60 protein-coding genes and 2 tRNA genes (1 of these 62 cut by a window edge) are annotated in these 56,594 nt (G+C 49.4%); 30 read left to right on the forward strand and 32 right to left on the reverse strand.

Features of this window, described 5'->3' with window-relative positions:
• The 13 genes from HMPREF2711_RS11105 to mraZ form a co-directional block, all read right to left on the reverse strand.
• Positions 1-554: tetratricopeptide repeat protein (locus HMPREF2711_RS11105; protein WP_168162756.1), on the reverse strand; the 554-nt coding region annotated here is incomplete at its 3' end.
• A gap of 66 nt (positions 555-620) precedes the next feature.
• Positions 621-1,109 (reverse strand): group II truncated hemoglobin, encoded by a 489-nt coding sequence (locus HMPREF2711_RS03630; protein WP_003748284.1) that lies wholly within the window; start codon positions 1,107-1,109, stop codon positions 621-623.
• 115 nt (positions 1,110-1,224) lie between these two features.
• Complete coding sequence (mraY, locus tag HMPREF2711_RS03635; RefSeq protein WP_003685861.1) at positions 1,225-2,307, reverse strand: phospho-N-acetylmuramoyl-pentapeptide-transferase; 1,083 nt, start codon at positions 2,305-2,307, stop codon at positions 1,225-1,227.
• A 101-nt stretch (positions 2,308-2,408) separates the two neighbouring features.
• Entirely contained in the window at positions 2,409-2,558 is a 150-nt protein-coding gene (locus HMPREF2711_RS11110) for a hypothetical protein (RefSeq protein ID WP_003748282.1), read from the reverse strand.
• Between the two features lie 15 nt (positions 2,559-2,573).
• The gene (gene murF / locus HMPREF2711_RS03640; RefSeq protein ID WP_003748281.1) at positions 2,574-3,938 is read right to left on the reverse strand and encodes a UDP-N-acetylmuramoyl-tripeptide--D-alanyl-D-alanine ligase; all 1,365 of its coding nucleotides are present in this window, start codon (positions 3,936-3,938) and stop codon (positions 2,574-2,576) included.
• The gene (locus HMPREF2711_RS03645) at positions 3,935-4,465 is read right to left on the reverse strand and encodes a hypothetical protein (protein ID WP_070615556.1); all 531 of its coding nucleotides are present in this window, start codon (positions 4,463-4,465) and stop codon (positions 3,935-3,937) included. The genes murF and HMPREF2711_RS03645 overlap by 4 nt, the downstream gene beginning before the upstream one ends.
• Positions 4,465-5,319, reverse strand: coding sequence for a peptidase (locus HMPREF2711_RS03650; RefSeq protein WP_070615559.1), 855 nt, complete (start codon positions 5,317-5,319; stop codon positions 4,465-4,467). Before HMPREF2711_RS03650 ends, HMPREF2711_RS03645 begins: the two co-directional genes overlap by 1 nt.
• A 24-nt stretch (positions 5,320-5,343) precedes the next feature.
• Entirely contained in the window at positions 5,344-5,865 is a 522-nt protein-coding gene (locus tag HMPREF2711_RS03655) for a M23 family metallopeptidase (RefSeq protein WP_070615562.1), read from the reverse strand.
• Positions 5,866-6,045: 180 nt separating this feature from the next.
• Entirely contained in the window at positions 6,046-7,524 is a 1,479-nt protein-coding gene (locus HMPREF2711_RS03660) for a UDP-N-acetylmuramoyl-L-alanyl-D-glutamate--2,6-diaminopimelate ligase (RefSeq protein ID WP_070615564.1), read from the reverse strand.
• 26 nt (positions 7,525-7,550) lie between these two features.
• Positions 7,551-9,299: a peptidoglycan D,D-transpeptidase PBP2 gene (locus tag HMPREF2711_RS03665; protein ID WP_003748269.1), complete on the reverse strand. Its 1,749-nt coding sequence runs from the start codon at positions 9,297-9,299 to the stop codon at positions 7,551-7,553.
• A 74-nt stretch (positions 9,300-9,373) separates the two neighbouring features.
• Positions 9,374-9,637, reverse strand: coding sequence for a cell division protein FtsL (gene ftsL / locus HMPREF2711_RS03670; protein WP_003681879.1), 264 nt, complete (start codon positions 9,635-9,637; stop codon positions 9,374-9,376).
• Between the two features lie 61 nt (positions 9,638-9,698).
• Positions 9,699-10,661, reverse strand: coding sequence for a 16S rRNA (cytosine(1402)-N(4))-methyltransferase RsmH (gene rsmH / locus HMPREF2711_RS03675; protein ID WP_003748267.1), 963 nt, complete (start codon positions 10,659-10,661; stop codon positions 9,699-9,701).
• The gene (gene mraZ, locus HMPREF2711_RS03680) at positions 10,658-11,113 is read right to left on the reverse strand and encodes a division/cell wall cluster transcriptional repressor MraZ (protein ID WP_003748265.1); all 456 of its coding nucleotides are present in this window, start codon (positions 11,111-11,113) and stop codon (positions 10,658-10,660) included. The genes rsmH and mraZ overlap by 4 nt, the downstream gene beginning before the upstream one ends.
• 401 nt (positions 11,114-11,514) lie before the next feature.
• Here mraZ and HMPREF2711_RS03685 point away from each other — a divergent pair, with 401 nt between their 5' ends.
• The 3 genes from HMPREF2711_RS03685 (at position 11,515) to HMPREF2711_RS03695 (ending at position 12,931) form a co-directional block, all read left to right on the forward strand.
• The gene (locus HMPREF2711_RS03685) at positions 11,515-12,666 is read left to right on the forward strand and encodes a class I SAM-dependent methyltransferase (protein WP_003748263.1); all 1,152 of its coding nucleotides are present in this window, start codon (positions 11,515-11,517) and stop codon (positions 12,664-12,666) included.
• Between the two features lie 106 nt (positions 12,667-12,772).
• Positions 12,773-12,849: transfer RNA gene (locus tag HMPREF2711_RS03690), tRNA-Met, on the forward strand.
• A gap of 6 nt (positions 12,850-12,855) precedes the next feature.
• Positions 12,856-12,931 (forward strand) — tRNA-Ala (locus HMPREF2711_RS03695).
• Between the two features lie 139 nt (positions 12,932-13,070).
• Here the strand turns inward: HMPREF2711_RS03695 and HMPREF2711_RS03700 are convergent.
• The 6 genes from HMPREF2711_RS03700 to HMPREF2711_RS03725 form a co-directional block, all read right to left on the reverse strand.
• Complete coding sequence (locus HMPREF2711_RS03700) at positions 13,071-13,475, reverse strand: ClpXP protease specificity-enhancing factor (protein ID WP_003748259.1); 405 nt, start codon at positions 13,473-13,475, stop codon at positions 13,071-13,073.
• An 11-nt stretch (positions 13,476-13,486) separates the two neighbouring features.
• Complete coding sequence (locus HMPREF2711_RS03705) at positions 13,487-14,092, reverse strand: glutathione S-transferase N-terminal domain-containing protein (RefSeq protein ID WP_003685910.1); 606 nt, start codon at positions 14,090-14,092, stop codon at positions 13,487-13,489.
• A gap of 214 nt (positions 14,093-14,306) precedes the next feature.
• The gene (locus HMPREF2711_RS03710; RefSeq protein WP_003748257.1) at positions 14,307-15,095 is read right to left on the reverse strand and encodes a cytochrome c1; all 789 of its coding nucleotides are present in this window, start codon (positions 15,093-15,095) and stop codon (positions 14,307-14,309) included.
• A gap of 14 nt (positions 15,096-15,109) precedes the next feature.
• A complete protein-coding gene (locus HMPREF2711_RS03715) occupies positions 15,110-16,459 on the reverse strand; it encodes a cytochrome b (RefSeq protein ID WP_003681866.1) in 1,350 nt (449 codons plus the stop codon).
• An 18-nt stretch (positions 16,460-16,477) separates the two neighbouring features.
• Positions 16,478-17,059: a ubiquinol-cytochrome c reductase iron-sulfur subunit gene (gene petA, locus HMPREF2711_RS03720; RefSeq protein ID WP_070615567.1), complete on the reverse strand. Its 582-nt coding sequence runs from the start codon at positions 17,057-17,059 to the stop codon at positions 16,478-16,480.
• Positions 17,060-17,181: 122 nt separating this feature from the next.
• Entirely contained in the window at positions 17,182-17,931 is a 750-nt protein-coding gene (locus HMPREF2711_RS03725; protein WP_003748253.1) for a Nif3-like dinuclear metal center hexameric protein, read from the reverse strand.
• A 175-nt stretch (positions 17,932-18,106) separates the two neighbouring features.
• On the opposite strand from HMPREF2711_RS03725, the gene HMPREF2711_RS03730 reads away from it, so the two are divergent.
• Positions 18,107-19,033 carry a LysR family transcriptional regulator gene (locus tag HMPREF2711_RS03730; protein ID WP_003748251.1) on the forward strand — a complete coding sequence of 309 codons (927 nt, stop codon included), beginning with the start codon at positions 18,107-18,109 and terminating at the stop codon, positions 19,031-19,033.
• A gap of 63 nt (positions 19,034-19,096) precedes the next feature.
• Here HMPREF2711_RS03730 and HMPREF2711_RS03735 read toward each other — a convergent pair whose 3' ends face one another.
• The 3 genes from HMPREF2711_RS03735 to dnaJ all read right to left on the reverse strand — a co-directional run bounded on the left by HMPREF2711_RS03735 (position 19,097) and on the right by dnaJ (position 21,796).
• Positions 19,097-19,756 (reverse strand): TIGR01621 family pseudouridine synthase, encoded by a 660-nt coding sequence (locus HMPREF2711_RS03735; RefSeq protein ID WP_003748249.1) that lies wholly within the window; start codon positions 19,754-19,756, stop codon positions 19,097-19,099.
• A gap of 1 nt (position 19,757) precedes the next feature.
• On the reverse strand, positions 19,758-20,336 hold the full coding sequence (locus HMPREF2711_RS03740; RefSeq protein ID WP_003748247.1) for a TMEM165/GDT1 family protein: 579 nt from the start codon (positions 20,334-20,336) through the stop codon (positions 19,758-19,760).
• 296 nt (positions 20,337-20,632) lie between these two features.
• Positions 20,633-21,796 (reverse strand): molecular chaperone DnaJ, encoded by a 1,164-nt coding sequence (gene dnaJ, locus HMPREF2711_RS03745; protein ID WP_003748245.1) that lies wholly within the window; start codon positions 21,794-21,796, stop codon positions 20,633-20,635.
• A gap of 210 nt (positions 21,797-22,006) precedes the next feature.
• Between dnaJ and leuS the strand changes: the two genes are divergently transcribed.
• Complete coding sequence (leuS, locus tag HMPREF2711_RS03750) at positions 22,007-24,817, forward strand: leucine--tRNA ligase (RefSeq protein WP_003748243.1); 2,811 nt, start codon at positions 22,007-22,009, stop codon at positions 24,815-24,817.
• 85 nt (positions 24,818-24,902) lie between these two features.
• Here leuS and adhE read toward each other — a convergent pair whose 3' ends face one another.
• A complete protein-coding gene (gene adhE, locus HMPREF2711_RS03755; RefSeq protein ID WP_003748242.1) occupies positions 24,903-27,518 on the reverse strand; it encodes a bifunctional acetaldehyde-CoA/alcohol dehydrogenase in 2,616 nt (871 codons plus the stop codon).
• A gap of 318 nt (positions 27,519-27,836) precedes the next feature.
• The gene (locus HMPREF2711_RS03760; RefSeq protein ID WP_003748240.1) at positions 27,837-29,156 is read right to left on the reverse strand and encodes an MFS transporter; all 1,320 of its coding nucleotides are present in this window, start codon (positions 29,154-29,156) and stop codon (positions 27,837-27,839) included.
• Positions 29,157-29,504: 348 nt separating this feature from the next.
• On the opposite strand from HMPREF2711_RS03760, the gene HMPREF2711_RS03765 reads away from it, so the two are divergent.
• Both HMPREF2711_RS03765 and HMPREF2711_RS03770 read left to right on the forward strand, forming a co-directional pair.
• Complete coding sequence (locus HMPREF2711_RS03765; RefSeq protein WP_003748236.1) at positions 29,505-30,878, forward strand: Na+/H+ antiporter family protein; 1,374 nt, start codon at positions 29,505-29,507, stop codon at positions 30,876-30,878.
• A 1-nt stretch (position 30,879) separates the two neighbouring features.
• Positions 30,880-31,107 (forward strand): SlyX family protein, encoded by a 228-nt coding sequence (locus HMPREF2711_RS03770; RefSeq protein ID WP_003748234.1) that lies wholly within the window; start codon positions 30,880-30,882, stop codon positions 31,105-31,107.
• Between the two features lie 102 nt (positions 31,108-31,209).
• Here HMPREF2711_RS03770 and lysA read toward each other — a convergent pair whose 3' ends face one another.
• Complete coding sequence (lysA, locus tag HMPREF2711_RS03775) at positions 31,210-32,430, reverse strand: diaminopimelate decarboxylase (RefSeq protein ID WP_003748232.1); 1,221 nt, start codon at positions 32,428-32,430, stop codon at positions 31,210-31,212.
• Positions 32,431-32,447: 17 nt separating this feature from the next.
• On the reverse strand, positions 32,448-32,618 hold the full coding sequence (locus HMPREF2711_RS03780) for an LPS translocon maturation chaperone LptM (RefSeq protein WP_036472795.1): 171 nt from the start codon (positions 32,616-32,618) through the stop codon (positions 32,448-32,450).
• Positions 32,619-32,689: 71 nt separating this feature from the next.
• On the opposite strand from HMPREF2711_RS03780, the gene cyaY reads away from it, so the two are divergent.
• From cyaY to HMPREF2711_RS03795, 3 genes are all read left to right on the forward strand, one after another.
• The gene (cyaY, locus tag HMPREF2711_RS03785) at positions 32,690-33,013 is read left to right on the forward strand and encodes an iron donor protein CyaY (RefSeq protein WP_003748229.1); all 324 of its coding nucleotides are present in this window, start codon (positions 32,690-32,692) and stop codon (positions 33,011-33,013) included.
• Positions 33,014-33,067: 54 nt separating this feature from the next.
• Positions 33,068-33,574 carry an S-ribosylhomocysteine lyase gene (gene luxS / locus HMPREF2711_RS03790; protein WP_003748227.1) on the forward strand — a complete coding sequence of 169 codons (507 nt, stop codon included), beginning with the start codon at positions 33,068-33,070 and terminating at the stop codon, positions 33,572-33,574.
• 186 nt (positions 33,575-33,760) lie between these two features.
• Positions 33,761-35,143: a hypothetical protein gene (locus HMPREF2711_RS03795; protein WP_003748225.1), complete on the forward strand. Its 1,383-nt coding sequence runs from the start codon at positions 33,761-33,763 to the stop codon at positions 35,141-35,143.
• A 106-nt stretch (positions 35,144-35,249) separates the two neighbouring features.
• On the opposite strand, the gene HMPREF2711_RS03800 is transcribed toward HMPREF2711_RS03795, so the two are convergent.
• From HMPREF2711_RS03800 to HMPREF2711_RS03815, 4 genes are all read right to left on the reverse strand, one after another.
• On the reverse strand, positions 35,250-35,939 hold the full coding sequence (locus HMPREF2711_RS03800) for a hypothetical protein (RefSeq protein ID WP_036493945.1): 690 nt from the start codon (positions 35,937-35,939) through the stop codon (positions 35,250-35,252).
• Positions 35,921-36,979 carry a beta-ketoacyl synthase N-terminal-like domain-containing protein gene (locus HMPREF2711_RS03805; protein WP_003748217.1) on the reverse strand — a complete coding sequence of 353 codons (1,059 nt, stop codon included), beginning with the start codon at positions 36,977-36,979 and terminating at the stop codon, positions 35,921-35,923. The genes HMPREF2711_RS03800 and HMPREF2711_RS03805 overlap by 19 nt, the downstream gene beginning before the upstream one ends.
• Positions 36,976-37,266 (reverse strand): acyl carrier protein, encoded by a 291-nt coding sequence (locus HMPREF2711_RS03810; RefSeq protein WP_003748215.1) that lies wholly within the window; start codon positions 37,264-37,266, stop codon positions 36,976-36,978. Before HMPREF2711_RS03810 ends, HMPREF2711_RS03805 begins: the two co-directional genes overlap by 4 nt.
• An 81-nt stretch (positions 37,267-37,347) precedes the next feature.
• Positions 37,348-38,073, reverse strand: a complete 726-nt coding sequence (locus HMPREF2711_RS03815; RefSeq protein ID WP_003748213.1) for a 16S rRNA (uracil(1498)-N(3))-methyltransferase — start codon at positions 38,071-38,073, stop codon at positions 37,348-37,350.
• A gap of 166 nt (positions 38,074-38,239) precedes the next feature.
• Here HMPREF2711_RS03815 and HMPREF2711_RS03820 point away from each other — a divergent pair, with 166 nt between their 5' ends.
• Entirely contained in the window at positions 38,240-39,028 is a 789-nt protein-coding gene (locus tag HMPREF2711_RS03820; protein ID WP_070615570.1) for an inositol monophosphatase family protein, read from the forward strand.
• A gap of 264 nt (positions 39,029-39,292) precedes the next feature.
• Here HMPREF2711_RS03820 and HMPREF2711_RS03825 read toward each other — a convergent pair whose 3' ends face one another.
• Together HMPREF2711_RS03825 and HMPREF2711_RS03830 are read right to left on the reverse strand one after the other, a co-directional pair.
• On the reverse strand, positions 39,293-39,760 hold the full coding sequence (locus HMPREF2711_RS03825; protein ID WP_003748207.1) for a YchJ family protein: 468 nt from the start codon (positions 39,758-39,760) through the stop codon (positions 39,293-39,295).
• A 6-nt stretch (positions 39,761-39,766) separates the two neighbouring features.
• Positions 39,767-39,970, reverse strand: coding sequence for a hypothetical protein (locus HMPREF2711_RS03830; RefSeq protein ID WP_003748205.1), 204 nt, complete (start codon positions 39,968-39,970; stop codon positions 39,767-39,769).
• Between HMPREF2711_RS03830 and HMPREF2711_RS03835 the strand changes: the two genes are divergently transcribed.
• From HMPREF2711_RS03835 to HMPREF2711_RS03925, 19 genes are all read left to right on the forward strand, one after another.
• Positions 39,971-40,819, forward strand: a complete 849-nt coding sequence (locus HMPREF2711_RS03835) for an RnfABCDGE type electron transport complex subunit B (RefSeq protein ID WP_003748204.1) — start codon at positions 39,971-39,973, stop codon at positions 40,817-40,819.
• 70 nt (positions 40,820-40,889) lie between these two features.
• Positions 40,890-41,888 carry a BtrH-related acyltransferase DarH gene (locus HMPREF2711_RS03840; protein ID WP_003748200.1) on the forward strand — a complete coding sequence of 333 codons (999 nt, stop codon included), beginning with the start codon at positions 40,890-40,892 and terminating at the stop codon, positions 41,886-41,888.
• Between the two features lie 81 nt (positions 41,889-41,969).
• Complete coding sequence (locus tag HMPREF2711_RS03845; protein WP_003748199.1) at positions 41,970-42,713, forward strand: SH3 domain-containing protein; 744 nt, start codon at positions 41,970-41,972, stop codon at positions 42,711-42,713.
• 27 nt (positions 42,714-42,740) lie between these two features.
• Positions 42,741-43,655, forward strand: coding sequence for an ABC transporter ATP-binding protein (locus HMPREF2711_RS03850; RefSeq protein WP_003748196.1), 915 nt, complete (start codon positions 42,741-42,743; stop codon positions 43,653-43,655).
• The gene (locus tag HMPREF2711_RS03855) at positions 43,652-44,905 is read left to right on the forward strand and encodes an ABC transporter permease (protein ID WP_003748194.1); all 1,254 of its coding nucleotides are present in this window, start codon (positions 43,652-43,654) and stop codon (positions 44,903-44,905) included. Before HMPREF2711_RS03850 ends, HMPREF2711_RS03855 begins: the two co-directional genes overlap by 4 nt.
• Before the next feature lie 678 nt (positions 44,906-45,583).
• Positions 45,584-46,225, forward strand: a complete 642-nt coding sequence (locus tag HMPREF2711_RS03860) for a lytic transglycosylase domain-containing protein (protein WP_070615761.1) — start codon at positions 45,584-45,586, stop codon at positions 46,223-46,225.
• A gap of 66 nt (positions 46,226-46,291) precedes the next feature.
• Entirely contained in the window at positions 46,292-46,606 is a 315-nt protein-coding gene (locus HMPREF2711_RS03865) for a TrbC/VirB2 family protein (protein WP_283118178.1), read from the forward strand.
• An 18-nt stretch (positions 46,607-46,624) separates the two neighbouring features.
• Positions 46,625-47,056, forward strand: a complete 432-nt coding sequence (locus HMPREF2711_RS11250; protein WP_070615577.1) for a VirB3 family type IV secretion system protein — start codon at positions 46,625-46,627, stop codon at positions 47,054-47,056.
• A gap of 34 nt (positions 47,057-47,090) precedes the next feature.
• Complete coding sequence (locus tag HMPREF2711_RS03875; protein ID WP_283118179.1) at positions 47,091-49,370, forward strand: VirB4 family type IV secretion/conjugal transfer ATPase; 2,280 nt, start codon at positions 47,091-47,093, stop codon at positions 49,368-49,370.
• An 83-nt stretch (positions 49,371-49,453) separates the two neighbouring features.
• Positions 49,454-50,125, forward strand: a complete 672-nt coding sequence (locus HMPREF2711_RS03880) for a TrbJ/VirB5 family protein (protein WP_141745647.1) — start codon at positions 49,454-49,456, stop codon at positions 50,123-50,125.
• A gap of 62 nt (positions 50,126-50,187) precedes the next feature.
• A complete protein-coding gene (locus HMPREF2711_RS03885; RefSeq protein ID WP_049323728.1) occupies positions 50,188-51,102 on the forward strand; it encodes a TrbL/VirB6 family protein in 915 nt (304 codons plus the stop codon).
• A gap of 23 nt (positions 51,103-51,125) precedes the next feature.
• Positions 51,126-51,317 carry a hypothetical protein gene (locus HMPREF2711_RS03890; protein ID WP_128582986.1) on the forward strand — a complete coding sequence of 64 codons (192 nt, stop codon included), beginning with the start codon at positions 51,126-51,128 and terminating at the stop codon, positions 51,315-51,317.
• Positions 51,318-51,335: 18 nt separating this feature from the next.
• On the forward strand, positions 51,336-51,830 hold the full coding sequence (locus tag HMPREF2711_RS03895; RefSeq protein ID WP_070615584.1) for a hypothetical protein: 495 nt from the start codon (positions 51,336-51,338) through the stop codon (positions 51,828-51,830).
• Between the two features lie 192 nt (positions 51,831-52,022).
• Positions 52,023-52,727 carry a VirB8 family type IV secretion system protein gene (locus tag HMPREF2711_RS03900; protein WP_114139676.1) on the forward strand — a complete coding sequence of 235 codons (705 nt, stop codon included), beginning with the start codon at positions 52,023-52,025 and terminating at the stop codon, positions 52,725-52,727.
• A gap of 27 nt (positions 52,728-52,754) precedes the next feature.
• Positions 52,755-53,588 carry a P-type conjugative transfer protein VirB9 gene (gene virB9, locus HMPREF2711_RS03905; RefSeq protein ID WP_065423771.1) on the forward strand — a complete coding sequence of 278 codons (834 nt, stop codon included), beginning with the start codon at positions 52,755-52,757 and terminating at the stop codon, positions 53,586-53,588.
• A complete protein-coding gene (gene virB10, locus HMPREF2711_RS03910; protein ID WP_053088399.1) occupies positions 53,585-54,907 on the forward strand; it encodes a type IV secretion system protein VirB10 in 1,323 nt (440 codons plus the stop codon). The genes virB9 and virB10 overlap by 4 nt, the downstream gene beginning before the upstream one ends.
• Before the next feature lie 53 nt (positions 54,908-54,960).
• Positions 54,961-56,088 (forward strand): ATPase, T2SS/T4P/T4SS family, encoded by a 1,128-nt coding sequence (locus HMPREF2711_RS03915; RefSeq protein ID WP_070615587.1) that lies wholly within the window; start codon positions 54,961-54,963, stop codon positions 56,086-56,088.
• Between the two features lie 9 nt (positions 56,089-56,097).
• Positions 56,098-56,466, forward strand: a complete 369-nt coding sequence (gene ssb, locus HMPREF2711_RS03920) for a single-stranded DNA-binding protein (protein ID WP_070615590.1) — start codon at positions 56,098-56,100, stop codon at positions 56,464-56,466.
• Positions 56,467-56,536: 70 nt separating this feature from the next.
• Positions 56,537-56,594: the 5' portion of a type IV secretory system conjugative DNA transfer family protein gene (locus HMPREF2711_RS03925; RefSeq protein ID WP_070615593.1), read on the forward strand. The gene runs 1,955 nt beyond the window's last position; the window shows 58 of its 2,013 coding nt (coding positions 1-58); the start codon lies at positions 56,537-56,539; its stop codon lies off the right edge, out of view.

The raw sequence follows: 56,594 nt of genomic DNA on the forward strand, positions 1-56,594 counted from the left end.
GCATGTCCCTGTTCCGCAGCCTTGCGATACCATCTCACCGCCTGAACATAGTCTTGGCTCACACCTTGTCCTTGTGCATAGGATAGGCCTAGATTATATTGGGCTTTTGCAAGCCCTTGCTCTGCCGTTTTGCGAAACCATCGCACTGCCTCTGCATAGTCTTGACGAACTCCTTGCCCATTGGCATACATCATACCCAAATTATATTGGGCATCGGCCAATCCTTGTTCTGCCGCCTTGCGATACCACTGCACTGCCTGTATATAGTCCTGACGAACTCCTCGCCCATTGTCGTACATCACACCCAAATTATATTGAGCTTGAGCATACCCTTGTTCTGCTGCCTTGCGATACCATTTGACCGCTTCAGCATAGTCTTTACGGACACCTTGTCCGTTACGATACATCTGACCAAGATTGTATTGGGCAGCAACAACTCCTTGTTCTGCCGCCCGCAAGGTTTCCTGAAAATTAGGGACATTATCCGCCCACACTAGTTGGCTGAAACTCAAGGCAATCATGCCCAACATTATTCTTTTAAAGAACTTATTCATTTTAAAACCTATTACTTTTACTTTTAAATTATTGTTTCTGTTTTATCCAAGAAGTTTCAGACGGCCTTAACTAGTGAATTCCTTAAAAAAGCTATTCACACCATAGCTACTCAAAATCTGCTGCAATTCCGGTGCGCGTACCCAAGGATCGACCGCCATCGGCGGCATGGGCGGTTCGATACCGTCTTCGTTTTGGTTACGACACCAATCTGCCATCGCAAAAACTTGGATTAAAACCGACTCGGCAAGTGTTTTGTCGATGTCCAGTTCGCTCATGGCTTGGGCAAAACAAGCCATCCATTCGTTGCGGACTTGTACGTTGACGGCAAAAGGCATATGGCGGGCACGCAGTTGGGGATGGCCGTATTTTTCAACAAAGAGTTGCGGTCCGCCAAGCCAGCCGCTAAAAAATTCGTAGAGCTTTTCCCGTATCAGGGTCATGTCTTCGCCGTGCATTTGGCGTAAGGCTTGGTATTGCGGCTCGAGTTCCATCAAGTCGTAGAAACGGTCGGTCAGGGTGCGGATGCCGGTTGCGCCGCCGAAAGATTGGTACATGTTTGGGGACTTTCTGTGTGGATTATTGCGGGATTTATTTTGAGACGTAGGATTCAGGCAAGCATGCTTACCTTACATAATGGCCGTCTGAAACTTTCAGACGGCCTTTGGAGATTTAGCGGATTTTGAGGGTACTCAAACCAATCAGCACCAAGACGATGGTAATAATCCAAAAGCGGACGACGACTTGGGTTTCTTTCCAGCCTTTTTGTTCGTAGTGGTGATGAATCGGCGCCATCAGGAAGATGCGTTTTTTGGTGCGTTTGTACCAACCGACTTGCAACATAACGGAAATGGCTTCGACAACAAACAGACCGCCCATGATGACGAGGACAAATTCTTGACGGATGATAACGGCAACGGTACCAAGCGCCGCACCAAGCGCGAGCGCGCCGACGTCGCCCATAAAGACTTGTGCCGGATAAGCGTTAAACCACAAAAAGCCGAGACATGCGCCACACATGGCGGTACAGAAAATCACGACTTCGTTCGCGCCGGCAACGTAAGGCAGTTGCAGGTATTGTGCAAATTGTGAGTGGCCGCTGGCATAAGCAAAAATGGCAAGGCCGGCGGCAACGAGGACGACGGGAAATGCGGCCAAGCCGTCCAAACCGTCGGTCAGGTTAACGGCATTGGATGTGCCGACGATGGTCAGGTAGGACAATACCAAGAAGCCGACTACACCAAGCGGCAAGGCAACTTGTTTGAAGAAGGGAACAATCAGGATATTGTTGGCGGAATTTGTCGCAAGGTAGAACAATGCCAAACCGGCAATAATGGCAACGCTCGACTGCCACACCATTTTGAATTTGGCAGACACGCCGTTAGGGTCTTTATAAACCACTTTGCGCCAGTCGTCGTAAAAACCGAGTGCACCGGTAGCAAGCAAGACGCCTAAGAGAATCCAGATATAAGGATTTGCCCAGTTGCCCCATAAGATTGTGGACACGGTAATGGCGGTCAAAATCAGCGAGCCGCCCATGGTTGGCGTACCGTTTTTGATCAGGTGGGTTTGAGGGCCGTCGGTACGGACGGCTTGGCCTACTTTAAGTGCAGTCAGCTTGCGGATGGTCCACGGACCCAACAATAATGAAAATACCAGCGCAGTCAGCGCAGCCATCACGGCACGAAATGTGGTGTATTGAAAAATATTCAGACCGGTTAACCAGTTACTGAAATGTGCGAGCCATAAAAACATGGGGCTTCCTTTTTTGTTTTTGTTGTAACAGCGGGCTTATTGCCCAATTAAAAATCAATCGGTATGCCGTCTGAAATTTCAGACGGCCTTGTTGAGTAAGATTATTTCTCTACCACGCAAATCGGATAGTTTCCAGGATTCTTTCCGCCGCCCAAGTCCAAACAGGTATCTTCATAAATAAATGCCTGTACTTTCATTCCGGCATAAAACGCGGCAATCAACAAACCAGCCAATAGTAAAATCTTTTTCATATTTCAGACGGCCTTTTACGCGGTTGTTGCTGCCAACGCCTCGACCACTTCTTCCATCTTCATAAAGCGCGAGCCTTTGACCAATACAGTAGCGCGTTCAGGCAAATCGTGGCTCAACACTTGAATCAGCGGATCTTTATCAGCAAACCACAAACCTTCTGCACCAAACGTCTCTGCCGCTTCAACGCTGTTGTCGCCGACAAAATATGCGGCCTCGATGCCTTTATCCCGCGCATACGCGCCAACTTCGGCGTGCATGGCGGCGGCTTCGTCCTCGCCCAGTTCGCCCATATCGCCCATCACAAAAATACGCGGCGCAGGCATAGCGGCGAGCACATCAATGGCGGCTTTCATACTGTCAGGGTTGGCATTATAAGTATCGTCAATTAAAGTCGCGCCTTTAATGCCTTGCTTGATATTCAGACGGCCTTTGATATTGCTGAAATTTTTCAGGCCGTCTGAAACTTCGGCAAGGCTCAAACCTGCCGCCAAAGCCAGAGCAGCAGCCGCTACGGCATTATGTACATTGTGGCGGCCGGGGACCGGCAAGACCACGGCAACACGTTCATTGCCACGCACCAAATCAAACGTACAAGACAACGGTTTCAACTCAATATTTTCTGCATGGACATCGCCACTGGCAATGCCGAAAGTCTGAATGTTTAATTGCACAGTAGCCGCTTCAAATGTAGCGATATTGGCATCTTCACACGGAATCAGCGCAACGCCGTCTGAAAGCAAACCTTCGTAGATTTCACTTTTGGCTTTGGCAATATCGCCGACGCCATCAAAACCGCAACCGACATGCGCGCGCAAAGCATTATTGACCAGAGCAACATTCGGACCGGCAATTCGGGTCAGCAAAGACAATTCGCCAAAATGGTTCATGCCCATTTCAATGACGGCATAACGATGTTTTTCGTTCAGTTTCAACAAAGTCAGCGGCAGGCCGATATGATTGTTGAAATTGCCGGCAGTCGCCAACACGGCTTCATCACCGAATCGATGACGCAATACGCCGGCCAACATCTCTTTAACCGTCGTTTTTCCGGAAGAACCGGTAATACCAAAGACAAACGGATTCACATTTTCACGCCACGCCTTCGCCAGTTTTTGCAAAGCCGCAAGCGTATCGTCAACCTTCAGCGCGCCTTTCAAAGCCGCACAATCTTCGCGCGAAACCACAACTGCCGTTGCCCCCGCTGCCAATACATCTTCAACAAAGTCATGCGCGTCAAAGCGCTCACCGGCAAGCGCGAAAAATACATCGCCTTCCTGAATATCACGGCTGTCTGTAACAATACGCGAAACGGGTTGATTTTCAGACGGCATCGGAAGGCCAAGGGTTTGGCAGATGAAATTTAGGTCTAGTGGTTTCATGATTGTGTTTCTTGTCCTTGTTCTACTTGTTCTAACGGTTCCACATTTTTATCCGTATTTTGGGAAACCATTTTTAAATGACGACAATTGCGTCCTGCCAGCACAATAAAAAGAATAGCGGCAAAATTTATACCGACAGCAAGCTTATGTACCGTAAGGCTAAATGATAATTGCAGCACACTTTCTATATAATACGTAAAAGAAAATGCCTCTCCTACAAAGACTATTTGCAACAAGCATGGCGTGTACACATATATCATTCTATTAAAACCTATTTCACGGAATTTAAACGCATTCCATGCTGCAGACAGCGCCAACACACCCAAAATGAAAAGTAAAATCCCAAAAAACACAGCCCATGCCATGTTGTTAATCAGTCCTTGCACACTCTGAATTGATGCCAGAATCAACCAAACCACGCCCTGCACAAAAGTCAGCCACGCCATAAATTTGCCGCTTTTGGGCAATTTTTTATAATCAGGAAATGTATTAAAAAACCAACTTTTCATTTTATAAATTTCTTTCATTAACTGCCGATTTTCCCGTACTGCTGGTAATCGGAAAAACACAATACAATGGTTTTACCGTTTTGGCGGTAGGGGTGGCAAAGGCTGTAATTGCCGTCTTTTGCCTCATAACGTATTTCATTTTTTTGTCCGGCAAATATTCTTTGCAAGTATTCACGCTCGCTCAGATTTGGCGCATAAAGATATTGCGTTTTGCTGATTGTTTCTTTATTGCCATTCCGAGTAACGACAAAACCATTATCATCGCCTACTCCCTGAGTATCGGGGGCTTGCTCATCAATCCCGCTTAACTGGGAATCGGCTGAGAAAGCTAGATAAACCTGTTTATTACCGATCGTATCCGGCACAATCACCGTAGCCGCTTTAAAGGCAGAATCTTCCTTCGACATCAATTCCAGGATTAACGCCGCTTTTTTGATGTACGCCGAGTCAAAACGATAATCTGCCAAGGCTTCGATTTGCGATGGATTGTCCTTGACGATACGCTCTAGCGATTGAGTCAAAATCTGACGTTTTTTCTGGACAGTCAGATAATTTCCGCCAAATAGCAAAGCGGCCAAAACAGGAAATACGGCCAACAACAAATATAAGGTTTTCCGACCACCTTTGCTTTCTTCCTCTTGTCCTCGCTCGGCAATACGGGTCAAATTCAGCATGATATTCAATATCAAGGCACCCGCCATCACGGCAAAAATCCCCAAAATACTCATCAGGAAAATTTCCGTAATGTATTCGCGGAATACCTTAAGCCCGAAAACATTGGATAAAATCAGAACAAATACCCAGTACACCAGCAGCACGACTGCCACCATGCCGACGATATTCGTTGCCTTAACCAATTTCTTTGCGTTCATACTCTCAAATCTTGTTCAGACGGCCTATCTGCTCTGATTAATCAGCGGATACGGATTCACCGCGCCGCTGGGCAGATACACGCCGTAATGCAGGTGGGCCGGTGTAGTCCTAGCGTTGCCGGTTTTACCGACATAGCCGATGACCTGCCCTTCTTTTACTCGCTCATACAGGCGGATACGGGCAAACTTATTCAGGTGGGCATAGTAATGCCACGCACCCGGCCCTTGAATACCGATGACTTTGCCACCCAATCGGTTGCGCCCAATTTTGGTGACGATACCGGGCGTGGTACTGCGTATCGGCGTGTTTTTCTTAGCAAAAATATCCACACCTTCATGCCTGCGCCCCTGACTGCGCGCCGCGCCCCAAGTGTCGTCAAAACGTTTGCCTTTAACGGGATTAGGCAGGCTTTGCTCGGTCGGAGGCTGTTGCGCCCTCAACTGCTCGATTTCGGCAGTAGGACGCGGAAGTTGTTTGGTGGCACAGCCAGCGAATAAAACTACGGCTGCACTGATTAATAAGGTTTTTGTCGGCATTTTCAGCATCAAATCGGTCTCCTTGTTGTTCAGACGGCCTTGTTAAAAAGTCTTCTGGAACAAACAACTGTGATGGGTTTAATGGCTGACGTGCCGTAATGCGTGTGTCGTTTTGCTTTTGTTTTGTATGGTTAAATCTTTTTCAGACGGCCTTAAGGTTTCGGGCCGTCTGAATATTTGCGATATGGTCTATCCGCGCTCTGCCAATGCTTTTTCTGCGATTTCAAAATCGGAGAAATGGTGCTTCACGCCCTGTACATCCTGATAGTTTTCATGCCCTTTACCGGCAATCAGAATAATGTCGTTCGCGGCAGCCTGCTCAACCGCATAACGGATGGCAACGGCACGATCAACTTCGACGCGTTCAGGATTAGGGACGGCAGGCAAAATATCGTTGATGATGTCTTGCGGATTTTCCAAGCGTGGATTGTCGCTGGTTACAACAACTTTATCCGCACCCTGTACGGCTGCTGCGCCCATCAATGGACGTTTGCCACGGTCGCGGTTGCCGCCGCAGCCGAATACGCACCACAAAGCCGCGCCCTGCGGTTTGATTTCCTGCAAGGTAGAGAGTGCTTTTTCCAATGCGTCAGGTGTGTGGGCGTAATCGACGACGACCAAGGGCTTGCCGCTGTTCATGATGCAGTCCATGCGGCCTGAGGCGGGATGGATTTTTGCCAGTACATCCAATACTTTATCCAGCGGATAACTGTTGGCGCAAAGCAAGGCGATGCAGGCGGCGAGGTTTTGCGCGTTGAACCGTCCGAGCAGACGGGTGCGGCATTTTCCTTCGCCCCATGGGGTTTGGAATACGGCTTCCATGCCGTCTGAAGAGGCGGTGAAATCGGTAATACGGATGTCGGCGTGTTCGCTGAAACCATAGCCGTAAACGGCTAAATCGGGACAGTCTTTTTTCAGACGGCCTGCAAGTTCTGCGCCGTATTCATCATCGACATTGATGATGGCGTGTTGCAGACCATGCCAGTAAAACAGACGCGACTTGATGGCGCCGTAGGCTTCCATCGTGCCGTGGTAGTCGAGGTGGTCACGGGTGAGGTTGGTGAAGATTGCGCTACAGAATGGCACGCCGTTGACACGCGATTGGTCAAGGCCGTGGCTGGAGACTTCCATCGCGGCGGCTGTTGCGCCTTGTTGACGGAAGCGGTAGAGCAGGGTTTGGACATCGACAGGGGCGGGGGTGGTGTGCGTGGTTTCTTCCAATGCACCCCAAAAGCCGTTGCCGACCGTACCGATAATGGTGGTTTTTTCGCCCAGAAGATCGGCGGCTTGCGCCAGCCATTGTGTGATGGAGGTTTTGCCGTTGGTACCGGTTACGCCCCAGACTTTGAGGCCGTCTGAAACGTTGCCGTAAACTTGTGCTGCCAACATGCCGGCACGGTGTTTCAAATCTTTGATGCCTTGATTGGGGACTTTCCATTCGGGATTCCACGCAAATTTTCCGTCATCATCCCAAAAAACAAAGGTTGCGCCGTTGGCAATGGCAGCAGGAATATAGCTGCGGCCGTCTGTATATTCGCCCTGACAGGCAACGAAAATGTCACCCTGCTTAATTTGTCGGCTGTCTGAATGCAACAAACGCCCTGCTGCGTTTTCACACAGCAGAGGCGGAAAGTTGGTTTCAGCCAAGGGGGTTAACTTGCTGAACATAAACAATATCTCTTTGATTGTTTGGATTATGACGGTACTTTGACGGTAGCGGTATTACTTAAAGGCTTGGTCGGGGAAACGCCCAAGATGTTCAAGCTTCCGCTCATGACTTCTTTGAATACGGGACCGGCAACCACGCCGCCGTAATAGCCGTTGGCAGTCGGTTCGTCGATGGTAACGGCCACAATCACGCGTGGATTTTTAGCCGGAGCAAAACCGATGAACGTACCGACGTGTTTGTTGTCCACATAGCGGCCATTGACCAGTTTACGCGCCGTACCGGTTTTCGCACCGACGTCAAAACCATCTACAGCACCAGCAGTACCGGTACCGCCGGCTTCAGTAACGGAAACCATCAACTCGCGCACTTTTTTCGCAGTAGAGGCTTTGATGACGCGCTTGCCTTTAGGGGCAACCGCTTGTTTTTCAAAGCTGACCGGCAACAATTCGCCGTCATGGGTCAAGACAGTATAGGCACGCGCCAATTGCAACAGGCTTAATTGCAAGCCATAACCGAAAGACATGGTTGCCTGTTCGATTTTTTGCCATCTGCGCCAGCTTCTCAACAAACCTGCAGTCTCACCAGGAAAGCCTGAATGCATGCGCACGCCCACACCCAAATCATGATAGAAATCGTACATTTCTTTAGGCGTAAACATGGCAGAAAGTTTACTGGTACCAACGTTGGAAGATTTTTGCATAATGCCGCGCACATCCAAAGTAGGATAAACGTGGGTGTCTTGTACGGTAGCCGGACCGATTTTGTAAGGCAGGGTATTGAATGTATCGGTTGCATCCACTTTGCCGGAATCCAATGCTTTGGCAATGGTAAACGGCTTCATGGCAGAACCAGGTTCGATCATGTCGGTTACGGCGCGGTTGCGGCGCTGTTCGCTATTGGCTTGACCCGGTTGATTTGGATCGTAAGCCGGGCTGTTGACCAACGCTAAAATCTCGCCGGTTTGCGCATCCAATACCACAACCGTACCCGCTTTGGCCTTGTGATAAGCCACAGCTTTGTTCAACTCCTCATAAGCCAGCGTCTGAATGCGCTGATCCAAAGACAAAATCATGTCTTGGCCGTTTTTAGGCACGCTGTTGCGCGGAGAGTCGAGGCTGTCTACGATGTTGCCTTTATTGTCGCGCAATACGACTTTCGCGCCATCTTCACCGCGCAGGCTGTCTTCACGTGAAAGCTCCAAGCCCTCCTGACCTTTGCCGTCGATATTGGTAAAACCGATAACGTGCGCAAACAGATTGCCCATCGGGTAATGGCGTTTCAATTCTTTTTGGAAGGCGATGCCTTTAATGCCCAATGCTTTGATTTCTTCCGCTTTTTCGTAGCTGAGTTGACGTTTCAGATAGATAAAGCCTTTGTCTTTTTTAGACAATTTATTTTTCAAAACTTCAACAGGCACATCGGCAATGGCAGACAGTTTCTCCAACTGCTCGTCAGTCGGCATTTCCTCCATACCGGAAGGCATGGCATACAATGATTCGGTAGGCGCGCTCAAAGCCAATGTAGCACCATTACGGTCGGTAATCATACCGCGTGATGCAGGCAGCGGAAGCGTACGCACAAAACGTTGGTCGCCCTGATTTTTCAAAAACTCATGCTGACTGGTTTGCAGATAAACCCCGCGCACCAACAGACCGGTAAATGCCAGCGCAACGGCACCCAGCACCAAACCGATACGTCCGTTACTTGTCAGCGGTTTTTTTGTTTTTGTGGTTCCAGACAGCATTTGAGGTTTATATTCGTTCTTAATTAACATGTTGGACTTCTCATGACTTAGCTGCTCAGTGAGCTATTAATTCCCGTAAACACCTTGAAAACAAGGCTATATTCTTATTTTTTGCGTTCCAGCATAGCCGTATTATGCGCACCCGGCGGAAGCAGATGTTGCTTTTCGGCCGCCACTTTAATCAGTTTGTGGTTGGCCAATCTTGCCTGCTCCAATTTCAAGCGCGCGTAATCCTGTTCCAACTGAATTTCCCGCTTTTGTGCCTTATCCAACTCGATAAAGTGCAAGCGCGACTGGTTTTGCTTAAACACTACGGCAAAGGCCGAAACCGTCACCAAAACCAGTAATAAAATATTCAACTTACCCATTTCAAACTTTCAGACGGCCTGCCAACAGAAACATCCCTTGCGACAATGCCGAAACGCTTCCCTAGTCAACAACCGAAAATTCGCCGCTGCTGCGCTCCGCCACACGCAAAACCGCACTGCGCGCACGCGGATTGGCTTCAGTCTCTGCCGAACCCGGTTTGATTGCTTTGCCCACAGCCTTCAAAGGCGGCTGAGGCAAATCCGCTTCCTTGACCACTGCCCAACGGGGCAAAGGCGCATGTTGCGAATATTTTTTAATAAACTGCTTCACAATTCTGTCTTCCAAAGAATGGAACGCAATGACGGCCAAGCGTCCACCCTCTTTCAGACGGCCTGCAACCTGCGGCAAAACTGCCTCTACCTCTTCGAGCTCACGGTTAATAAAGATGCGAACTGCTTGGAAGGTGCGCGTTGCAGGGTCTTGTCCGCGCTCACGAGTACGGACGTTTTGCGCCACAAGCTGCGCCAGCTTGCGGGTTGTATCGATGGGACTTTCCTCCCGTTGCGCAACAATGGCGCGCGCAATCTGGCGACTAAACCGCTCTTCACCATAATTCTTAATAACCTCGTGTAAATCCTGTTCGGATGCGGTTGCAATCCATTCCGCCGCAGACATCCCGCGGGTCGGATCCATCCGCATATCCAACGGCGCATCAAAGCGGAAACTGAATCCGCGGCTGCCATCGTCAATTTGCGGCGACGAAATCCCCAAATCAAAAAGCGCACCGTCAATCTTATCGATGCCCAATTCATCCAAGGCCGTCTGAAATGTCTCAAAACCATTGTGTACGACACTGACACGTTTATCTTGCGCCGCCAGCTCATTGGCTACCGCAATCGCCTCAGGGTCTTTGTCAAAAACAACCAAACGCCCCTGCTCACCCAAGCGCGACAAAATCAGCCGGGAATGCCCTCCCCTGCCGAACGTACCGTCCACATAAATCCCGTCTTCACGGATTGCCAACGCATCCACCGCCTCATGCAACAAGACAGTAACATGCTGATAATTTTCAACTTTACTCACAATTGCAAATCCGTTTGACTCAATTGGAAAGCCAATTCGTCAGGATCGATATCCAAAGCCTGATTCATTTCCTCTTCCCAATGTTCGCGGCCCCACAACTCCATACGGTTTGCACGGCCAACCAAAGTAACTTCTTTTTCAAAATCCACACGTTTGCGCAGATTGGCCGGGATCAAAACACGTCCGGCGCTGTCCCACTCCAAAATCTCCGCATTGTGCAGCAGCAGATTTTGATACCGTTGCAAAGATTCATTGCCGGCTACTTTCAACTTCAGAATCTGCTCGGCTTTTTCCTCCCAAACGGGCTCCGGGTACATCAATAATTTTTTTCGGGAATCCAGGGTAACCACAATTGCAGGCGTATAACGGCGCAGCAAAATATCGCGGAATTTGGCAGGAATCGCCAACCGCCCTTTACTGTCCATACTCAATTCATGAGCACCGCCAAACACATCACACCCCAAATTCGATTAAAATAAAACAGAGTGAGATTAAAAATCCCACCTTCCTAAAATATTTCGTTTTCGCTTCAACAGGACACATTTCAGGAAAAAGTAACCACTTTCACCCACTATGCCCCACTAACCGACACTATAAGAAATTTTGGCAATCAGGTCAAATCCGTTTCTTATCTGAAATGAAACACTAAATGCTTAAAATTCAATAGTTTATATACGCAATAATGAATGACATATGGATTTTATAAGCATTTCGTTTAGCATAAAATACTAGATATAGTATAGTTTATATTATAAAAATACTATATATAGTATTTTTTTACTCAATTACCACCCATTCCGTAAGCAGCTATAATATACAAACAAATTCAAATTTTTTACATTATCTAACAGTCATGAAGCCACAACTCCCTCTCCCCTCCCCTGACGCACAAGCCTCTTCAGCACACCTGACTAAGCTCATCAAAAACGAAATTGAACAACATCGAAACTGGATACCTTTCTCCCGATTTATGGAGCTTGCTCTTTACACACCCCAATACGGCTATTACAGCGGAGGCAGCCATAAAATCGGCACGGACGGCGACTTCATTACCGCCCCCACCCTATCTCCCTTATTCGGGCAAACCCTTGCCAGACAACTTACCGAATTACTGCTGCAAACAGCAGGCAATATCTACGAATTTGGTGCAGGCACAGGCCATCTTGCCGCTACTTTGTTACAAAATCTTTCAGACGGCCTAAATCATTACTACATTATTGAGCTGTCGGCAGAGCTTGCAGAAAGACAACGTCAACATATTCTTGAGCACACATCTCCCGAAGCAGCCGCAAAAGTCATCCACCTCACCGCATTACCCGAACACTTTGACGGCATCATCATCGGCAACGAAGTATTGGATGCCATGCCGGTGGAACGCTTGATTTATCAAGATGAAGGATTTCAACAAATCGGCGTCAGCTTAGAGAATGACAAGTTAATCGAAGCCGTCAGACCATTGGCCCAAACCGAACTGATACAAACAGCCTCTTTGTACTTTCCTCCCCTCCCTTCATACACAAGCGAGCTTCACTCGGCACAATATGCCTTTATCCAAACCCTGGCCGCCAAATTGCAGCGTGGCGGCATGATATTTATCGATTACGGCTTCGATGCCGCCCAGTATTACCATCCGCAACGCAAAGAAGGCACATTTATCGGCCACTATCGCCACCACACCATCCACGACCCATTTTTCAACATCGGCCTGACCGATCTGACTGCACATGTCAATTTCACCGATATTGCACGCGCCGGCACAGAATCAGGTTTGGACTTAATCGGCTACCTGCCCCAATCTTATTTCCTGCTCAATCTCGGCATCACTGATCTGCTGGCGCAAATCGGCAGTCCGGATTCAATTGAATACATCCAAGCCGCCGCCGCAGTACAAAAACTGATCCATCAGCACGAAATGGGCGAGCTTTTTAAAGTGATCGCTTTTGGCAAAGACATCGATATCGATTGGACAGGCTTCGTTCACGGCGATATTTGCCATAAACTATAACTCGACCATCTACTTTTTATTTTTTAAAAACAATAAGAAATAAAAAAAACCAAAATTAGCGCTTGCCAAATATTCAAAAAAAACTATAATAGCGACTTCACGAAACGGCGAATTAGCTCAGTCGGTTAGAGCAGAGGAATCATAATCCTTGTGTCCGGGGTTCGAATCCCTGATTCGCCACCAAATTTCGGGGGTATAGCTCAGTTGGTAGAGCGCTTGCATGGCATGCAAGAGGTCAGCGGTTCGATCCCGCTTACCTCCACCACTAAACAAAAAAGCTCTTGTTAAATACAAGAGCTTTTTTGTTTGGCTTAATTAATAACCAGATAAGACATCAGAGCTTCCCTTCAATACCTAATCAATAAAGGCCGTCTGAAACATTTCAGACGGCCTTTTATCTTTGATTACTTCACAAGCTTCAATACTTTTTTCGGTTTTCCTTCCGCAGATTCAGCTTTTTTATCTTCCGTTGCAGCAGGACTGGTAGAAGTAGGCTGATATGGTTCTACCTCGAAACCCATACCCTCTCCACTTTCACGGCCAAATATACTGACAATATGACCGACCGGAATCCAAATCTCATGCGCTACGCCGGAAAAACGCGCAGAGAAATTGACCCACTCATTGTCGATATTTAAATTATGACTGGCTGTAGGGCCAATATTTAAAACAATCTCATTGTCACGTACATACTGCATCGGAACGCGGGTATGTTCATTTACCCAAGCGACGATGTGCGGCGTTTGGTTATTATCCAAGCACCATTCATACAAAGCGCGCAACAAATACGGTTTGGTTGAAGTCGCCATAAACCCATCCTTTAGCGGCGCATGGCTTTTTCAGCCGGAGTCAATGCCTCAATGAAGGCTTCGCGTTGGAAAATACGTTCCGCGTACTTCAGCAAAGGCGCGGCAGATTTGCCCAGTTTGATGTCGTAATAGTCCAAACGCCACAGCAGCGGGGACAAAGCAACATCGATCATGGAGAAGTCATCGCCCAAAATATATTTGTTTTTAGCAAAAGACGGTGCCAGCAGGGTCAAGCCATTGCCAATGGCTTCACGCGCTTTAGCCTGTTCTTTATTGGTAGATTCAGGGTTTTCCAACACTTGCACCAAGCTGAACAGTTCTTTTTCCATACGGTATAGCACCAAACGGCCGCGACCGCGCATAACAGGATCACCCGGCATCAATTGAGGATGAGGGAAACGCTCGTCAATGTATTCGTTGATGATGTTTGATTCGTGCAAAATCAGATCACGCTCAACCAAGACCGGTACTTGGTTATACGGATTCATCAAAGCCAAGTCTTCAGGTTTATTGAACACGTCCACATCTTTGATTTCAAAATCCATGCCTTTTTCGTACAGCACAAAACGGCAACGTTGGCTGAATGGACAAGTAATACCCGAATACAAAGTCATCATAATCTTCTACTCCTGATCAATCTTTTCAGACGGCCTTAAGCCTTATAAAAATTCAGAAAGAATTATACATAATTTCAAATACTTAATCCAGAAATTTAAAATAATGCGCTGTTTACATTAAGTAATTTTTAGATTTGCATTGATTCGACATAAATTAATCAAGCAAACAAAAAAGGCAAACCTGAAACAGGTTTGCCTTTTTGATTCAAAAGAATTAATGAACGTCTTTCCAGAATTCTTTTTTCAGGAAGTACGCCAACGGCAACATTACGGCAAACAGGAATGTCAAAACCATGTAACCGATACGGTGGCGTTGCAATTGAGCAGGCTCGCCCATGTATACCAGGTAGTTTACCAAATCGCGCACATAAGCATCGTACTCTTTTTGGATTACTTTACCATTAGGCAGACGACGGCTGTGCAGACCGGTAGATTCCCAATACAGTTTAGGAGTCAGGTTGCCGTGCTCGTCTTTAATCATAACGGGCTGACCTTTGGCATCCAACTCAACGGCTTGAACACCTTGTTGCTCCCACAATGGGTGAGGCATACTCGCGCCGGCCAAAACGGTATTATTCCAACCGGTCGGACGAGTTGGGTCTTTATAGAAGCCGCGCATATAAGCGTACAGGTAGTCCGCACCTTTAGAACGGGCAATCAAGGTCAAATCCGGCGGAGGCGCGCCCAACCATTTAGAAGCATCTTTCGGATCCATTGCCGCTACCATGACATCGCCAACATTGTCTGTTGTGAACATCAGGTTTTTCTTGATTTCATCTTCAGTCAAACCGATGTCTTTCAGACGGTTGAAGCGCATACCGCTTGCAGAGTGGCAAGACAAACAGTAGTTTGTAAAGATTTGCGCACCGTGCTGCAGGCTGACTTGGTCACGCAGGTCGATATCGACTTTTTCATAGTTTGCATGGCCGCCGCTGGCGACGGCTGCACTCATAGGCACTGCCAGCAATAAGGCAGCAAACCAGTTTTTCAGAGTTTGTTTCATTTTCGCTGCCCTCATCAGATATTGGTTGCAAACAAGTAAGCACCAACAACGGTAATACCGACGTAAACAAAGAACATAATTTTTTGTTTAGTAGTGCTCATGGTTACGCGTTCAGGAACTGGTTTGTTGGTATCCAGTTTGGTATAGAACGGCATACCCAGGAAGAATGCAAAGTAGACGAAAGACAGGATACGTGCAACCAAAGTACGAGTATCAGTTGCTACCATTGCACCCAAAATACCCAAACCGATGAAGGCAATGATGAACAGAACCAACGCAGTTTTGAAGATTGGGCCACGATAGCGGACAGATTTAACTTCGCCTTTATCCAACCAAGGCAACAAGGCAATCAGGACAACTGCTGCACCCATACCGATTACGCCCCATACCTGAGTACCGGCAAAGGAAGGAATCGCACGCAGAATTGCGTAGAATGGAGTGAAGTACCATACCGGCGCAATGTGCGGAGGTGTTTTCAGTGCATTCGCTGCATCAAAGTTCGGCGCTTCGAGGAAGTAGCCGCCGCCCTCAGGCGCAAAGAACAATACAGAACAGAAGACAATCAGGAATACAACGACACCCAAGATGTCTTTAACGGTGTAGTAAGGATGGAATGGGATACCATCGCGTGGAATACCGTTTTCGTCTTTGTTTTTCTTGATTTCAACGCCATCAGGGTTGTTAGAACCCACTTCATGCAGGGCGATGATGTGAGCCACAACCAAGCCGAGCAATACCAAAGGTACAGCGATAACGTGCAGGGCGAAGAAGCGGTTCAGAGTAACGTCGGAAACGTTGAAGTCACCGCGAATCCAAGTGGACAAATCAGGACCGATAACAGGGATGGCGGAGAACAGGTTAATAATTACCTGCGCACCCCAGAAGGACATTTGACCCCAAGGCAACAGGTAACCCATAAAGGCTTCTGCCATCAATGCCAAGAAAATCAGGGACCCGAAAATCCACACCAATTCGCGGGGTTTTTTGTACGAACCGTAAATCAGGCCGCGGAACATGTGCAGATAAACGACGATGAAGAAGAAAGATGCGCCTGTGGAGTGCATGTAGCGGATAATCCAGCCGCCGGACACGTCGCGCATGATGTACTCTACTGCGGTAAAGGCAGCAGGCAGATGGTAAGCGTTCAGGTTGCCGTCCGGTTTGTAGTTCATGGTCAGGAAAATACCGCTGACGATTTGAATCACAAGGACAAGCAGGGCCAAAGAGCCGAAGTAATACCAGAAATTGAAGTTCTTCGGCGCATAGTATTGAGCCAAATGCTCATTCCACATTTTAGACAGAGGGAAGCGAGCGTCCATCCAGCCTAACAATGCTTTTGCTTTGCTATTGGTTTGGTTTGCCATAATTATCGTTCCTTATTTTTAGTCTTCGCCCACCAAAACAGTTGTATCGCTCAGATATTTGTAAGGCGGTACAACCAAGTTGGTCGGTGCAGGAACACCTTTGTATACGCGGCCTGCCATGTCGAATTTCGAACCGTGGCACGGGCAGAAGAAGCCGCCTTTCCAGTCTGCGCCCAAATCCGCAGGGGCAACGTCGGGACGGTAAGTCGGAGAGCAACCCAGGTGGGTACAGATACCGATAGCGACGAGGAGGTTCGGCTTGATCGAACGGTGCTCGTTTTTAGCATATTCCGGTTGCTGATCCACTTCGGAATTAGGATCCGTAACTGAGCCATCCAAACTTTTCAAGTCTTTGAGCTGTTGATCTGTGCGGTTGACCAGCCAAATCGGTTTACCCTGCCATTCGGCAGTCAGCTTTTGGCCTGCTTCGATTTTGCTGACATCTACTTCGACAGCAGCACCGGCAGCCTTAGCTTTCTCCGATGGGAAGAAGCTGGCCACGAAAGGCGTAGCTACGCCCAGAGCCGCCACACCGCCTGCACCGCATGTAGCCAGTGTCAGGAAACGGCGGCGGCCGTTGTTGATTTCTTGATTATCCATTATTCAGTCGTCCTAAAATTTTGGGAATACCGAGCCATTAAACAGCGTAATTCTACCTAGTTTGTTGTAATACTCAAAGCATTATTTAAAATAAGGTAAAGTTTTATGATATTGCTCAATACTCAAGCAGGATTGTTTTCATCAAAGTGAACCACTTCGATACCGAATTTTTCTGCCACGGCATCGCCTAAGGCGCGGACGCCGTAACGTTCTGTCGCATGGTGTCCGGCGCTGATAAACGCCACACCCGTTTCATTGGCAAGATGATATTGCGCTTCGGAAATTTCACCGGTCAGATACGCATCGACACCTTCGTCTGCGGCCGTCTGAAAAAATCCCTGCGCACCGCCGCTACACCAGGCAATGCGTTTGATTTCGCGTTCAAGATCGCCGATAACGGTCGGCTTGCGGTCAAATACCGCCTCGATGCGTTCAGACAATTGCGCCAGCGTTTGCGTGGTTTTCAGACGGCCTGTATTCAACAGGTTTTGCTCGCCGAATTGTTTTTCGAGCACCCAATCGAGTTTCTCGGCCAACTGCGCGTTATTGCCTAGTTGAGGGTGTGCGTCCAGCGGCAGGTGGTAGCCCGCCATATTGATTTGGTGTTGCAGCAAGGTTTCAATGCGTGCTTTTTTCCAACCGGTAATCGTGACAGGCTCGCTTTTCCAAAACATACCGTGGTGAACCAAAAGCAGATCCGCCCCCTGCTCTACGGCAAAATCGATTGCTGCTTTGCTGGCGGTAACCGAAGTGGCGATTTTGGCAATTTCTTCTTTGCCTTCGACCTGCAAGCCGTTGGGCGCATAGTCCTTAAACAGCCCGACCTGCAATGTCTCATCGCACCAAGCCAGAATTTCGCGGCGTAAAGCCATATTCCGCTCCTTATATCTATCTTCAAAAACAGCTTCGCATTCTAACCGCAAAATCTGTTTATGCCTCAAATTCTTACATTCCGATTTCAGCAATCATTCCCAACATTAATCATTTGCACATCATCATGAATTATTTTAATATACGCCACCTTACCCACAGGCCGTCTGAAAACACATGGACTCTATTATCGAATTGCGTCATCTCAAAACCTTGCTGGCTTTAGAAGAAACCGGCAGCGTTTCCCTTGCCGCCAAACGGGTTTTCCTGACCCAATCCGCCCTGTCGCACCAAATCCGCGCCTTGGAAAATTATTACGAAACGCCGTTGTTTGAACGCAAATCCACTCCTTTGCGCTTCACTCCGGCCGGTATGCGCCTGTTGCAACTGGCGCGCGAACTGTTGCCGCAGGTTGCCGCCGCCGAACGTGATTTAGTGCGGATTATCGAAGGCGAAGCCGGCGAACTCAGACTTGCCGTCGAATGCCACACCTGCTTTGATTGGCTGATGCCTGCCATGGGAGAGTTCCGCCCCTTATGGCCGCAAGTTGAATTGGACATCGTTTCCGGTTTCCAAGCCGATCCGGTCGGGCTGCTGCTGCAACACCGCGCCGATCTTGCCATCGTTTCCGAAGCCGAGCCGCTCAACGGCATCAGCTACCGCCCTCTGTTTGCCTATGAAATGGTCGGCATCTGCGCAGAAGACCACCCGCTTGCCGACAAAGACGTTTGGGAAGCCGAAGATTTCATCGACGAAACCCTGATTACTTATCCCGTCCCCGACGAAATGCTGGATTTGCCCAAAAAAGTACTGCTGCCCAAAGGCATTAATCCGCCGCGCCGCCACAGCGAGCTGACCATTGCCATTATTCAGCTGGTTGCCAGCAAACGCGGCATCGCCGCCCTGCCCTACTGGACGGTCATGCCGTATTTGGAAAAAGGCTACGTCGTTCATCGAAAAATCACTTCAGACGGCCTGCAAAGCAAACTTTATGCCGCCATTCGTACGGAAGACGCCAACAAAGGCTATCTGGACAACTTCTGCCAAATCACGCATGACCGCTGTTTTGCCGACTTGCCGGGTTTGAGCGAATTGGAAATGTAAACTTGAAACAATCAAAAGGCCGTCTAAACAATTTTCAGACGGCCTTTTCAATACACAAAAATTTCACTGCTTCTCTTCAGATTCATCCGAACCCAAACATGCCGACAAATCGATTTCAGACGGCCATGTTTTATCGGGAGCAACCCGAATATCGAAATGCTCGCCACGATAGTCGAAAACCAAACGCCAAGCGTGCAGAAACAGATGTTCCGCCTCATCGCCGCCATACAGCGTATCGCCCAAAATCGGACTGCCTATGCTTTTCATGGCCACGCGCAGCTGATGGGTTTTGCCGGTAAACGGTTGCAACACAAACAGGCGCAAACCGGGCTTCAGGCTTTGGCTGCTGAAACGGGTAACGGCAAAATTATCCTCGTCACGCGTCAGCTTCCATGTACCGCGCCGCGAACGCGCCATACCGCCTTTCACCCAGCCCTGCTTCTTCGCCGGCTTGTGCGTACCGAGTGCCAAATAAGTTTTACGCATGGTTTTCTCGGCAAACTGCGTCGATAAAGCCGCCGCGCTGTCGCGGTTGAGCGCAAGCAGTAACAGGCCGCTGGTGGCTTTGTCCAAACGGTGAACCAGCCACACGCGTTCAACGCCGAGCTTCTGCGCCAGCGATGCGGTCAGGCAAACCTCCCCTTCCGATTCGCTGTGCACCGATACCCCGCAAGGCTTATTAATGACCACAAAGTCTTTGTGTTCAAAAACAATGTCCCACATTTCAGACGGCCTTCAACACGATACCATCGCCCAGCAGGGTCAAAATACCCAGCAGACAGAACAAGATACATGCGGCAATACGCACTGCTTTGGCCGGAATTTTGCGCATCAGCATTTCGCCCAAATACACGGCAGGCACGGAAGCAATCATCAAACCGGCGATACTGCCGACCACGACGAGCAGGATAGATTGGTATTTTGCCGCCAAAAGAACCGTCGCAATCTGCGTTTTATCGCCAATTTCCGCCAAGAAAAACAGGACGACCGTCGCCGTAAATGCGCCGTATTTCAGCCACTTGCTGTCAGGGTCTTCATCTTTATCCGGCAACAGCAGCCATAATCCGACCGCAATAAAGCTGCCGCCGACCACCCATTTCATGACTTCGGGCGAAATAGCGGATGCCAGCCAGACACCGAGTGCGGCTGAAACAAGATGGTTCAACAGGGTTGCAATAAAGATACCGGCAACAATCGCGTTCTTGTGGGCAAAACGTGCTGCCAAAAAGAGCGCCAGCAATTGCGTTTTATCGCCGATTTCGGCAATGGCAACGCCCAGCGTCGAGGAGAAAAAAGCTTCCATGATTTAAGATACTCAACCGAAAAGCGGGCAAACAAAAAGCGCTGTGCATACCGCCCGCAAGGGTATGGACAACGCTTACGTCTTGCCTGTCTTCCGATAAAGCAGAGAAGATACCGCTGCCACGGCCGCACAAGCCGATTATGTTGACAACGGTTTCGGCATTGCGCCGAATGGCTACTCCCGTAAGAGTGAAGCGCGAATTGTAAGGCAAACCATGGCTTGAAGCAACAAAAAGAAAACAAAAGGCCGTCTGAAACCTCATTCAAGCAGGTTTCAGACGGCCTTTTTCACAGCGATTAATTATCGGAGAACAAATCACCTACTTTCTCGCCTACTTTTTCCCAAAACGATTTCTTGCGCGGGGTTTGGCTGAGATTAAGACCGGAGGAGATTTTTTCAAATTCTTCCAACAACTCTTTCTGACGGTCGGTCAGGTTAACCGGTGTTTCAACCAAAATGTGGCAGTACAAATCGCCGGTCGAGCTGGAACGCAGGGACTTGATGCCTTTGCCTTTCACGCGCATACGGCGGCCGGTTTGCGTTTCTTTCGGAATGTGCAGTTTGACTTTGCCGTCCAAAGTCGGCACTTCGACTTCACCGCCCAATGCGGCAATGGCAAAGCTGATCGGCAACTCGCAATGCAAGTCCAAGCCATTGCGCTCGAAGATTTTGTGCTGTCTTACGCGGACATTGACGTACAAATCGCCTGCCGGCGCGCCGTGTTGACCCGGCTCGCCCTCGCCGCTCAAGCGGATGCGTTGACCGTCGTCGATACCGGCCGGAATGTTGACTTCAACCGTTTTGCTGGTTTTGGTGCGGCCTTCGCCACGGCATTTGACGCAAGGATCTTTGATTTCTTTGCCTGTACCGTGACAAGTCGGACAAGTCTGCTGCATTTGGAAAATGGCTTGGCGGACATGTACCGTGCCTGAGCCGTGACAGGTCGAACAAGTCGATGCGGATGTACCCGGTTTGGCACCTGAGCCGTGGCAGACATCACATTCTTCGTAAGTCGGAATATTGATGCGTTTTTTCACGCCTTTGGCGGCTTCTTCAAGCGAAATTTCTATGCCGACCTGCAAGTCCGCGCCGCTGTAATCCGGCTGGCGGCCGCCGGCACCGCCGCCGAACATTTGGCTGAAAATATCGGAAAAATCGAAGCCTTGCGCACCACCGAATCCGCCTTGGCCGCCGAAACCGCCAAAGCCACCGAATCCGCCCGCACCTGCACCCTGTTCAAACGCGGCATGGCCGTATTGGTCGTACATGGTACGTTTTTCCTTGTCAGACAAGGTGTCGTAAGCTTTTTGGACTTCTTTAAATTTTTCTTCCGCTTCTTTGTTGTCAGGATTGCGGTCGGGATGGTATTTCATTGCCAGCTTGCGGTAGGCTTTTTTGATTTCATCGTCGCTAGCGCTGCGGGCAACACCAAGGGTTTCGTAAAAATCTTTATTGCTCATAATTTTGATAGTGTTAAGAATGAATTCAAACTGGGTGGGATATGTGGGCGAGTATCAAAAACTCAAGTCAGTATTTTCAAGGCCGTCTGAAATTGTGCTTTTCCGACATCCAAACATTCAGACGGCCTTTGTCAAACCGACAGGCCCGACAACCTGCTATAATCCCATCTTTATTTTTTCCAACGTTTTCAAGCGAAAAACAGAATGACCATGCAAGAACATTACCAACCCGCCGCCATCGAGCCTGCGGCGCAGAAAAAATGGGACGACGAGCGTATTTTCAACGTCTCCGAAGACGCCTCCAAACCCAAATACTACTGCCTCTCCATGTTCCCCTACCCCAGCGGCAAGCTGCACATGGGGCATGTGCGCAACTACACCATCGGCGACGTATTGAGCCGCTTCAAACGCTTAAACGGCTTCAACGTCATGCAGCCTATGGGTTGGGACGCGTTCGGCATGCCGGCGGAAAACGCGGCGATGAAAAACAACGTCGCCCCCGCCGCTTGGACGTACGACAACATCGAATACATGAAAACCCAGCTCAAAAGCCTGGGTTTTGCGATTGACTGGGAGCGCGAAGTCGCCACCTGCAAACCCGAATACTACCGCTGGGAACAATGGCTGTTTACCAAGCTGTTTGAAAAAGGTATCGTCTATCGCAAAAACGGCACGGTAAACTGGGATCCGGTCGACCAAACCGTCCTTGCCAACGAGCAAGTCATCGACGGACGCGGCTGGCGTTCGGGCGCGTTGATCGAAAAACGCGAAATCCCGATGTATTACTTCAAAATCACGGATTACGCCGAAGAGCTGCTCAACGATTTGGACAAGCTGGAACACTGGCCGGAACAAGTTAAAACCATGCAGCGCAACTGGATCGGCAAATCACGCGGCATGACCGTGCGCTTCGCCGTTTCAGACGACAGCAAACAAGGCTTGGAAGGCGATTACGCGAAATTCCTGCAAGTTTATACCACCCGCCCCGACACGCTGATGGGCGCGACTTATGTTGCCGTTGCCGCCGAGCATCCGCTGGCAACCGCCGCAGCCGCCGACAAACCCGAATTGCAGGCATTTATCGCCGAATGCAAAGCCGGCTCCGTTGCCGAAGCCGACATGGCGACGATGGAGAAAAAAGGCGTGCCGACCGGCCGCTACGTCGTCAACCCGCTCAACGGCGACAAGCTGGAAGTGTGGATTGCCAACTATGTATTGTGGGGCTACGGCGACGGCGCAGTGATGGCGGTTCCGGCGCACGACGAACGCGATTTCGAGTTCGCGTGCAAATATGGTTTGCCAATTAAATGGGTTGTCAGCAATAAAGTGATTGATGACGCGGTAGCACGATTACAAAAAATTGCGGCTAAAAATAACTTACCGTTTGATATTGAATATATTTTTGATTATTCAAAGAATCCAACGCAACGTTTTGTAGATAGAGTAGTAGAACAAGTCAATAAGGCAGGCCTTGACGATGAACCGTATTTGAGTGAAATCTTCGGGGCATTGGAAACCATCAGATTAAATTGGAATATGCAGTTCCAAAACAATGAAGATAACTTCCTAGTAAACAGCAACGAATTCAACGGCATGAATTTTCAGACGGCCTTCGACGCCATCGCCGCCAAGCTGCAAAGCCAAAACGCAGGCGAACCGAAAACCCAATACCGCCTGCGCGACTGGGGTATTTCGCGCCAACGCTACTGGGGTTGCCCGATTCCCATCGTCCATTGCGAAAAATGCGGCGACGTCCCCGTCCCCGCCGACCAACTGCCCGTCGTTTTGCCTGAAAACGTCGTACCCGACGGCATGGGTTCGCCGCTGGCAAAAATGCCCGAGTTTTACGAAACCACCTGCCCATGCTGCGGCGGCGCGGCGAAACGCGAAACCGACACCATGGACACCTTCATGGAATCGAGCTGGTATTTCTTCCGCTACATGTCGCCCAAGTTCGCAGAAGGCATGGTATCGGCAGAAGCCGCGAAATACTGGGGCTCGGTCGACCAATACATCGGCGGTATCGAACACGCGATTTTGCACCTCTTATACGCGCGCTTCTTCACCAAACTGATGCGCGACGAAGGCTTGGTTAATGTTGACGAACCGTTTGAACGCCTGCTGACTCAAGGCATGGTCGTCTGCGAAACCTACTACCGTGAAAACGACAAAGGCGGCAAAGACTGGATCAACCCTGCCGATGTCGAGCTGACCTTTGACGACAAAGGCCGCCCCGTTTCCGCCGTCCTCAAAGCCGACGGCCTGCCCGTCGTCATCAGCGGCACGGAAAAAATGTCCAAGTCCAAAAACAACGGCGTCGATCCGCAAGAATTGATTAACGCCTACGGCGCGGACACCGCCCGCCTGTTTATGATGTTTGCCGCACCGCCCGAACAGTCCCTCGAATGGAGCGACAGCGGCGTCGAAGGCGCACACCGCTTCCTGCGCCGCCTGTGGCGTACCGTTTACGAATACCTGAAACAAGGCGGCGCGGTCAAAGCGTTTGCAGGCAACCAAGACGGTTTGTCTAAAGAACTAAAAGACCTGCGCCACAAACTGCACGCCACCACCGCCAAAGTCAGCGACGACTACGGCCGCCGCCAGCAGTTCAACACCGCCATCGCCGCCGTGATGGAATTGCTCAACCAATACGACAAAACCGACACCGGCAGCGAACAAGGCCGCACCGTCGCCCAAGAAGTATTGGAAGCCGTCGTACGCCTGCTGTGGCCCATCGTGCCGCACATCTGCGAAACCCTGTGGAGCGAATTGAACGGCGCGAAACTGTGGGAAGCAGGCTGGCCGACAGTCGATGAAGCCGCTTTGGTCAAATCCGAAATCGAAGTGATGGTTCAAGTCAACGGCAAACTGCGCGGCAAAATCACCGTCGCCGCCGACGCCTCCAAAGCCGACCTCGAAGCCGCCGCCCTTGCCAACGAAGGCGCGGTGAAATTCATGGAAGGCAAGCCAGCCAAGAAAATCATCGTCGTTCCCGGACGTTTGGTAAATATCGTCGTCTAAACCGCTTTTAAGGTTTAGCCATACGGATAAAGGCCGTCTGAAACCCTATATTCAGGTTTCAGACGGTCTTTTTATCTACCCGATTTTATTCGCCGTAATAGGCTTTGGTCAGGATTTCTTCCATATCGGCGACCAATGCCAGACGCGGGTTGGCCGGGGTGCATTGGTCTTCAAAAGACATCATGGCCAGCTCTTTTCTGCCGTCGAGGAAGGTTTTCTCATCGATGCCCTGCTCTTTAAACGACATTTTGATGCCGACGTTGACCGCCAGTTCGTGGCAGGCGCGGGCGAAGGATTCGACGCCTTCTGCCGGTGTGCTGCATGGCAGGCCTAAAGTACGGGCGATTTCCTGATATTTCAGGTCGGCTTTGTAGTAGTTGTACTTCGGCCAAGTGGCGGTTTTCTGCGGACGCGTGCCGTTGTAGCGGATGACGTGAGGCAGCAGGATGGCGTTGGCACGGCCGTGCGGAACGTGATATTTGCCGCCGATTTTGTGTGCCATCGAGTGGTTGATGCCCAAGAACGCATTGGCAAACGCCATGCCTGCGATGGTGGAGGCGTTGTGCATATGCTCGCGCGCTTCCGGATCGGCCGCACCATGTTTGTAGGAGCGTTCGAGGTATTGGAACACGAGCTTGATGGCTTGCAGGGCGAGGCCGTCTGTAAAGTCGTTGGCCAGTACGGAAACGTATGCTTCGACGGCGTGGGTCAGTACGTCCAAACCGGTATCGGCGGTTACGCTTGCCGGTACGGTCATGGTAAACGCAGGATCGACAATCGAAATGGTCGGGGTCAGCGAGTAGTCGGCAATCGGATATTTTTTGTCGCCGTCGCTGATGACGGTAAACGGAGTCACTTCGGAGCCGGTACCCGATGTAGTAGGAATGCCGATGAATTTGGCTTTGCGGCCCAATTCGGGGAAGCGGAAGGCGCGTTTGCGGATGTCCATGAATTTTTGCACCAAGTCTTCAAAATCGACTTGCGGCTGTTCGTAGAAGAGCCACATGGCTTTGGCCGCGTCCATCGGCGAGCCGCCGCCCAGCGCAATGATGGTGTCGGGCTGGAAGCTGCGCATCAAATCCGTGCCTTTATAGACGGTTTGGACGCTCGGATCGGCTTCGACATCGGTAAACAGCTGGATGGTCACTTTGTTTTTGCGTTGGTGGAGCTGGTAGGTGATTTTATCGACAAAGCCCAGATCAACCATCGAACGGTCGGTCACAATCATGACTTTTTCGCAGTCTTTCATGTCTTGCAGATATTGGATGGAATCGCGTTCAAAATAGATTTTGGCGGGCACTTTGAACCATTGCATGTTGTTTCTCCGACGGCCTACTTTTTTGATGTTTAACAGATTGACTGCGCTGACGTTGCCGCCGACGGCGTTTTTACCGTAAGAGCCGCAACCGAGGGTCAGAGAAGGCAGGAAGGCGTTGTACACGTCGCCGATGCCGCCGAAGGTGGAAGGCGAATTCCAAATCACGCGCAGCGCTTTGACGCGGGAGCCAAACGTTTTGACCAATTCTTCGTCGGCAGTATGGATGGCGGCGGAGTGTCCCAAGCCGTCAAAGGCGACCATTTCTTCGGCGAACTTCAAGCCTTGTTCGGTCGAATCCGCCTTAATCATGGCCAAAACGGGCGAAAGTTTTTCGCGGGTCAGCGGCTCGTTGGGGCCGACTTCGCGGCATTCGGCGATGATGATGTTGGTTTTTTCAGGTACTTTAAACCCGGCCTGTTCGGCAATCCATGCCGCCGGTTTGCCCACGACGGCAGAATTGAGTTTCGCGCCGCCGCAGCTGGCGCAATTCGCCGTTACGCCGAAGATAAACTCTTCGAGCATGGCTTTTTCTTTTTTGTTGGCAAAGTACACGCCGTAGGATTTGAATTCTTCGGCCAACTCTTTGTAAATCTCTTTATCGGCAATCACCGCCTGCTCGCTGGCGCACACCATGCCGTTATCGAAAGATTTCGACATCACAATATCGTGCGCCACCTGTTTGATGTCCGCCGTTTTTTCAACATAAGCAGGTACGTTGCCCGCCCCGACGCCGAGCGCAGGTTTGCCGCAAGAATACGCGGCTTCCACCATCGCATTGCCGCCGGTCGCCAAAATCGTTGCCACGCCCGGATGCTTCATCAGCGCGGAAGTGCCTTCCATAGACGGCTTTTCAATCCACTGGATACAGTTTTCCGGCGCACCGGCCGCAATCGCCGCATCGCGCACGATACGCGCGGCATGGGCGGAACACTGCTGGGCGGACGGGTGGAACGAGAAAATAATCGGATTGCGGGTTTTCAGCGCAATGAGGGATTTGAAAATGGTGGTGGAAGTCGGATTGGTCGTCGGCACGATACCGCAAACCACGCCGACCGGATCGGCAATTTCCGTAATGCCGGTTACATCGTTTTCGCTGATGACGCCCACGGTTTTCAAATCGCGCAGGCGGCGCACGACGTTTTCGCAGGCAAACAGGTTTTTCGTCGCCTTATCCTCAAACACGCCGCGCCCTGTTTCTTCCACCGCGTGCATGGCGAGCACACCATGTTTGTCCAGCGCGGCGATAGAGGCTTTGGCAACAATAAAATCAATCTGCTCCTGATCCAGCTTAAGAAACTCATCCAACGCCCGTAAACCCTTTTCAACCAGGCTGTTTACCTCGGCTACGGCTGGGCTGACGACGTTGTCGGCTGATGCGTTCATGGTGTATCTCCTTAATAAAAGGTGGCAATAAGGTCAATAAATTTTCACTACGACAACTATAAGTAATTTAGTTACATTTTGCTTTGACCTACATCACAAACCATGATTGAACTTTTCAGACGGCCATTTTATCGTTTATTCATTTTAATTCTTTGACGTATAATATTTTTATCTACACAAAAACAAAGACGGTTATTTTTCGTCGCTTTCCTCGATAATTAAGATAAAAACAGAAAATTGATGTATTAAAATTACAAACGTAAATGAAAAAGGCCGTCTGAAAATATTTTTCAGACGGCCTTTATTTATATATGCCTTTTATTGGCTGATGTCTTCCAGCGTACGGCCTTTGGTTTCTTCACCCAATACCAAGATTACCGCCACAATCAGCAGCATAACCAGCGCAAACATCATAAAGATATTGCCGAAGCCGCCGCTGTTGCCAACCATCGCCGCCACCACCATGGGCGCGAGTATGCCGCCGACGCGGCCGATGGCGCCTGCCCAGCCGGATGCGAAGGCACGGAAGCGCAAGGGGTAGAGTTCGGGGGTGTAGGTGTACAAAACGCCCCATGCGCCCAAGTTGAAGAAGGACATCAGGCTACCCCAGACCATGACTTCGGCCGCAGTGGTGCTTTGTCCGAAAAACCATGCGCACGCGGCGCACGCGGCCAGGAAGCCTGCCAGCGTTGCTTTGCGGCCGATTCTTTCCACCAAGGCCGCGGCGGCTATATAGCCGGGCAGTTGCGCAACAATCATTACCAACACATATTCAAAGGTTTTGACCACGGTATTGCCCTGCTCGACCAGCAATTTGGGCAACCAAGTGAAAATGCCGTAATACGAAAACACGATGCCGAACCAAACCAGCCACAACATCAGCGTGCGCCGTGCAAACGGATGTTGCCAAAGTTGGAAGAAGCGGATGCGTTCGCGCGGGGCGGCCGGTGCGGCAACGGCTTCTGTCGGCGGCGTGATGCCCGATTGAATTTCCAGCGCGGATACCAAATGATGCGCTTCGTTAGTTTTGCCGCGGGAAAGCAGATAAGGCACGGATTCGGGAACGAATTTCAACACCAACGGCACATAAAACAGGGGCAAGGCGCCGAATAAAAACGCGCTGTGCCAGCCAGTTTGCGGAATAAAGAAATAAGACACCAGCGCGGCCGAGAGCCAGCCCAAGCCCCAAAAGCTTTCCAGCAACACAATAAAACGGCCGCGTACTTTCGGCGGCGCATATTCGCTGACCAGCGACACGGCGACGGGCAGTTGGCCGCCCAAGCCGACGCCGACAAAAAAGCGGCACACCAGCAAAACCGTCAAATCAGGCGCGAGCGCGCACAAACCTGTGGCAATGCTGTACACCACCATCGTGCCGGCAAAAACGGTTTTCCGTCCGAACCTGTCCGCCAGCCAGCCGCTGAATACCGCACCCAAAGCCATGCCGACAAAGGCAATGCTGACAATCCAACCCAACTGCGCCGGAGCCAACGCCCAATCTTTGCCCAAAGCCGGCAATACAAACGACACCAAGCCTGTATCCATGGCATCAAACAGCCAACCTATGCCGACCAAAACCAGAAGTTTGTAATGAAAGCGGGAGGGCGGCAGATTGTGCAGCCGCGTCAGAATATCCATCACTTCTTTCCTTTGTTTGTGTATGATTGAATTGGGTTTTAGCAATAAATGCTTTAATTTCAGTGACAAACCTGAAACCGAAACATTGTGTCGATTTTAACATTGGTACCCTATGCAAAGAATAGGAAGCGCGTGTTTTTTGGATATTTTTATCGCCAGAACGCACGCCCTACTAAAACGCTGAATAAGGGTTCACAGCAGGCCGTCTGAAAGTTGATGGTTTGGTTTTCAGACGGCCTGCCGTTTTTTGCAAAGGCTTCCTGCTTGGGTTATGATGTTTATTTGTAATATGTAAACAGACGATTGCCTGTTTTTACATAACGGGCCGTCTGAACAACGGAGAATGATATGAATGCGGTTGTAATTGCGGTCATCATCATGCTGGCGCTGTCTTTATCGCGCGTGCATGTGGTGCTCAGCTTGGCTGTCGGCGCGTTTGTCGGCGGCTTGGTGGCCGGTATGCCTTTGGAGAATGTAACCAACGCGGCCGGCGATGTGGTGCAGCAAGGGATTATTCCTGTTTTTAACGAAGGCCTGAAAGGCGGGGCGCAAATCGCGCTGTCTTATGCCATGCTCGGCGCGTTTGCCATGGCCATCACGCATTCCGGCCTGCCGCAACAGCTCGCCGGCGTGATTATCCGCAAGCTCAACGGCGGCGAAGGCAATGCGAAAGGCGAAGGCGCGGTCAAATGGATGCTGCTGGCGATTATTTTGTGCATGGGCGTGATGAGCCAAAACGTTGTGCCGATTCATATCGCGTTTATCCCAATGATTATTCCGCCGCTGCTGTTGGTGTTCAACCGTTTGAAACTCGACCGCCGCCTGGTGGCCTGCGTGATTACGTTTGGCTTGGTAACGACTTATATGTTCCTGCCTTACGGTTTCGGCGCCATCTTCTTGAACGACATCATGTTGGGCAATATCCGCTCGGCAGGCATGGACACCGGCGGTATCAATGTGATGCACGCAATGGCGATTCCGGCTTTGGGCATGGTGTCCGGCTTGCTGCTGGCCTTCTTGCACTACCGCAAGCCGCGCATTTATCAAAACAACGCCGCCGATACGGAAGACAACCGTGAAGCGGTGCAGCAGCAAGAGCCGTCAACCTATCGCAGCTTGGTAGCGGCCGTAGCGATTGCCGTGTGTTTTGCCATTCAGCTTTTGTATGATGGTTCGCTGGTATTGGGCGCGATGTTGGGCTTTGCCGTGTTTATGATGTTGGGCGTGATGAACCGCTCCGCCGCCAGTGATGTGTTCGGCGAAGGCATCAAAATGATGGCGATGGTCGGCTTTATTATGATTGCGGCACAAGGTTTCGCCGCCGTCATGAACGCGACCGGCGACATCCAGCCTTTGGTCGAACGCAGCATGGCTTTGTTCGGAAGCAATAAAGGCATGGCCGCCTTTACCATGCTGTTTGTCGGCCTGCTGGTAACCATGGGCATCGGCTCGTCTTTCTCCACCTTGCCGATTATTACCGCAATTTATGTGCCTTTGTGCATCAGCTTGGGCTTCTCCCCAATGGCTACCGTGGCCATCGTCGGCACGGCAGGCGCGCTGGGCGATGCGGGCTCCCCCGCTTCCGACTCAACGCTCGGCCCGACCATGGGTTTGAACGCCGACGGTCAACACGACCACATCCGCGATTCGGTTATCCCGACCTTTATCCACTACAATATCCCGCTGATGGTTGCCGGCTGGATTGCCGCGATGGTGCTGTAATATGAGCGATATTCAGGAATTGGAACACCGCATCACCGAGCTGGAAATTCAGACGGCCTTGCAGGAAGACTTAATCGGCAGCTTGAACGACACCATCGCCAAGATGCAGCAGGCTTTGGATTTGCAGCAAGGCCAGCTGCGGCTGCTGTACCAACGGATGCAGGACAAAGGCGCAAACGGCGAACGCGAACCGTACAACCTGCGCGACGAGATTCCGCCGCATTATTGATAACCTAAAAAAGGGCGTGTTGGATACATGCCCTTTTCTTTTATAGCAAAGGCCGTCTGAAAGTCAGTCAAGCTTTCAGACGGCCTTTTAAACAATCCAGCCTTACAAACAAGCCAATTCGTTGGCCATTTGCTGCTCGACGGTTTCACGTTGACGGATAAGTTTGTATCCGCTGCCGTCAACCAATACTTCCGCCGCACGGTTGCGCGTGTTGTAGTTGCTCGCCATGCTTGAGCCATATGCACCGGCGCTGCGGATAAGCAGTAAATCCCCTTCTTCGCAGGCGATGGTGCGGTCTTTGCCGAGGAAGTCGCCGGTTTCGCAAATCGGGCCGACGATATTGGCCGTCAGAGGCTCAATGTCTTTGGTTTCAACCGCTTCAATGTGATGATAGGCATCATAAAGCGCCGGACGCATCAAATCGTTCATCGCCGCATCGACCATCACAAAGTTTTTCTCTTCGCCATGTTTGACGAATTCGACTCGCGTCAACAACGCACCTGCATTGCCAACCAAACTACGGCCTGGCTCAAGGATCAGTTTCAGACGGCGTGTGCCGATCAGTTTTTGAACGGCTTGGGCATACGAGCCCAAATCAGGCACATTTTCGTCTTGGTAAACAATGCCGACACCGCCGCCCAAGTCCAAGTGTTCCAACACAATGCCTTCTTCTACCAGTTGGTCGACCAAGGCCAAGATACGTTCGCAGGCTTCGATAAGAGGGCTGAGGTCGGTCAGTTGCGAGCCGATGTGGCAGTCGATACCGACAATTTTCAAATGGCTTTGACTGGAAGCATGACGATAGGCCTCAAGCGCATCTGCATAGGCAATACCGAATTTGTTAGCTTTCAAACCGGTGGAGATATAAGGGTGGGTTTTGGCATCGACATCAGGATTGACGCGCAGGGAAACCGGAGCGACTTTACCCAAACGCGCGGCAACTTTCTGAATACGGTCGATTTCGGGAATGCTTTCCATGTTGAAACATTTCACGCCTGCATTCAGCGCAAATTCAATTTCTGCCTCACTCTTGCCCACACCGGAAAAAATCGTTTTCGCCGCATCGCCGCCGGCCGCCAAAACACGCGCCAACTCGCCGCCGGACACAATGTCAAACCCGCTCCCCAAAGAAGCAAAGTGTTTGATGATGCTCAGGTTGCCATTGGCTTTAACCGCGTAGCAGACAAGCGGGTTCAAAGCAGCAAACGCGGTTTGGTAGTTGTCAAACGCCTCGGTCAGCGCAGATTTGCTGTACACATAAAGCGGCGTGCCGAATTCCTCGGCAAGGTGGGAATAAGGGATGTGTTCGCAGGATAAGGTCATGTTTGTGAAGTCTTTTTTTAATCGTTGGTTTGAGTGGTCGGCTCTTTGGCCGTATCGAATTTCAAGCCGGTCTGAATCACGCCGAAGCGCGCCTTGTCGCCTTCTTTGGGCAGGTAGAGGTCGCCTTTGTAGCCGCAGGCAGAGAGCAGCAGAGCCGTTGCCGCTGCAAAAAATACGCCGTATTTCATCAGTAAAACTTTCTTCATCATTACGAATGTGGCAAGATTCGGTATCTTAAACAAAAAACACACAAAAAGCCATGATGACCGAAAGCGAATTCATCCGCATGAGCGAAGAATTGTTCGAACACATTGAAGACCAAATCGATGAAAACGGCTGGGATTTCGACTGCCAGTTTGCCGGAAACGTGCTGACCATCGAAGCCGAAGACGGCACGCAAATCATCGTCAACCGCCACACGCCCAACCAAGAATTGTGGATTGCCGCCAAAAGCGGCGGCTACCATTTCGCCGAGCAAAACGGCAAATGGCTGGCAACACGCGACGGACGGGATTTCTACGATGTTTTGAACGAAGCATTGAGCGCGGCTTCGGGCGAAGCAGTCAATATTGCTGAATTGTGATTGAATCTTTAAATTCCACCCGCTAAAAATCTATTTACCTCAAAGGATACCCAAATGCCCCTACTAGACAGTTTCAAAGTCGACCACACCCGTATGCACGCCCCTGCCGTGCGTGTGGCGAAAACCATGACCACGCCCAAAGGCGACACCATTACCGTATTTGACCTGCGTTTCTGCATTCCCAACAAAGAAATCCTGCCCGAAAAAGGCATTCACACGCTGGAGCATTTGTTCGCCGGCTTTATGCGCGACCACTTAAACGGCAACGGCGTCGAAATCATCGACATTTCCCCGATGGGATGCCGCACCGGTTTCTACATGAGCCTCATCGGTACGCCCGACGAGCAAAAAGTGGCCGACGCATGGCTCGCTTCAATGCAGGATGTTTTGACCGTTCAAGACCAAAGCAAAATCCCCGAGTTGAACGAATACCAATGCGGCACCTATCTGATGCACTCGCTTGCCGAAGCGCAGGAAATCGCCCAAAACGTGTTGGCGCGCAAAGTGGCCGTCAATAAAAACGAAGAGCTGTCATTGGACGAAAGCCTGTTGAACGTTTAATACGCGATGACAACGAAGGCCGTCTGAAACTTTAGAGAAAGAAAATTTCAGACGGCCTAAGACCTTTTATTTCGATTTTCAACCTTTCAGCCGCAGTTTTACACCGCCTAAAAATAAGTTGGCGGTTGCTGACAATGTACATAGTATAATTACACTTTGAAAAAACAACCTGATTCTATTGCCTTTATGAAACCGTTTTTCTGCAAAACCGCTATTGCCCTCAGCCTGACCTTCCCTGCCGCCGCCAACGCTGCCGAGTATGTCTGCAATGTTGAAGGCATCACCGTTTACGCATCACACCCACTCAACAATACTTGCCGCGCAGTTGACACAAACAACACCGTGGAAAGCAGCGTTGCTGCAGAACCAAACGTATTCACCGAATCCGAAACAGTAAGCGGTAAAACCGTTGCGATTCCAGGCGACACGCCGGTTTTAAAAACAGTACAGACAACGGAATTCAAAGCCACCGCCGCCGACTACATCAATACCCCCCATGCAACACCTGCCGTACAAACCCCTGTTATAGCTGTTCGAAATGAAAACGGCATCCCTGCACCTATTTCCATTCCGATGGCACAAGCACGTCTAACTTCTCAAATTGATAAAAATGTTGCTGATGGCCTTGCCATTCTCGGTGATACAACCCCATCTACAATAAAACCTGAAATTGACACTACTGACGTTCTCAACGTCATGCCTGATACCACACAACCTCAAACTGTGGCTGATCAAACTCCAAACAATATACCCGACTCCATTACCATTCCTATTACGCAAACCCACCCGACAGCATCTGCGATTCAAGCCCCCCAAACAATTATTCAGAATCCTGTTGTTTTACCGAAAACACCTGATCGCACTACGGCCAAACAAAATAACCAAACCGTAACTGCCTCAGATGAAACACTTGACAAAACACCTATCAAAGTTGAAACCAAGCGTAAAGGCAAAGTCCAAACTCCGACCCGACGTAATGCAAAAAACACCAAAACTGTAAAAACAGCCGTCACAAACACGGCTAACGAACAAACGATTAAAACCGTTGTTACGCCAACAGTAGAATCAAATGTACCAAATAAACCGGCTGCAACGGTTTCCCCGGTAGATCAAAGCAAAACCTCTGCGCAAACGCCTTTCCCTAAGGCATATAAGCCGGCTGCCGATATTCCGTTCGATCCGAGCAATGTTTACAACGATATTAAAATTCTGCCCCATATTCCGATTACCAGCGTAACCAACACAGCCGAAGCCGCCAATCCGCGCCTCAATATTACCTTGCGCAACCGTCAGAACAAATCACGCAGTTCTTCATACAGCAAATACAAAGCCCCTGTTATCCGTACTGCTCCTGTGGTTACGCCGGCTCCTAAGCCAAGCCCTAAAGAAACCCGCAAGCAGGTATTGCAGACCGAAGTACGCAATGAACAGGCTGCTATTACCCGCCTTCAAACACAGCTGAATGCGGCCAAACAAAAAGGTGATCAGATTAAAATCCAACAACTGACCCGTACCATCAACGCCCGTAAAGCGAATATCCGTGCGATTCAAGGCGAGATGTCCCGTTGATTGATTGTGATGAAAAAGGCCGTCTGAAAGTTTTTCAGACGGCCTTTTTAATGACGTAAACTTTTTTATTCAACAGACAAATACTTTCGCTAAAATCATTTGCCGATCACGCTAAAGTACATTTCTTCACATCCCTACCCTCGCACGCCATCACTTTTTCTATCCAGTCGGCGATATCTTGCCAATAATATTGCGGCTTTTCAGACGGCCTCTCAGGCTGCATTCCTTCATCATTCAACACAACGGGAACACCCTGTTCTACACCGACTTCAAGCAGAATCCAGACGCTGCCTTCATGGGTATCGGCATGTGCTGCTTGATGCTCATATGTCCAGCCAACCGCAGCTTGACCGCCATTTTGCAAAGACTGCATCGCCAGTAATAATGGGTGAAAGCAGGTATCCATATTATTGTCGGCAGCAACAACCAAAGTTGCACCATGCGTGCCTAACGCTTGCGCGGCATGAAAAACGGGGGAATTGTGCAGATTGGCAATGAAGTCAAACGGCATCGCGGCGTGATGGTTCAATACATTATCCGCCATTTTTTCAAACACGGATGGCGAAGAAAACGGCGTACCGAGAAAAACAGCGCAATCAGAACGGATTTCGCTTTGTTCCTTCAGTTGCCCTGCGCCAAGCGCGGCAATCAAACTCAAGCGGCTGAGGCGGCGGGTATCTATACCGCTTTGCTGCTTTAATGTTTGTTTGAGGATTTTGCCGCCGGTGCCGGCGTCCGTATCAAAACGCACAGCGGCGGTAATGCGGATATTAGGATTTACTGTTGCCATTGCCATACCAAAGATGTGTTGCTGCCGCCAAAGCCAAACTGATTGGCCAAACAGAAAAAGCCGCCTTTTGGTGAAGCCGCGCACTCGGAAAAACGAATTTCCCGCCCCTGATAATCGCTGCTTTTGCCTTGTTTTAAAGCGGATAAAAGCAGGGCTGTTTCAAGGGCTGCCGTGGCACCAAGCGTGTGTCCGATTTGCGGTTTGAACGCCATCAAGGGCGGCAGTGTACCGAATATATTTTCCAGTGCGGCCAATTCGGCGGCATCGCTGTCAGCCGTGCCGATGCCGTGTGTTTTAACGGCTGCAATGCTTTCAGGAGCGATGCCTGCAACATCCAAAGCGCGTCGCATCACTTGCTCCTGCGCTTGGCCATCGCTTTGAATCAGGTCATTGCCTGTATTGGCGGCGTGTCCGATAAGTTTCAGACGGCCTGAAGAAGATTCGTGAGCAGCAGAAGATAAGGCAAGCGCGGCAACCCCTTCGCCTAAGATCAAACCGTTTCCGCCAAAAGGCTGATACTGTTCGGTCAGCAAACCCAAGCTGTGAAAATGCAGCAAAGTCAGCCGGTTGAGGTTTTCAATACCAAGTACAAAGGCACGCTCCGCCCCGCCGCGCAAACAATTATCTGCCTGAATCAGCGCATGGACAGATGAAGTGCAGGCAGTAGCGAAACTGAAAATCTGCCGATTGCCGCTGCGCCGGTGCAAATCTTCGGCAAGATAAAGCAGATTGTGTTCCTCTACCGCCCTATTACCCGCAAAATGGCGGTTTTCATATTCGGAGATGGAATAGGAACTAGACCCGATAAACACCGGCGCATCATGCCAGCTTTCAGACGGCCAGCCTGCATTTTCGGCGGCTCGGCGCAAATGTTGTTCGGCAATATCCGCAAATTCCTTCCGCCCCAAACTGTCGCCGGCGAATGCACGAAAATAAGCAGCCTGCTGCGGCTGGTTTAAAAACGTATAAGACACCGCATTAGGCCGTCTGAAATCCGTTTGCGGATTCAAAGCAGAAGTGGCCGCCGTACCGCAAACCCAACTCACGCGCCATGCTCCGCGCGGATAAACGCCGCCAAATCGCGTACGCACATCATATGTTTGCGCACCATACGGTCGCCCTGCAGGCGCACTTGGAAATACTGTTGCAAGGCGACGCTGATTTGCAGCGCATCAAGCGAATCCAAACCGACCGGACTGTCATCGCCAAACAAAAGCGCATCGTCGGTGAAATCATCCATATCCACATCGTCGGCCTTATCGGCCTCTTGCACAATTAACTTTTTCAATTCCGCTTCCAGCTCGTGCTCGGCCAGCGTAAAGGTGTAAGACATTTTTTAAACTCCCATTTTTATATCATGAAGCAACAACTTGTTTTAGCGAAACTCGCTACGCTCGTTTTCAGACGGCCTGATTTATGCAAAATCGCCCCAAAGCGTCTGCATGGCGGCGATGGCCGCAAGTGAGGCGGTTTCGGTACGCAACACCCGTTTGCCGAGCGTAACGGATTGAAAACCGGCATCAAATGCCTGCTGCTCTTCCTTCTCCGTCCAGCCGCCTTCCGGGCCGACCATAAACACGACTTTGCCGGATTGCGGCCGAACATCGCTCAGTTTTTGAGCGCGGTTCAAGCTCATTAACAGTTTGGCCGTCTCCTGCGGCAACTGCCGCAATGCCTGTGCATAAGTCGTCAGCGGCAAAACCCTCGGCACAATATTGCGGCCGCTTTGTTCACACGCCGAAACGACGATTTCCTGCCAACGTGCCACCCGCTTTTCAGCGCGCTCGCCGCTTAAGCGCACGACACAGCGTTCACTGATGACCGGGCGAATTTCCGCCACGCCCAATTCCACGCTTTTTTGCAAAGTGAAATCCATGCGCTCTGCGGCGGATACCGCCTGCACCAACGTAATGTTCAGCGGCGATTCGTTGTCCGTTGCCTCTTCACGCAAAATCCGCACGCTGGCGCGGCGTTTTTCCAAAACTTCGGGCAAAGCCGGATATGACTTGCCATTGCCGTTGAACAACACGATTTCTTCCGTATTTTTCACGCGCAATACATTCAGATGGCGCACCACATTATCGGGCAATTCGACCACGCTGTCGGGGCTTAAGGCAAAATCAACATAAAATCGGGGCATGGTTTCCTGCTTTATTCATGTATATAATTTAAATTTAAAATTTCATGAATGAAGTAGAAACGCGGCGACATGCTCCTGCCTGCTTTCGATTTCATCCACTATAATTTGAAAACTTCCCGAATTTTAATCCACTGTCGCGCAAAACTGCAAAAAACAAGGATATGCCGTGCTATACCGTTTACAGAAAGTCGTCCGCCACATCGCCCAAACCGAAGTCATGCCGCGTTTTCTGAACACGCCGTCACGACGTAAAGAAGACGGCTCGGTTTTGAGTGAAGCAGATTTGGCCGCACAAACCGCTTTTGCCGCCGCCCTGCCCTTATTGGAAGATTGTCCGATGTTGGGCGAAGAGATGAGCGTTCAGGAGCAAACCCGTTTGTGGAACGAACATTCAGACGGCCTGTGGATTGTCGACCCCATCGACGGCACAAATAACTTCGTCAACGGTTTGCCGCATTTTGCCGTATCCGTCGCACTGGTTAAAAACGGGCGCACCGAGCTGGGTGTGATTTACAATCCAGTCAGCGGCGAATGTTTCTATGCCGAACACGGCAAAGGCGCATTTCTCAACGGTACGCCGCTGCCGCTGCGTTCGGTAGAAAAAAAACTCAGCGAATCCATTGCCGGCGTGGAAATCAAATACCTGCGCTCGGGCAAACTCGCCAGCCGCATGAACCCCCTCGCCCCATTCGGCACAATCCGCAGCATGGGCAGCAGCACGCTCGACTGGTGCTATCTTGCCAGCGGCCGCTACGATATTTACATCCACGGCGGACAAAAACTGTGGGACTACGCTGCCGGCGCATTGATTTTTGAAGAAGCCGGCGGCTGCCTGACCACTTTGGAAGGCGATGATTTCTGGAGCGGCGAGCACGTTTTCAAGCGTTCCGTCATCGCCGCTTTGCAACCCGAGCTGTTCAAACAATGGGTGAAATGGATTCGCGAAAATCAGTGAAAATACCGTTTATCTTCAAAATATCACGATTATCTTGCAACTTATTGAAATAATTTCACTTCTTAACAGCATTTAATACTAAAAACGGTAGAATACCAATTGCTGACACAACACCGCTCTTTCATCCCTTTTGGGCGGTGCAGCAAGTAAGACGTTTTCCCGCAATGTATTGGCCATTCATACTTCTCCCTTAGTATGAATGGTTTTTTTTATCTGCAAAAACAGCTCAGGCCGTCTGAATGTTCAGACGGCCTGTTCACATCATTACTTGAAAAACTGTCCGCAACACGCCTTAAACTTTTTGCCCGAACCGCACAAACAAGGCTGTTTCATCGTCGGCAACGCAACGGTCGGATCAATAAAATACCAACGTCCGTCTATTTTCACGAACGCCGACAACTCATGATGGCACTCGGTTTGCCCGTTCTCTTCAAAATACGCCTCAAACTCGACCAAAGCATGCAGCTTACCAAACGGTACATGACGGATAACCTTCAAACCCGACCACTGCGTCTGCTGACTCCATGCCGCCAAATCCTGCTTGTCTAATAAATTCTGCTGCGCAGGAACGGTCGTGTCCACGATATAGTCGATTTCCTGTAAAACATACGCGCTGTAACGCGAGCGCATCAACTCTTCCGCCGTCGAAGCCGCCGCCTCACGCGCATGAAACGGTGCGCAACATTCTGCATAAACACGCCCCGACTGACAGGGGCAAAGTGTAGCCGTCATTCCTAATTACCCAAATAAATCTATTTCAAAATTATAACGCAAACCCGACTCAGTCCGTCTGAAAACGAGCGCAGCGAGTTTCGCCAAAACGAGCGTAGCAAGTTTCGCTAAAACGAGCGTGGTAAATTTCACTAAAATAAGCGTAGAGAGTTTCGCCAAAATAAACGCAACAATCTGATATAATGCGCCTTTTCGATTTTGATTATCCATATGACCATTCCCATCCAAAGCATCAGCCGCCTGTTGCCGCAAACCCAATGCCGCGAGTGCGGCTATGAAGGCTGCTTACCCTATGCACGCGCCCTGTCGGCAGGAGAAGCGCCGGTAAACCTGTGCGCGCCGGGTGGGGAAACCGTCATGAAAGACCTGGCCGACCTGTTGGGCAAGCCCTACCTCGCGCCGGCAAAAACACAAATCAAAGCCGTGGCCCTGATTGACGAATCCGCCTGCATCGGCTGTACCGCCTGCATCCGCGCCTGCCCTGTCGATGCCATTATGGGCGCGTCCAAACTGATGCACACCGTCATCAGCGACGAATGCACCGGCTGCGGCTTGTGCGTTACCCCATGTCCCGTCGACTGCATCGACATGGTTCCCGTATCGCAGCCCTTCCTGCCGTCCGCACGCCGTTTCAGCACCTCTGCCGAACCGCGCTTTGCCGCCGCCGAACACGCACAAAGCCGTTTTGAACGCCATACCGCGCGCAAACAGCGCGACGATGCCGAACGCAAAGCCCTGCTGGCGCAACGCGAAGCCGCCGTCAAAGCCAAACAGGCCGCACAGGCACAAGCCCAAATAGCCGCACCAAGCGCCGCATTCAACCCCATGGATTTGATTGCCAAAGCCATGGCCAAAGCGCAATCGCAACAGGACAAACTCGTCGCCTCCGACAACCGAGAAGACTTCAAAGCGCGCCAAATCGAAGAAGCCAAAGAACGCGCCGAACTGCGCCGCGCCCAGCGTGATGCCAAATACGGCAACGAAGCCGAAAAAGCCGCCGCCATCGAATTTCTGCGCCGCCACAAAGCCGAGCAGGAAGCGGCTAAAGAAGCCCGCTGATTTCCAAAACAACAAACCATTCCGACCGCTTCAGGCCGTCTGAAAACATTGCACGAAAACCAATAACTTTATGACCACACAAGAATTTCCACACCAGCATACCGCCCATTGTGAAAGCGGTGTGATGTCCACCCTGCTCAAATACCATGGCCACAATTTAGACGAAGCCATGATTTTCGGCATTGCCCACGCGCTGACGTTTGTCTGGATGCCGCTGATCAAATTAAACGGCATGCCGCTGGTTTCCTACCGTACCGCGCCGCGCAGCATCATCAAAAACACCTGCAAAGCATTGGGGCTGAAATTATCCGTCCGCAAATTTTCCGACGCACAAAGCGGACAAGCCGCATTGGATGCCGCGCTATCCTCAGGCAAATTGGCCGGTTTGCAAACCTCCGTCTTCTGGCTGCCCTACTTCCCGCCGCAAATGCGCTTCCATTTCAACGCACACAATCTTTTAGTGTACGGCAAAGACGGCAACGACTACCTCATCAGCGACCCCGTATTTGAAACCGTGCAACGCTGCGCCGCCGAAGATTTGCAGCGTGCGCGCTTCGCCAAAGGTGTATTGGCGGCAAAAGGCATGATGTACACCTTGGAAGATAACAGGCCGTCTGAACAAATCATGGCAGACTTACCCGCCATTATCCGCAAAGCCATACGCAAAAACGCCAAACATATGCTCGCGCCGGTCTTTTTCATCGGCGTCAAAGGCATCCGCACGCTGGCCAAAAAAATCGAATCCCTGCCCGCCAAACAAAACGACAAATACCAAAAACTGTTTCTCGGCCATTTGGTGCGGATGCAGGAAGAAATCGGTACCGGCGGCGCAGGTTTCCGCTATATCTACGCCTACTTCCTCGAACAGGCCGCCCGTATCTGCGACAACCCCGCGTTTCAGACGGCCTCAGAACAAATGACCGCCATCGGCGACCAATGGCGGCAGTTTGCAGCGATGTGTGTGAAGCAGTGCAAAAAGCCGTCTGAAAACGGCTGCCGCGAAATCGCCGCATTTTTGCGCAAGATTGCAGATGATGAAGAAGCCTTGTGGCGGGGATTGTTGAAATAATGGGGAATCATGCGGCTTAACTCAATCCGCCGCGTACCGTTTTGAAATCAGGTCGTCTGAAAACTCAAAGAAATGATAAAAATGCGTTACTTAGCCACACTCTTATTATTATGTTCCGCCCTAACCCATGCCGCGCCGCCGAACGGCTTTGCCTTGGTTCATGATGCCGACGGACACACCAACTTACGCGAAAGCCCCGATTTGAAAGCCAAAGTTTTGGCAAAAATCCCCAACGGCACACCGTTGGAATGTTTGGGTGACGGCGGTGAAGGCAGCCTGAGTTTCTGTACTGCCCAGCTGCAACAACCTGCCGCAGAAGACTACGGTTTCATCCATTACAGCCGTCTGATATTTCCCGCCTCCGACAAAAGCTTCGTCCGCCTGCGCGAACAATCGGGTCGCGACGATACGCTGACTTTGTCCGGTAGCGGACAAACGGTACACATCGTAGCCCGCCGCATCCATCCAAAACTCAGCGACTTCTCGGGTATCAGCAAAGACAAATACACCGCGCGTCTCTATCAAGGCAAGCCGTTCTATGGCATGGACTCTATCATTTCCAAAAGCGTGTTCGCGCTTGAACGTATCACGCTAAACGGTCAAGCGGTTCCCGCTGCCGAACTGCAAGGACTGTTCTCGCCCGATTTTGCCGCCACCGCACGCGGCAGCCAGGTGTACAACCGCTGGGAAGCCTATTACCGCCGCAGCGACAAGACGCTTTATCTGTTCGGCAGACAAAGTTCGGGAGCCGGTAGTTTCGATGTCTGCTTTATATTTAAGGACGGCAAATTCCAGCGCCGCTATTTATGGAATGCTGCGATTTAAATATCGCTCGAAAGGCCGTCTGAAACCATGATTCAAATCCAATCCCTCTCCCACCGTTATCCCAAAGCCGAAACCGCCGCGCTGGACAATGTGTCGTTCGACATTGCAGACGGCGAATGTTTGGGGCTGCTCGGTCACAACGGTGCGGGGAAAACGACGCTGATGTCGCTTTTGGCCGGCTTGCAGGAAGTGCGGCAGGGCGAAATTTTGTTTGACGGCAAACCTTTGCGCCTGTTAAGCCGCAACGAACGGCAGAAAATCGGTTTGGTGCCACAGGATTTTGCGTTTTACCCGCAGCTTTCGGTGTGGGACAACCTGCTGTTTTTCGCCTCGCTTTACAAAGTGCGCGACAAAGGCCGTCTGAATGCGCTGTTGGAACAGACCGACCTGACCGCCCACAAAAACAAGGCGGCAAAGCATCTTTCGGGCGGGCTTAAACGTCGTCTGAATTTTGCCATCGGCCTGATTAACACGCCGCAGCTGGTGTTCCTCGACGAAATCACGGTCGGCATCGACCCGCAGTCGCGCCGCTTTATCCTCGACAGCGTGGCGGATTTGACGCGGCAGGGGGTAACGGTGGTTTACACCTCGCACTATCTGTCTGAAATCGAGCAGCTTTGCGGCAAAATCGCGCTGTTGCAACACGGCAAACTGGTGTACCACGGCGGTTTGGACGAGCTTCTAAGCACGCAAACAGGCATCGTGCGTTTTACCGTCGAACCGCCGCTGCCGCCTCAAACGCTAGCCGCTTTGGGTGCAAAGCAAGTGGACAGCCGCGGCATGATGGAAACGGCGCACGATGCCGCCGCCGTTTACGCCGCCCTGCAACAAAGCGGCGCGCAAATCCGCTACTTCCAGCAGGGACACGGTTCGCTGGAAACGTTTTACCTTGATTTCCTGCGCAAAGACGAGCCGGCAACAGATAAGCAAAATCCACAATGACAACTTCCTCCCTCCTCAAAGAACTCAAACTGCTCTGCCGCGACCTGCACGGTTTGGCCGTGTTGTTTGTGATGCCCATCGCCTTCATGCTGATTATGTCGTTGGCACTGAGCCGTGACCAAGACCCGCACACCGACAGCCGCATCGCGCTGGTCGGCGCGGCCGACGACAGCGTCAATACCGCGCTGGCCGCCGCGCTGGAAAAAGAGCAGATTCATGTTACGCGGATGCCGTCTGAAAAACTGACCGACGCGCAACACGGTCTGTACGACAAGCGTTTCCAACTGGTGCTGCACAACCCGAACCACGCCTCCGGCAAAATCGCCGACGACAAAGCCTTGCAAATCTATGTACCGCCCGATACCGAGCCTTCATGGCTGGCAGCGGTCAAAGGCGTTTTGCAGCAGCACTACACCGAAACGCGACTGGACGCTTATTTCGACAACAACGACGGCATCAAAATCGACAATAAAAAACTGCCCCGTTCCATCCGCAAAGACATCCAGAAAAAAGTCGATGAAAAAAACGACGAACAATTCGCCGCCGTGCGCAGCTTTTTAGATAAAAAAATGCTGGAAGAACACTATCTGAGCGCAGGCAGCGGCACGGTGGAAAAACCCAACGCCGTACAGCACAGCGTTCCCGCATGGCTGATTTTCGGTATGTTTTTCATCATGATACCGCTGTCGAACGTCATGGCGCTGGAACGCCAGACCAACACCATCACCCGCCTGCGTCTCGCCCGCGCCTCCGCGTCCGGCCTGATTGCCGCCAAACTTGTTCCCTATTTCCTGATCAACCAGCTCCAATTTGTCGGAATGCTGCTGCTCGGCCGCTACCTGCTGCCCGAAATCGGCGTGCCCGCCCTCATACTCAACGGCAGCCTTGTGCCCTACGCGCTGCTGTCCGCCGCCGTCAGCGCCGCCGCACTCGGCTACGCGCTGTTAATCAGCGTCTGCGCCAAATCCACCGAACACGCCGTCGTCCTCGGCGGCGGCGGCATCATCCTGATGGCGGCAATCGGCGGCATTATGGTACCCGCCCACGTCATGCCCGAAACCATGCAGCAACTCACTTGGATTTCCCCGATGGCATGGGGCTTGAAGGCCTTTCAAGAACTGCTGCTCAACCGCAGCGGCTTGGACGGAATCGGCCGTTACCTCATCCTACTGTCAGCGTTCTCTTTTGCCACGCTGACTGCTGCCGTATTGATTTACCGCAGGCAGTTGCAAACGCAGGTTAGGTTTTAAACGTTTGTCTGCCCTAAGTAGAAAACTTATTTCTCAAAACCATTCCTATAGAACTTCAGGCCGTCTGAAAATATCTTTCAGACGGCCTGATGCTTGATGTGCTATGGATTGTTTCAATAACAAAATATGCTCAACAAAATTCTAAAATCTAAACGCAAAAAAACCTGCTTTTTTCAAAGCAGGTTTTTCATATTTGGTGGGTCGTGAGCGATTCGAACGCTCGACCAACGGATTAAAAGTCCAAATAATAAAATATAACTAATTGTTTCTAAACAGAGTTGAAGCCAGCACCTTCAGTCTGATACAGTTTAATCTTGCCTTATCTCGGCACAAACTAGACACATACTACAGAACGAAAATCCAAGCATTTTTACTCAATTTGCTTTGATTTTCGTTTTTTCTTTTCAGAATAAATAAAGGAAAAATAATGGGTAGAACAATTCGTAACGAACAACCCGATGGTTGGAACGGTTCGCATCTTCTTGAATGTACGCATTCATTAAATAGTCGGTCTCGGATTGATTACTTGATGTATTGTAACGTGCTGAAGACTATGTCTGACGGTCGTCTGAAAGTGTATGTTTATGGAACACGGTATCACTCAATTGAGGGTGGCCGTATCCGTTATGTAAATGATTGGCAGGTGTCCCCTGCTGAGAAATGGGGTGTGAAAAAAACATGAAGAGAATATTGATATTGACAACATCACTCTTTGCTTTTTACCAAACATCAGCGATTGCCGACGCTCCATACCCTCAATACGCTGCATTAGTTGAAAAGCATGCAGCATTACAGCGTTTGGACAAAAATATAGTATGGGCAGTTATGGGACGAGAGAGCTCAGGAAACCGTTATGCTCTGTCCAATAAGAATGCACGAGGTTTGTTACAGGTCATACCTCCCACTGCTGCAAGAATGGGGGTAAATCCGAAAAACCTCTACGACCCGGAACAAAACATCATCGCAGGTACACGTTACCTGCGTTTTTTATGTAACCACTTTCCTGACAAATCCAGCCCACATGGTTGCAATATTGATTTGGTACTGGCTGGGTATAACGCCGGTGAGGGAGCTGTCAGGAAATATGGTGGCATTCCGCCTTATCGGGAAACGCAGCACTACGTTCGCAACGTGAAAGAACGTTACGCACGATTGAGCGGCAATCGTACTGTTTTGGCTTCACACCCTGTTCAGCCTTTTAAACCGAAGCCTATACCTGCTGTTGCCCGATCTGACAGCTCGTCTGAAAACATAGTCAAAGTAGCAGCCCAAGCACCCGTCAAACGATACGCAGAATGGGATGTATTTAAAGAGTTTTAACTGCCTTCGGGCAATTCTTATCACCGCTAAATGCGGTTTTTTTTGTCTTTTAAAAAGGAAATGATGATGAATTACATCAAAAAAGCTGTAACTAATACACAAACAGTTGCAACAGTCGCTTTGCTGGCAATGGCACAAACCGTGTTGGCAGACGGATTTAACGAAGTATCTTCAATGGCAGTAACCATCCGAACAGGTATCTATACCATTGTAGGGATTGTGGCTACGATTTGCTTATTATGGCAAATGGCACAAGGTTTTGGCGGTCGTAAAACATGGGGAGATATTTTGGAAACCTGTTTATGGATTGTTGGTGCTGGTGGCGCGATTGTTATCGCAACTTGGCTTTTCACAAAAGGTGGAAGCTTAAGCTTGTCTTAAGGAAAAGGTATCTGTCGAATGAAAGAAGATATTCATACTGAGCAGCCAACATTTAACGGTATGAATCGTCGTGCAATGGTGGCAGGGATTCCACTTCCGGCATTAGCCGCATGTGGTTTAGCTGCTGTCATATTAACAATGGCAACATTGCCCTTCCTTGAAGGAAGGGCTTTATATTTTCTGCTGCTACCTGTGCCGGTTTTGGCTTTCTTGTACACCATTAGTAAACACGATGATCAAGCCTTAAGAGTTTATTTCTACGAAACGAAATACTTCCTCCGCCGCCGCAATGCCAAGATGTTTAATGGCACCAATACCATTCTCGCCACCAAATTTGGGAGACAACAAAGTGATTATCAGCGATTTTTTGAGCAACGCTCTAAAAGCGCAACCGGCACAGTCGGATTTTCTACCGAAAATCTGCCAACACGTTACAAACAACATCGTTAATTACAAAACGGGACATCTAGCTTTCGTCATCCGTATGGAAGGTCTTCCGTTTGACGGTGTGGACGACAAGCACCTGTTCACGCAGTTTGTATCGTTACGCAACCTGCTCGCCGGTATGGGCAAAACCTTGGGCAACCGTTTGGCGGTGTGGGGAACGCTGCAACGCCAAAAGATTGTCTTTGACCGTGAGTACAAGTTTCAGACGGCTTTCTGTCAGCAGTTTGCTGACAAGTATCTGAAACGCTTTCAGGAAGCGGATTATTTTGAAAACGTGTTCCATTTGACGGTTTTGATTAAGACCGACTTTTTGGAAGCAGGTATTAAAGAAGCAGAGGAGCAAATTCAGATTCTGATGCGCTCACTTGAACCCTACGATCCGTATCTTTTGACTGCCTATAAGAATGAAAACGGTGTTGCCTTCTCGGAGGTGTACTCGTTTTTTGGTAGCCTGATTAATGGAACACGGGAAGAGATTCCTTTGTCTTTTGTCGATGCTTATCAGACTATTCCAGGAGCTAATCTGCATTTTGGTTCTGATTTGTGCGAAATTCGTTCCCAAAACGGGACTCGTAAGTTTGCACAAATGTTCGATCTGAAAGACTTTGGGATTAGTAAACCTAAAATCTTGACATCAATCTTGCGCCTACCTTGTGAGTTTACATTCACTCAAAGCCTTGTGTTCATCAATCCGTATGATATGCAGGGCGAAATTAAGAAACAGTTAAACAATCTGACATCGGTCAACGACAAGGCAACGGAGCAGCAGAAAGAGTTGGAACAAGGTCAGGGTTTACTCGTTTCGGGCGAATTGATGTTCGGCGACTATCATGCAGCGTTGGTTGTGTATGGCAATACTGCTGAAGAAGCGGCCGCAAATGGCGCTCGTGCTTATTCCACGTTTCTGAATGCGGGCGGTTATCGTTTTACTAAAGCAGGTCTTTCCGCTCCGGCGACATTTTTCAGTCAGGTACCGGGCAGTAAGGAAAGACCTCGTTCTTTCCCGAAAACGACAACCAACTTTGCGACAACCTTCGGCATACACAACTACTCGCACGGTAAAAAACAGGGCAATCCGATTGGTGACGGCTCAGCAATTATGCCGCTGCAAACCACATCCAAGACGATTTACGATTTCAACTTCCATTTCTCAAATCTGAAGGAGGACAACCTTGGTGAGAAAATCGCCGGACACACACTGATGTTGGGTGCAACCGGTACGGGTAAAACCACTTTGCAAACATCAATGATGGCGTTCACAGAACGCTTCAATCCTTATATGTTTGTGATGGACTTGGACAGAGGTATGGAAATCTTTATCCGCGCCATCGGTGGTTCTTATTTTGCCTTAGAAGCAGGTGTGCCTACCGGGTTAAATCCTTTTCAACTGCCTGATACACCTTCAAATCGTGAATTCCTGTACAGCTTGGTCGGTATGTGTGGAGCGGACGAGAACGGCAAATTGACGGCTACGGAAGAAAAAGAGATTCAGGCTGCTGTCGATACCTTGTTCAGTATGGATTATGAAAACCGCCGGTTTAGTCATCTACTGCAAAGCATCCCTGTTGTTCCTGATCCTAACTCACTTCGTATGCGCCTTTCTAAATGGTGTGAAAGTGAAGGTGGACGGTTCGCATGGTGCCTGGACAACCCAACAAACATGTTTGATGCTGAAAAGTTCTTCCGTGTTGGATTTGACCTGACCGATATTCTGAAGGACGACTATCCGCCGACCGCTCCGGTTTTAGCGTATATGTTCCACCTGAGAAATATCATGATGGACAAAGTTGCCAAAGAAGACGGCATTCTCGCTTCCATCATTGAAGAATTTTGGTATGCGGCACGTTTTGAGGCATTGCAGGACATCATGCTCAAGATTCTGAAAACCGACCGTAAACGCGGCGGCTGGTTGATTTTGGTGTCGCAATCACCGGAAGATGCGATTTCTTGTCCTATTTTCCCGGCGATTGTGCAACAAACGCCAACTAAAATCTTTCTGCCGAATCCTGATGCCGAATTTGAAAACAGCTACGAACGTTGCGGCCTGACGCTAAAAGAGTTTGAGGAACTTTCCAAACTCTCGTTGGAAAGCCGCACATTCTTGGTTAAGCAGTCGAAACAGTCGGCATTTGCCATGCTGGATTTGTACGGTTTTCATGATGAAATGGCTTTCCTGTCAGGTTCATCTGATAACGTTGAGTTGTTACATCAAATTATGGAAGATGTTGGCAGTGAAAATCCGGATGTTTGGTATCGCCCATTTCTTGAAACCCTGCGAGAACGCCGTGCAGAGAAGAAAAATGTGCGAGCCGCATAATATTCTTTTAATTTAACGAAGGCTGTTTGAATTTCAAACGGCCTTTTTTTTTGCCGCTTGATGCGGCTTTCAACAAGGAACTTATGATGAAATTGAATCTGAAGAAATTATCCGCTATGGCTCTTCTTGTTACGAGTTTAGCAGCTATGCCTTTAGCAGTTACAGCTAGTGGTATTCCGGTAGTTGATGGTGCAGCAGCAGCTCAACGCGCCCAAAACTTCCTTCAGCAGATGACGGAGATGGCTAAGCAACTCGCACAAATGAAACAGCAGTACGAACAACAGGTTAAACAGTTTAAAGCGATGACAGGTTCGCGCAATATGGGCAATCTTTTGAAGGATACGCTCAAAGACCAAATTCCGTCCGAGTGGAGCGAGATTTATAAAGGCGCAAAAAATATCGACTATAAGTCTGTAATTAATAGTAAGGCTTATAACCCTGAAACGGCGCAACGAATGGCTGTGCATAACATGAAGGAGATGGAAAAAGTCTTTAACTCGATGGAGACACAACTTAAATCTCTGTCGCGCTTGATGGACGAAGTCAACAATACACAAGACATCAAAGCCGCTACTGACCTGCAAAACCGTATTTCTGTGGAACAGGCAAAAATCGCCAACAATCAAACCAAGCTGGATATGCTCGATCGGTTGTATAAACGACAACAAGAAATCGAACAGCGCCAGTATGCTTCCCGTGAAGAATGTATGGCACGTCATATCCGTGATCGCAACTATGCGGTCTGCAATCAGTAGTAGCTTTATCGTGCTGCATTCGGGAGTAAGCGAATGCAGCACTAAATAAAATAGGGCAAATTATGGAAACAACTTCTTATTTTTCCGAACTCGCCAACTTTCTACTAAACGGTATGGGAACTAATCTGTTCCAAAAATCAAACAACATGATCAGCGGTATTGCTCCGGTTTTTCAAATCGGCTTTGGGATTTATATCCTGTTGATCGCGTTTGACTATTACAAACGGGGGTTTGATGAAAATGTCGTGGATTTGGGTAAGCGCATGATCGGCTGGTTGCTGATTATCGCTTTTGCGTTCAATTCCAGTCAGTATCAGAAACTTGCCAATATCATGTGGATGTTGCCCGAAAATCTGAGTGGATTGTTGGGGACTTCAACCTATACTGCAAGCGCGTTGGATACCCAAAGCAACAATATCTTAAAGATGATGGAGAATATTTTTGCGTATGCCTCTTCTTTGGATATGCTACAAGTATCAGATAAGCTGATGCTTTATATTGGTGGTACGGTTGCTGTTATATTGGCTTATTTGTTCTTTCTCATTACATTTGCTTATTACCTAATTGCCAAACTATCATTGGCGATGGTAATCGTCATCGGACCTATGTTTATAGGTTCAATGTTGTTTCCTGCAACACGGCAGTGGGGCATGAATTGGATAGGACAAATCCTTAATTACTCAGTTACAGTAGTGTTTTACGTTATTCTAGGTGCATTGCAGAATGATTTTTTCAAGAACCAATTAGAAAGAGCAGTAGTTGGAGAGATCGGATCAGTTGCTCAGGTAGTCGGCTTGATTCCGCTCTTTTTCCTATCAACAACAATTTTTATTTTGGTTGCCTGGAGTATTCCTTCGATTTCTTCCGCTTTAACGGGTGGGGCATCTGTAAACGGTTTCAGTCGAACCGTTATGTCTGTGGCAAGATGGGCAAAAGGTGTGAAACTTCCCGGTGGCGGGAAAGTCAAACCGAAATAATCCAATTTTAGGAGAATATGATCATGACTTTCGTAACTAAAATGCTTTGGTGGATGTTGTTGCTTTCTGTGGGCACATTGATGTTTATCGGTATGTTCGGCAACTTGATGGAAAGTTCTTTGGCCAGATTAGCCGGGCTATGTATCGGTTTATCGATTTTTGGATTATTTTTTAAACTGCTTGACCGACCAGTACCGGTTCGTTTTGATGATTAATACTCTAAGGGTTTAAATATGGATTATTGCAAGATTACTAAATTTGCTGCTATAACAGCCCTGAGTTTGGGCTTGAGTGCCTGTGCTGAACTGACTGACGGCCTCAGCGCCATCAACGGTACTTTGGCGGGCATTAATTCAGGTATGGCCGGTTCGGGAGCAGGGCAAGCTAAAGACACTTTGTCTTTAGGCAGTAAATCGACAGCTCAATACGAATTAAAAAACTTGAAAATGCTTGTTGTCCAAAGAGGTGGCAGTTATAAGGGGGCGATTCCACAGGCAGATATAACCTTTACTGGTGAGGCTTTAAACAAAACCAATCGTCTGATTGTGGTTAATGTGTCCGTTCCTATTTATGACAAACAGGGATATTATGTGTCGGCAGTATCAACCGACATCCACATACCTCCTAAAGAGAAAGTCAAAATTGACAACTTTCGTACAACTCTTTCTCTAACCGATGATAATCGTTTCAATATTCAAAAAACGCAATATCACGCAACAACCTATTAATCTATCTGAGAAGAACACCCCAATCGGGGTGTTTTTTTTGGGCTTATCGATTCATAAATCAAGGAAATCCCCGTGAAAACCATCCTTCTTCTCTCCCTTTCTATCGCACTTTGTGCATGTTCCGGAAAAAAGCCTCCTCAACCTCACGGTACGCCTTTTCCGATTAATTCAACTATTCAAGCAAGAGGATAAATGATGCCTGACAATTCACAAAAAGCCAGCAATAACAAAATGGCTATTGAGTTTATTAATGCTGCAAAAGGTTTTGAAAGCGCAGAAATTGTGCGTGTTCATAAATCAGCAAAAATTGCATGGCGCATCAGTGGTGCGTGTCTCTTGATCACAGGCTTGGCAGTTGGAGCAGTAGCAGGTCTGACACCTTTAAAAGAGACACGGCCTTATGTAATCAAGGTCGATAACAACACCGGGCAAACGGAAATCGTAACGATGATGAAAAATCAGGAACAATCCTACGGCGAAGTTATGGATAAACACTGGTTGACACGTTACGTCCAACTTCGTGAAAGCTATGACTGGGTAACAATTCAGGATAACTACGATGCGGTTATGTTGATGAGTTCCCCTGAGATTCAGGCAGCATTTTCAAAAATCTATAACGACAATCCGCAAGCTCCGCATAAGGTATTAAAAAACCAATACAAGGTAGTCGCCAAAGTAAAAGCCGTGACTTTTATTGGTAGTACAGCGCAAGTCCGTTTTGAAAAACGTATGGTACCGATTTCGGGAGATTTAAATCAGGAAATTCCTGTTCAAAACATGATCGCAACTATCGGCTACGAATATGCGAACCAGCCTATGAGTGAGGAAGCCCGCCGTATCAATCCATTGGGCTTTATTGTCAAAAGTTATCGCGTCGATCCGGAAACTGCGCCATAACAGAAAGGGTTAACGATGAATGTAAAAATGAAACTGACAGCATTACTGCTGATGGGACTTTTACCTGCTGTATCCGGAGCGGTATCTGTTCCCAAAGGGTCGGCTAAAGACGGCCGCATCCAAACCGTTGTGTACAATCCCGATGATGTTATTCATGTTCATGCTCGTATTGGAGAAGCTGTTTTAATCCAACTTGAAGATGGTGAATTGCTGACTGGTGATACAAGCGGCTTGGGTATGGGTGATACAGAAGCCTGGAATTTGGCAGTTCGAGGTAACAATCTCTATATGAAGCCGGTTGCTTCCGCTCCAGCCACAAATATGTTGATTACAACTAACAAAAAACGAACATATGCCTTCGATTTGTCGCTGACCGGCAAGAAAAATGGCAAATATGTTCAAAAGCCGACTTATTTACTTCGATTTGTCTATCCTGATACTGCGGAATATAAAGCGCGTGCCGAAGCTCAGAAACAGGCTAAGGCTTTGGAAAAAATCAAAGGAACAAGGCATCGATCCAGTGTTCAGTACAATTACAACTATTGGGGTAAGGGTAATAAAGCACTAGCACCGACAGCGGCCTACGATAATGGCCGCTTTACTTATTTCAGCTTTGATAACGGTCGAGAACTGCCACTGATTTACAAAGTTATGGCTGACGGTACAGAAATGTTGCTTAACAGCCATGTGGAGGGCGATACCGTGGTAATCCATGAAACTGCAAAACATTTTGTTTTGCGCCTCGGAAAATCTGTGCTTGGTTTGGAAAATCGTAGCTTCGATGAACAAGGCACGTTTAATCGAACCGGCACCGGCAATCATGATTTTGTCCGTATTAGTAGAGAGAAGGAAGGCAGATGAAATTCTTCGACAAATTCAAACGAAAAACTAAGCCTAATACCGTAGAAAACGGTGATTTTACAAAGCCTGAAGCCCTATCCCAATCTGTTCAGAACGATAAAATCGAACCCGGCATACCACTGAATCTAAATACTGCTACACCTAATAATATGCGTAAGGTCGCTTTAGCAGGAGTAGGCATTCTTGCGGTAGGTGTCATCGTATCGGGACTGATCGGGATGACGGGTGGGGATGAAGAAGCGGAAGATTCTCAACCAAAGATTGCTTCTGCTCCTGAAGTAACAGGGAGTAAAAACTTTGCCCAGGATAAAGCGGAAATTGCTCTGATGGATCAACAAGCCGCTTCAGATCCCGTTCCGGATGAGGGTGCTTCCGAGCCTCAACCGGAAGTGGCTTCACAAGTCCAAACGGGTGCAGTTCAACCCACTGTTCAACCGGTGGAGCAAGTACCCTACGATAGCACTGTTCAAGCCACACCATCTGAAACTACGCCTTCTCAAACCCCTAAAGACCGCAAAATGAGTGGTAATGTTTTAGTTAAGTTCGATAGTAGTATCTCTGACTTGGGCAGCACTTCATCTGAAAGTAGCGCACAACTGAATACAGGTAGCCCTCCAAGTTTCTTTGGGGGTGAGGATGGAGGTGGTGCTACACAGGGAGGTGGGGGCAGTTTTGGTTCGCGACTGAATGCGACTGTAACGGCTTCAGCCCAAGCACAACAACGTGGAGATTTGACATATCTGCTGGCCAAAGGAACGAATATCCCTTGCGGATTGGATACCAAGATCGTAACAACCCAGCCTGGATTTACCCGGTGTATCGTATCGAAAGATGTATATTCCGCTAATGGACAAACCCTTCTGATCGAACGTGGCAGTAAAATCATCGGTGAACAAACTTCCGCCTTGTTGCAAGGACAAGCACGAGTCTTCGTGTTATGGAATGAGCTGGAAACGCCGACTGGCGTAAAAGTGCCACTAGCGAGTCCAGGTGCAGGGGCTTTGGGTGAAAGTGGTCATGCTGCTTATGTTAAATACCATTTTTGGAAACGTTTCGGCGGTTCTATTATGATTAGCTTGATTGGTGATATTGGTGATGCTGTTGGTAATCGCCAAAATCGAACTTCGGGCAATAATAATCACATCTCGTATGAAAATACGAGCGAGGCCGCGCAACAGATGGCAACCGAAGCCTTGAAAAACAGTATCAATATTCCGCCAACCGGTACGATTAATCAGGGTTCACTGATTAACATCATGGTTGCCCGGGATGTTGATTTCAGCAAAGTATATGAGTTGGTTAATCCTTACGGATACTGATTCAGACGGCCTGCCCCTCCGGGGGCAGGTTTTTTTATGAAAGCCAAATCCAAATGACACAAAACCCGACAACTTTTCACGGGCAGGCATCTATCCATTCAGATGCGGTTGTCCGCAACTTGATGGCCAAAACAGGTTTGGACGATTATCTCAACCGAGAAGGCGTAACCGAAGTACTGATTAACCGGGAACGCGAAGTCTTTTTGGAAACCTCGGCCGGTTTTGAGCGGATTGAAGACGACCGACTGACACTGCCGATTTTGACTCAGCTTGCTACCGCGTTATGTACCTATAACAGCAAACACATCAGTATGGAGCAACCTATCCACTCCGTTACTCTGCCTGACGGCGAACGCGGCCACATCATGATACCGCCGTCCTGTGAAGACAAAACTATCGTCTATGCTTTCCGTAAACCGTCGCAGACACGTTTTACATTGGACGATTACATACAGACGGATCGTGTTTCCCGTTTTCAAGATGTATCCGCCTTTGGAGCTTCAGCCGACCTTAATCTTGGCAAAATGGAAATAGACAACAAATATTTTCGGGATATTTCTGACAAGATGAAGCTGCCACATGACGTACAACTTGCACCTTGGCAATATGAAATGTTGGATCACAAGGCAAACCGTAATATGAACGCCTTTTTTGCTTTGGCCATTAAACACAAACTCAATATCTGTATGGTCGGTGGCACCGGCTCCGGTAAGACGACGTTCACTAAAGCCCTGTCCGATTTGGTACCGTCAGAAACCCGTATTATTACGCTGGAAGACACGCATGAGCTTGACTTGCCCATGCACCTTAATCATGCCCATCTCTTTTACAAAGGCCATATCACGGCAAAAATGTTGATTGCCGCCTGTATGCGTTTAAAACCCGACCGCGTTTTCCTGACTGAGCTGCGTGGCGACGAGGCTTGGGATTATATCTCGCTCTTAAATACAGGCCATCCGGGCGGCCTAATGTCCGTCCATGCCAATGATGCACGGAGCGTCCATTACCGTATCGCCCAACTGGCGAAAGAATCGGCAACCGGCCGGACAATGGATTACGACTATATCCTCAACTCGGTTAAATCCAGTATTGATGTTGTTGCCTATTTTGAAAAGACTCATATGACCGAACTGTATTTTGACCCGGTTGAAAAATTTTATGCCATGCGTGGCCGAGTTTAAGGAAGAAATATGCCATACCTAAACCGTATTGAAGTAATGGGTAATTTGGGAAAAGACCCGGAATTGCGTTATCTGCCCAATCAAACGCCTGTAAGCAGTATTTCACTCGCCTATACAGAAAAATGGCGTGATAAAACCAGTAACGAACAACGTGAACGAATCGAATGGTTTAATGTTGTGTTGTACGGCAAACAGGCAGAAACAGTTTGTCGCTACATGAAGAAAGGTGATTGTTTGTGGGTTGCAGGTAAGTTGCAATCACGCCGTTACGAACATCACGGTGTTGAGAAGACTGTGTATGAGATTATGGCTGGAGAAATACAGATTATTCATACCAAAAACCAAAACGAAACTGTGTCCGGTTTGGAATATCTGTAAGTTTTAGAGTTCAAGCTGTAATCGTATGCCCGCTTTAAGCGGGCTATATTTTTTTATGGGGCATTAGAGAATGAAAAACAAGTTAATTGGGCTGTTGGCCATGCTGGGCATTTCTGTTCCAATAAGTT

The organism is Neisseria sp. HMSC070A01, assembly GCF_001810165.1.
Lineage (GTDB): Bacteria > Pseudomonadota > Gammaproteobacteria > Burkholderiales > Neisseriaceae > Neisseria.

Bases quoted from the DNA above. Each gene is read 5' to 3' on its own strand.
- ftsL (WP_003681879.1), bottom strand. From the start codon at position 9,637: ATGGGTAAGTTGAATATTTTATTACTGGTTTTGGTGACGGTTTCGGCC.
- leuS (WP_003748243.1), top strand. From the start codon at position 22,007: ATGCAAGAACATTACCAACCCGCCGCCATCGAGCCTGCGGCGCAGAAA.
- HMPREF2711_RS03650 (WP_070615559.1), bottom strand. From the start codon at position 5,319: ATGAACGCAAAGAAATTGGTTAAGGCAACGAATATCGTCGGCATGGTG.
- HMPREF2711_RS03875 (WP_283118179.1), top strand. From the start codon at position 47,091: ATGGAAGGTCTTCCGTTTGACGGTGTGGACGACAAGCACCTGTTCACG.
- HMPREF2711_RS03800 (WP_036493945.1), bottom strand. From the start codon at position 35,939: ATGGCAATGGCAACAGTAAATCCTAATATCCGCATTACCGCCGCTGTG.
- HMPREF2711_RS03795 (WP_003748225.1), top strand. From the start codon at position 33,761: ATGAAACCGTTTTTCTGCAAAACCGCTATTGCCCTCAGCCTGACCTTC.
- HMPREF2711_RS03825 (WP_003748207.1), bottom strand. From the start codon at position 39,760: ATGACGGCTACACTTTGCCCCTGTCAGTCGGGGCGTGTTTATGCAGAA.
- HMPREF2711_RS03860 (WP_070615761.1), top strand. From the start codon at position 45,584: ATGAAGAGAATATTGATATTGACAACATCACTCTTTGCTTTTTACCAA.
- HMPREF2711_RS03655 (WP_070615562.1), bottom strand. From the start codon at position 5,865: ATGCTGAAAATGCCGACAAAAACCTTATTAATCAGTGCAGCCGTAGTT.
- HMPREF2711_RS03715 (WP_003681866.1), bottom strand. From the start codon at position 16,459: ATGGCAAACCAAACCAATAGCAAAGCAAAAGCATTGTTAGGCTGGATG.
- HMPREF2711_RS03645 (WP_070615556.1), bottom strand. From the start codon at position 4,465: ATGAAAGAAATTTATAAAATGAAAAGTTGGTTTTTTAATACATTTCCT.
- HMPREF2711_RS11250 (WP_070615577.1), top strand. From the start codon at position 46,625: ATGAAAGAAGATATTCATACTGAGCAGCCAACATTTAACGGTATGAAT.
- HMPREF2711_RS03665 (WP_003748269.1), bottom strand. From the start codon at position 9,299: ATGTTAATTAAGAACGAATATAAACCTCAAATGCTGTCTGGAACCACA.
- HMPREF2711_RS03845 (WP_003748199.1), top strand. From the start codon at position 41,970: ATGCGTTACTTAGCCACACTCTTATTATTATGTTCCGCCCTAACCCAT.
- luxS (WP_003748227.1), top strand. From the start codon at position 33,068: ATGCCCCTACTAGACAGTTTCAAAGTCGACCACACCCGTATGCACGCC.
- adhE (WP_003748242.1), bottom strand. From the start codon at position 27,518: ATGAACGCATCAGCCGACAACGTCGTCAGCCCAGCCGTAGCCGAGGTA.
- HMPREF2711_RS03830 (WP_003748205.1), bottom strand. From the start codon at position 39,970: ATGGATAATCAAAATCGAAAAGGCGCATTATATCAGATTGTTGCGTTT.
- HMPREF2711_RS03855 (WP_003748194.1), top strand. From the start codon at position 43,652: ATGACAACTTCCTCCCTCCTCAAAGAACTCAAACTGCTCTGCCGCGAC.
- HMPREF2711_RS03700 (WP_003748259.1), bottom strand. From the start codon at position 13,475: ATGGCGACTTCAACCAAACCGTATTTGTTGCGCGCTTTGTATGAATGG.
- HMPREF2711_RS03730 (WP_003748251.1), top strand. From the start codon at position 18,107: ATGGACTCTATTATCGAATTGCGTCATCTCAAAACCTTGCTGGCTTTA.
- HMPREF2711_RS03815 (WP_003748213.1), bottom strand. From the start codon at position 38,073: ATGCCCCGATTTTATGTTGATTTTGCCTTAAGCCCCGACAGCGTGGTC.
- HMPREF2711_RS11110 (WP_003748282.1), bottom strand. From the start codon at position 2,558: ATGAAAAAGATTTTACTATTGGCTGGTTTGTTGATTGCCGCGTTTTAT.
- HMPREF2711_RS03915 (WP_070615587.1), top strand. From the start codon at position 54,961: ATGACACAAAACCCGACAACTTTTCACGGGCAGGCATCTATCCATTCA.
- HMPREF2711_RS03900 (WP_114139676.1), top strand. From the start codon at position 52,023: ATGATGCCTGACAATTCACAAAAAGCCAGCAATAACAAAATGGCTATT.
- ssb (WP_070615590.1), top strand. From the start codon at position 56,098: ATGCCATACCTAAACCGTATTGAAGTAATGGGTAATTTGGGAAAAGAC.
- virB9 (WP_065423771.1), top strand. From the start codon at position 52,755: ATGAAACTGACAGCATTACTGCTGATGGGACTTTTACCTGCTGTATCC.
- murF (WP_003748281.1), bottom strand. From the start codon at position 3,938: ATGAAACCACTAGACCTAAATTTCATCTGCCAAACCCTTGGCCTTCCG.
- HMPREF2711_RS03865 (WP_283118178.1), top strand. From the start codon at position 46,292: ATGAATTACATCAAAAAAGCTGTAACTAATACACAAACAGTTGCAACA.
- HMPREF2711_RS03810 (WP_003748215.1), bottom strand. From the start codon at position 37,266: ATGTCTTACACCTTTACGCTGGCCGAGCACGAGCTGGAAGCGGAATTG.
- HMPREF2711_RS03710 (WP_003748257.1), bottom strand. From the start codon at position 15,095: ATGAAACAAACTCTGAAAAACTGGTTTGCTGCCTTATTGCTGGCAGTG.
- petA (WP_070615567.1), bottom strand. From the start codon at position 17,059: ATGGATAATCAAGAAATCAACAACGGCCGCCGCCGTTTCCTGACACTG.
- HMPREF2711_RS03735 (WP_003748249.1), bottom strand. From the start codon at position 19,756: ATGTGGGACATTGTTTTTGAACACAAAGACTTTGTGGTCATTAATAAG.
- dnaJ (WP_003748245.1), bottom strand. From the start codon at position 21,796: ATGAGCAATAAAGATTTTTACGAAACCCTTGGTGTTGCCCGCAGCGCT.
- HMPREF2711_RS03705 (WP_003685910.1), bottom strand. From the start codon at position 14,092: ATGATGACTTTGTATTCGGGTATTACTTGTCCATTCAGCCAACGTTGC.
- virB10 (WP_053088399.1), top strand. From the start codon at position 53,585: ATGAAATTCTTCGACAAATTCAAACGAAAAACTAAGCCTAATACCGTA.
- mraY (WP_003685861.1), bottom strand. From the start codon at position 2,307: ATGTTTTTATGGCTCGCACATTTCAGTAACTGGTTAACCGGTCTGAAT.
- HMPREF2711_RS03780 (WP_036472795.1), bottom strand. From the start codon at position 32,618: ATGAAATACGGCGTATTTTTTGCAGCGGCAACGGCTCTGCTGCTCTCT.
- HMPREF2711_RS03885 (WP_049323728.1), top strand. From the start codon at position 50,188: ATGGAAACAACTTCTTATTTTTCCGAACTCGCCAACTTTCTACTAAAC.
- HMPREF2711_RS03685 (WP_003748263.1), top strand. From the start codon at position 11,515: ATGAAGCCACAACTCCCTCTCCCCTCCCCTGACGCACAAGCCTCTTCA.
- HMPREF2711_RS03835 (WP_003748204.1), top strand. From the start codon at position 39,971: ATGACCATTCCCATCCAAAGCATCAGCCGCCTGTTGCCGCAAACCCAA.
- HMPREF2711_RS03850 (WP_003748196.1), top strand. From the start codon at position 42,741: ATGATTCAAATCCAATCCCTCTCCCACCGTTATCCCAAAGCCGAAACC.
- HMPREF2711_RS03660 (WP_070615564.1), bottom strand. From the start codon at position 7,524: ATGTTCAGCAAGTTAACCCCCTTGGCTGAAACCAACTTTCCGCCTCTG.
- HMPREF2711_RS03890 (WP_128582986.1), top strand. From the start codon at position 51,126: ATGACTTTCGTAACTAAAATGCTTTGGTGGATGTTGTTGCTTTCTGTG.
- HMPREF2711_RS03740 (WP_003748247.1), bottom strand. From the start codon at position 20,336: ATGGAAGCTTTTTTCTCCTCGACGCTGGGCGTTGCCATTGCCGAAATC.
- cyaY (WP_003748229.1), top strand. From the start codon at position 32,690: ATGATGACCGAAAGCGAATTCATCCGCATGAGCGAAGAATTGTTCGAA.
- HMPREF2711_RS03880 (WP_141745647.1), top strand. From the start codon at position 49,454: ATGATGAAATTGAATCTGAAGAAATTATCCGCTATGGCTCTTCTTGTT.
- HMPREF2711_RS03760 (WP_003748240.1), bottom strand. From the start codon at position 29,156: ATGGATATTCTGACGCGGCTGCACAATCTGCCGCCCTCCCGCTTTCAT.
- HMPREF2711_RS03725 (WP_003748253.1), bottom strand. From the start codon at position 17,931: ATGGCTTTACGCCGCGAAATTCTGGCTTGGTGCGATGAGACATTGCAG.
- HMPREF2711_RS03770 (WP_003748234.1), top strand. From the start codon at position 30,880: ATGAGCGATATTCAGGAATTGGAACACCGCATCACCGAGCTGGAAATT.
- HMPREF2711_RS03840 (WP_003748200.1), top strand. From the start codon at position 40,890: ATGACCACACAAGAATTTCCACACCAGCATACCGCCCATTGTGAAAGC.
- HMPREF2711_RS03765 (WP_003748236.1), top strand. From the start codon at position 29,505: ATGAATGCGGTTGTAATTGCGGTCATCATCATGCTGGCGCTGTCTTTA.
- lysA (WP_003748232.1), bottom strand. From the start codon at position 32,430: ATGACCTTATCCTGCGAACACATCCCTTATTCCCACCTTGCCGAGGAA.
- HMPREF2711_RS03630 (WP_003748284.1), bottom strand. From the start codon at position 1,109: ATGTACCAATCTTTCGGCGGCGCAACCGGCATCCGCACCCTGACCGAC.
- HMPREF2711_RS03895 (WP_070615584.1), top strand. From the start codon at position 51,336: ATGGATTATTGCAAGATTACTAAATTTGCTGCTATAACAGCCCTGAGT.